Below are 42,757 nucleotides of genomic sequence, written 5' to 3'. Positions count from 1 at the left end.
GGACAGCCTCGGCCGCGGGGCGCGGCGCGGCCTGCGGCCGGGCCGGGCGTGAGCTGGGCGCGGTGAGGAATTCGCCGGCGAAGCGGCGGCTCTTCGCCTCCAGGCTGGCGGGCGAGACCGCCGGCTCGGACTTCGCGGGCGCAGGCTTGGCCGGCGGTTCCGGCGGCGGCGCCAGCGACTGGCGAAGGATCGCGCCGGTGGACGGGGGATGCCCGCGCGGCGGCGTCGGCACGAACAGGGCCGGCCGCGCCGTGCCGACGTCGTGCCGCGCCCGGCCGTTCGCCTGTTGGACGCTCTGTGAGGCTTCGGCCGGCGCCGCAGGCCTCGTCTGGGCCGAGGGCCGCACGAGCGGCTTGGGCGGCGGCGCCTCCGCAACGGGGGCCGCCGCTCCGGCCCGGGCGGCGCGCTTGGGGACCTGCGCCGCCGGCGCCGTCGCCGGCTGCGCGGGTTTGGCCGGATCGCCGGGCGCAACCGTGACGGCCCCTCCGGCCAGCGGCTCGGTCATGGAGTGCGGCATGCGCCCCCACGGGCTGCGCCGCTCGAAGGGGTTGGCGGGCGGTTTGCGGTCGGAGGGCGGCTGCATGCGAAAACTCCTGCACCGACGGACGCGAATTCAGACCATGTCGCGCCGACGCGTCCGCGCAAATGCGCGAACGCGTCGCACCGTGGAGGTTAGCGAGACGACTTGGCCAATTCCGTGGCGGAGCTTGGAGCTCAGGCGGTGCCCGCGGGACGCGCCCATATCCGCTTCAGCGCCCCGAGCACGCCATGGGTGCGCCGCTTGCGGTCGACGTCTTCCTGGCTGCGCAGCCAAGCCACCTGCACCACGCGCCGCTCGCCGACGAACGGCGTGTGGCCGTGCCAGGAGTTGTCGGCCCGCAGGAAGGCGACGAAGGCGCCGGTCTCCGGCGGGACCTCGGCGGCGTAGTCGTCGAAGTCGTCCTTGCCGCGCAGGACGCGGAACCGCCCGGCCGGCGAGTCCCAGGCGTCGTTCAGGTAGATCAGCAGGCTCATCACCTTCTTGTCGCCGTCGGTGTGGATCCGGCCCTCGTGGGCGGCCGACAGCTTGCGGATGGTGATCAGTTGGGGCAGCGCGGTGAAGTCGATGCCGAACTTGTCGCTCAGCACCTCGTTCAGCGCTTCGCCGCGCAGTTCGTCGATCAGTTCGCCGAAAGCGCCGTGCGGCGCGTAGTCCTCGACCGGGTGGAAACCGGTCGTGCGGATGTCCGGAAAGCTGGCCTGCACCGCCGCGATCATCTCCGGCCGGACCACGCCGGTCCCGTGCAGGTAGACGTACGGATCAGTCTTCACTTCAGCCTGACGCAACGCTTCTAGATCGAGCACCGGAAAGCCGGCTTGCATAGCCGGCGCACGCGCCGCGGACGCGGCGGACTGAAGTTCATGATGCATGACGCAGCTCCCCGCTATTCGGCACGTAACGCCGTTATCCCAGCCAAGGTTCCACGCCGCGGGTCGGAATTTGACGGTCAGAACCTGAAGGTCGCGCCGAAGGCGGGGCCGTTCAGGCTCATGTCGTTCACCAGCTTGTCGGCCGACTGGCTGTAATCGATGTACCGCCAGGCGAAGCGCAGGTCGCCCCAGTCGTAGGCGTAGCCGATCCCGGCGATCGCCTGCCAGGTCAGGTCTGAATCGCCCGCGCCGACGTCCAGGTAATAGGTGGCGTTCCAGCGCCGGTTCGAGTCCAGCGCCACCTGGCCCTTGATGCCGGCGATGCCGTTCCAGATGTCTTCGTCCTGGGAGACCCTGCCCGTCTGCGGAAACTCGTCCAGCGGCCCGGCGAACGACCAGCTCAGGTCGGTGTCGACCGTGAGATAACGAAAGCCCGCGAAGGCCTCGACGCTGGCCCGACCGCCCGGATGGCCGAGCTCCGCGCCCGCCGCCAGGGTCCACAGCCAGGTTTTCACGCCCACGTCGGTGCCGACGTCGATCGGGACCTGCACCCGCCCGCCCGGTCCGGTCAGCGTCCGCACCTTGCTGCGGTCGGCGTCCAGATCGGCGTACATCACGTCCGTGAACGCGCCCCAGCGCCCCTTGCGCGCCTCGCCGGAGATCATGAAGGCGAAGTTCAGGGCTTCGAGAATGTCCTTCGCGTCGATCTTCACCGTCGGCCGGTTGCCGGTGCCCTTCGGGATGTCGTAGCGGAGTTTGCCGTCGATCATCGGCAGGTAGAGGTAAGGCGTCACCGCGAACCGCCAGCCGCCGTGCTCGGTCCAGTCAGGCTGTGGCACATACTGGCCGGCGTAGTCGTTGGACGCTCCTGCGTCGTCCCACGCCGCCGCGTAGTCGTAGGCCGTCGCGGCGTCGTCGGCCGCGCCGTCATCGGCCGCGACGGCGGTCCCCGCCAGCAGGGCGGCCGCCGCCGCGCCGATCCCAGCGATGCTGCGCAACATAATCGTCTCCCCTTGCGGCCTTTCGGTCCGGCACTGTCGGCGCGAAGCCGCGCCGTGCGCCATCGGGAGAACCCCGGCTAACAAACGTATGATCCCTGAGCGGCGCAAAACCGGCATTCCAGGCTTGCGCTTGGCAATCTTCCCGTGGCGCCTATGTCGCTGAGACGGGCGCGTCGCCCGCGCATCGAGAAGGAGGGCCGCCATGGCCAAGCCGCTGGCTCAGTTCGACATCGACGAAACCGAGGACGGCTATCTCCTCCACATCGGCGACGGCGAGGCCACGCACGCCTACGAGATCGCGCCGGAGCAGATGGCGGCGATCATGGAGACCCTGCTGGAGATGATCCCCGAGGTCGACGACGAGGTGTTCGACGACGAGGAGTTCGAGGACGACGAGTACGAAGAGGAAGAGGAAGCGCCGGAGACGACGAACTAGGCGCAGGCCGTAGCCCGGACCCGCCCTGGGCGGCGGGTCCGGCCGTTATCCACAACTCGTTTCCGGTATGAGGGCGCGATCTGCGCGATTACGGCTTGGGTGCGACAACGAGCGCCGATACGCCGGGCCGCAAAGACGACAATTTCGTCCCCGGGGCGCGCCCCGATCATCCGTCTCTCAGAACAACCGGGACCGTTCATGTTCTCAACCCTCGTCGGCGCCGTCTCCAGCGACATCGCGATCGATCTCGGCACCGCCAACACCCTGATTTACATGCGCGGCAAGGGCATCGTCCTGAACGAGCCCTCGGTCGTGGCCCTCCGCAACGTCGGCGGCCGCAAGGTGGTCCACGCCGTCGGCCTCGAAGCCAAGCAGATGCTGGGCCGCACGCCCGGCCACATGGAAGCCGTGCGCCCGATGCGCGACGGCGTCATCGCCGACTTCGAAGTCGCCGAGGAGATGATCAAGCACTTCATCCGCAAGGTTCACAACCGCAAGAACTTCGTGAACCCGAAGGTGGTGGTGTGCGTGCCGTCGGGCGCGACCGCGGTCGAGCGCCGGGCCATCAACGACAGCTGCCTGAACGCCTCGGCCCGCCAGGTCGGCCTCATCGACGAACCGATGGCCGCCGCCATCGGCGCCGGCCTGCCGATCCACGAGCCCACCGGCTCGATGGTGGTCGACATCGGCGGCGGCACCACGGAAGTGGCCGTGCTGTCCCTGTCGGGCATCGTCTATTCGCGCTCGGTGCGCGTGGGCGGCGACCACATGGACGACAGCATCATCAGCTACGTCCGCCGCAACCATAACCTGATGATCGGCGAGATCACCGCCGAGCGGATCAAGAAGGACATCGCCGCCGCCCGCGTGCCGCTGGACGGCGACGGCCTGTCGGTGGTGGTCAAGGGCCGCGACCTGATGCAGGGCGTGCCGCGCGAAGTGCGCATCTCCGAGCGCCAGGCCGCCGAGGCCCTGGCCGAGCCGGTGTCGCAGATCATCGAAGCGGTGAAGGTGGCCCTGGAAGCGACCCCGCCGGAACTGGCCGGCGACATCGCCGACAAGGGCATCATGCTGACCGGCGGCGGCGCCCTGCTGCGCGGCCTGGACGCCGAGCTGCGCGAACAGACCGGCCTGCCGGTGTCGGTCGCCGACGACCCGCTGTCCTGCGTGGCGCTGGGCTGCGGCAAGGTGCTCGAGCACCCGAAGTGGATGAAGGGCGTGATGGAAGGCGCTCTGGCCTAAGCCGGCCCGGCCTTCCGACCTGAAGCTGAGGGGGCGCGACGGGTGACCGTCGCGCCCTTTTCTCGTTTCTAATCGGCCGCGGCCCGCAGGCCGGAGCGTGCGGCAGGCACGCCGAAGCCGCGTAGCCGGCCGGCGGGCTCGCGGTCAGTGAGCGGGGGGCTTCAGAACGCCGGCGACGCGGCGCCGGCAGGCCTACTGCGCCGCGCCCGGCGGGGCCGCCTGCAGGGCCGCGTCGGCGGCCAGGCCCAGGCCGTGCAGCACCTTCCAGTCCAGGGCCATGGCGATCGGCGGCCAGCCGGGAGCCAGGAAGGCCAGGCGCGGCAGGTCGCCCGGCCCGGACGGCGGCTTCATCAGCACGTCGCGGGCGTCCAGCTCCAGGCCGGCGCCGCGCGCGGCCATGGCTTCGGCCAGCAGGCGCGCCAGCAGCGGCACGTCGCCGGCCGCCAGCGACAGCCGCCGGATCGTACCGGCTTCGTCGAGCGCCAGCGAAAGCCCGCCGTCTTCGGTCATCTCCACGCCCGCGATTGTCGCCGGCTCGCTCATGGCCCCGCCCCGATTCCTGATCAGGGAGCCAATCTGATCCCCACCGGGAGCCCCGTCGCGCGGGCGAACGGACGCGCGACCGGACGCCCCACCTTCGGGCGGCCACCACTTGCAACAATTTGCATAAGACTATTCAGGGTTTCCGGGCGGGAACGGCGGATTGTCGCACCGTATTTGCACAAATTTTCCACCCTAAAGGCGCCACGTTACGGCAACTTCCTGCCCTTGCTGCAGTGCAACAAGGGTGAGATATTGCCGCATCACGTGACGATCGCGTGAACTCATGCTCCCGAAACAGGAGCAGCCATGCTAGAGACGCGCGACTCCGCCGCGCGCCGGCGGGCTTGTCCCGTCCGGGCTGCGCACGCGCGCGCCCGGTCCCAGTGGAGAGACCGAGTTGCAGACGACCGACACCCCCGGGCTCGAGCAGGCCCCCACCCGCCACGCGGGTCTGATCGCCTGGGTGCGCGAGATCGCCGCCCTGACCAAGCCGGAGCGCGTGCATTGGTGCGACGGCTCCGACGCCGAATGGACCCAGCTGACCGACGCCCTGGTCGAGGCCGGCACCCTGCGCCGCCTGGATTCCGCCAAGCGTCCGAACTCGTTCTACGCCGCGTCCGATCCGAAGGACGTGGCGCGCGTCGAAAGCCGCACCTTCATCTGCTCTGAAAAAGAGATCGACGCCGGTCCGACCAACAACTGGATGGACCCGGCCGAGATGCGCGCCAAGCTGGGCGGCCTGTTCGACGGCTGCATGCGCGGCCGCACCATGTACGTCGTCCCGTTCTGCATGGGGCCTCTGGGCTCGAAGATCTCCGCCCTGGGCGTCGAGATCACCGACAGCGCCTACGTGGCCGTGTCGATGCGCGTGATGACCCGCATGGGCAAGGCCGCGCTGGACCAGCTGGGCGAGGACGGCTTCTTCGTGCCGGCCGTGCACACCCTGGGCGCGCCGCTCGAGGCCGGTCAGGCCGACGTGGCCTGGCCGTGCAACGACGACAAGTGGATCGTCCACTTCCCCGAGACCCGCGAAATCTGGTCCTACGGCTCGGGCTACGGCGGCAACGCCCTGCTCGGCAAGAAGTGCTACGCGCTGCGCATCGCCGGGGTCATGGCCCGCGACGAGGGGTGGCTGGCCGAGCACATGCTGATCCTGAAGCTGACCTCGCCGCAGGGCGACGTCCGCTACGTGGCCGCCGCCTTCCCGTCCGCCTGCGGCAAGACCAACCTGGCCATGCTGCAGCCGACCCTGGCCGGCTGGAAGGCCGAGACCGTCGGCGACGACATCGCCTGGATGCGCTTCGGCGAAGACGGCCGTCTGTACGCGATCAACCCGGAAGCCGGCTTCTTCGGCGTCGCCCCGGGCACTAGCCGCAACACCAACAAGAACGCGCTGGAGACCCTGCGCGAGAACACCATCTTCACCAACGTGGCCCTGACCGCGGACGGCGACGTGTGGTGGGAAGGCCTGACCAAGGAGCCCCCGGCCGGTCTGACCGACTGGAAGGGCCGCGCTTGGTCGCCGGAACTCGGCGAGCCGGCCGCGCACCCGAACGCCCGCTTCGCCGCCCCGGCCGGCCAGTGCCCCGCCGTCGCCGCGGAATGGGAAGACCCGGCCGGCGTGCCGATCTCGGCCATCCTGTTCGGCGGCCGCCGCGCCAGCGCCGTGCCGCTGGTCACCGAGGCCTTCGACTGGGCCCACGGCGTGTTCCTGGCCGCCAACGTGGCCTCGGAAGGCACCGCCGCGGCTGAGAACAAGGTCGGCGAGCTGCGCCGCGATCCCTTCGCCATGCTGCCGTTCTGCGGCTACAACATGGGCGACTACTTCGGCCACTGGCTGAAGATGGGCGAGCAGACCTCGGCCGACAAACTGCCGCGCATCTTCTTCGTGAACTGGTTCCGCAAGGGCCAGGACGGCAAGTTCGTGTGGCCGGGCTACGGCGAGAACAGCCGCGTGCTGAAGTGGATCGTCGACCGCCTGGAAGGCCGCGCCGAGGCCGTGGACACCCCGATCGGCCGCCTGCCGACCAAGGCCGCGCTCGACACCGCCGGCCTCGACCTGTCCGACGCCGACCTCGACCTGCTGCTCAGCGTCGACGCCGACGTCTGGGCCGAGGAAGCCGCCCTGATCCCGCCGTTCTACGAGAAGTTCGGCGAGCGCCTGCCCAAGGCCCTCTGGGCCCAGCACGCCGCCCTGGTCGAGCGTCTGGCCGCCGGCGCGGCCCCGAAGGCCAAGGTCGTCAACGGCTGAGGCGTTCGCGCCTGACCTGAAAACGGAAGGGGCGCCGGACCAATCCGGCGCCCCTTTTTGCTGCCTGTCCCGCCGCCGTGAAGCCGGCGTCCCTTAATGCACGGACTTGCGACACTTCGCCGCAAACCCTGCGTAATTTCAGTAACTTATTCCCATCCGACGCACCTTAGGACTCGCTCGTGAGTAGAGGCGCCTCGCCGCAAGCGGGCGCCCATCGAGAGAGTCACGCGTCATGAGAGTTCCGCTTTTCGCCCTCGTCGCCGCGATCGCGGCCACCCCTGCCGTTGCCGCCGAAACCGTCGGGCGCGCCGACCTGTCCTACAGCGCCGTTCGCTGGGAGTGGGACGGCTGGCCGGTCGACAACACCGACGTCGCGCTGAGCGGCGCCGCCGCGACAACCTTCGCCAACGGCTGGGGCGTGCAGGTGGACGGTCGCTCCGATAGCTACGCCTGGGGCGGCGAGGACGGCCGCGACAGCGTCGGCTTCGCGGCCGTGCACGGCTTCAAGCGCCTCGGGCGCTACACCGTCGGGGCCTTCGCCGGGGCGACCACCTTCTACGGGGCCGACGGCGCGCTGGCCGGCGTGGAAGCCCAGGCCGAACTCTCTAAGGCCATGGTCTCGGTCTCCGCCGCCAAGGCCGAGTTCGACGGCTACAGCTCCAGCTACGGCCTGTGGGACACCCAGGTCTCCGGCCGCTGGTACCTGACCGACAATCTCGCGCTCGGCGCCGCGGCCGGCTACGTCGACTGGGACGGCGCTCGGCGCGAGATCACCGGCTGGAACGCCGGCGTGGACGCCGAGTACAAGCCGTTCGAGACCGTTCCCGTCAGCCTGTTCGCGGCCGCCCGCCGCGATCGGAACGACTTCCCGCGTTACGAGTACGGCTCGGACACGCTGACGGTCGGCGTGCGGCTGAACTTCGGGGCCGCCACCGTGCGCGAGCGCGACCGCAAGGGCGTGTCGCTCACCGGCGCCCAGGCGCTGGGCGATCACCTGCTGCACTACTGAGCCCCGGGCGCTCCCGAGGCGGGCTCGGGAGCGCTCAGCTCGCCGCCAGGCGGGGCGCCGTGGGCAGCAGCCGGCGGATCCAGGCCTCCAGCTGCTGCGGCTCGTAAGGCTTGGGGAGGACCGGGAACTCGCCGGGATGGGCCGCCACCCCTTCGCTGTGGCCGGTGGTCAGCAGCACCGGCAGCTCCGGCCGCCGCAGGCGAATTTCGCGGGCCAGCTCCAGGCCGCTCTGGCCGCCGGGCATGACCACGTCGCTGAACACCAGCTTCAGGCCGCATTCGACCGGCAGGACCGCCAGGGCTTCGCGGGCGCTGGTCACCACCCGCACCCGGCAGCCCAGCTCCTCCAGGATGTCGGCGGCCAGCATGGCCACGACCGGATCGTCGTCGACCACCAGCACCTCGGCGCCGCCTTCGGCGTCCGCCACCGTCCCGGCGCGCGCGGCCGCCGGCAGATAGACCGTCGCCACCGCGCCGCCCGACGGCGCGTTCTCCAGCGTCGCGGCGCCGTTCGACTGGCGGGCGAAGCCGTAGACCTGGCTGAGCCCCAGGCCCGAGCCCTCCCCCACCGGCTTGGTGGTGAAGAACGGCTCGAACACCTTGTCGCGCACCTCCGGCGAAATCCCCGGCCCGGTGTCGGCGACGCTGATCGCCACGAAGTCGCCGACCAGGCCGTCGGTCTGGCCGTTCAGGGTGATGTTGTGCGCGCAGATCCGCATCACGCCGCCGTCAGGCATGGCGTCGCGGGCGTTGACCGCCAGGTTGAGCAGCGCCAGCTCCAGCTGGCCGGGATCGACCTCGATCCGCCAGAGCTGGTCGGACAGTTCCAGCACCAGACTGATGTCCGGCCCCAGGGAATGTCGCACGATCCCCGCCGTCGCCGGCAGGCTCCGCTGCAGGTCGAGCAGCTCGGGCGACAGCGGCTGACGCCGCGCGAAGGCCAGCAGCTGGCGGGTCAGGTCGCCGCCGCGCTGGGCCGCCGTGCGCACCGTGTCCAGAAGTTCGCTGAGGCGCGGATCGCCGCCGGCCCGCCGCTGGGCCAGGTGGGTGGCGCCCAGCACCGAGGTCAGCAGATTGTTGAAGTCGTGGGCGACGCCGCCGGTCAGACGGCCCAGCGCCTCCATCTTCTGCGACTGGAACAGCTGCTCGCGCGCCTCGGCCAGGCGCTCCTGCGCCTCGCGCCGCTCGGTGATGTCGCGGGTGATCTTGGCGAAGCCGATCAACCGGCCGTCGTCGTCATGTACCGCGTCGACCACGACCATGGCCCAGAACCGGCTGCCGTCCTTGCGTACGCGCCAGCCCTCGTCCTCGAAGCGGCCGGCTTCGGCGGCGAGGCGCAGGGCCCGCTCGGGCTTGCCCGCCTCGCGGTCTTCCGGCGTGTAGAATTGCGAGAACGGTTGGCCGACGATTTCCTCGGCGCCGTAGCCCTTGATGCGGGCGGCGCCGGAATTCCAGCTCTGCACCCGCCCGTTCGGGTCGAGCAGGTAGATGGCGTAGTCCACCACCGCCTGAACCAACCGTTCGTAACGGTCGTCGCCGAGGTCGGCGGAGAGCGAGACGTGCGAGGACGCAGGCGTGAGCTTGGACATTTGTTCAATATAATCGCGGGGATACGTGGCGCACGCGGCCGCCCCCGAACGGCGCGCGCAGAACTGTGCAGCTAAAAACGCGCAAGCTCCGAACCGGTTCCATAGAGTCCGTTAGTTTACGGACAGGCGGGCGCGGAACCGGCGCGGACCGGCCGCGGTAGAGGCTCTCGAACCCTGTCGGGAGCGCGCCGATGATCCTGATCCTCGCCCTGCTGATCGGCGTCGTCGCGGGCCACCGCACGGCCACGCCCCTGGCGGTCGTCGCCTGGGCGGCGTGGCTGGGACGTCTGCCCCTCGCGGGCGGGCCACTGGGGTTCATGGGCGCGCCGATCACGCCCTGGCTGTTCACGGCGGCGGCGATCGCCGAGCTGATCGGCGACAAGCTGCCGAAGACCCCGAGCCGCAAGGCGCCGGCCCTGCTGATCGGACGGCTGTTCGCCGGCGGCCTCAGCGGCGCGGCCCTGGGCGCGGCCCACGGCGCCCTGGTCGGCGGCGCGGCGGCCGGAGCGATCGGGGCGCTGGCGGGGACCTTCGGCGGCTACGCGGTGCGCATGCGCCTGGCCAGGGCGTTCGGCCGCGACCTGCCGGCCGCCCTGCTGGAGGACGCGTTCACCATCGTGGCGTCGGTGCTGATCGTCTGGGCCGCCGCCTGATCAGGCGGCGACGGCCAGCGACGGCTCGGCCTCGGCCGGCGCTTCGACCTCGGCGATCCAGACCGGACGGGCCTCGTCCCAGGCCTCGACCCGATCCCGGCCCGGATGCAGGGTCAGCAGCCATTCGGCCCGGGCGCGCGCCTCGGGGTCGTCGACGCAGTTGAGCACATAGAGGTCGTCGGCCCCGGCGCGGCCGAACACGTAGAACAGGTAGGGCGTCACGAACGGGCGCTCCGGCGACTTCGCCGCGACGTTTACTGATCCCCCGTCTCGGCCCGATCACAGCTCGACGACGGTTCCGCGACGTCGGTCAGCGGGAAGGTCCTTCTCCAGCCGGTCCAGATGCATGCGGATATGCGCGGCCTCCGCCGCCGTGCCGGCCAGCGACACGGCCTGGTCGAAGGCCGAGCGCGCCTCGGCCCCGTGCCCCAGTTGCAGCAGCAGGGCCCCGCGCACGCCGTGGAAATGGAAGTAGCCGCCCAGCCGCTCGGCCAGCGGCTCGACCATCGCCAGCGCCGCCTCCGGCCCGCGCACCTGGGCCACCGCCACCGCCCGGTTCAGCGTGACCACGGGCGAGGGCTGCAGACGCTCCAGCGTGGCGTAGAGCAGCTCGATCTGGGCCCAGTCGGTGTCCTCGGGCCGAGCGGCCCGCGCGTGCAGGGCGGCGATGGCCGCCTGCACCTGATAGGGCCCGGGCCGACGGTGGCGCACGGCCTTGTCGATCAGGGCCAGCCCCTCGGTGATCATCGCGCGATTCCAGAGGCTTCGGTCCTGATCCTCCAGCAGGACGACATCGCCCTGCGCGTCGAACCGGGCCGCCGTGCGGGCGTGCTGCAGCAACATCAGCGCCGTCAGGCCCATGATCTCCGGCTCGGCCTGGAACAGCCGCAACAGGAGCCGTCCGAGCCGGATCGCCTCCTCGGCGAGGGGCGCGCGGGCGGCGGCTTCCGTCGCCCCGGCGGTCGAATAGCCCTCGTTGAACAGCAGGTAGATCATGGCCGCGACCACGCCCAGCCGCTCGGACCGTTCGACCGCGCCCGGCGTCTCGAAAGGCACGTCGGCCTGGGCGATGCGACCCTTGGCGCGGGTGATGCGCTGCTCCATGGCGCTCTCGCCGACCAGGAAGGCGCGCGCGATCTGCTTCACCGACAGGCCCGAGACCACGCGCAGGGCCAGGGCGATCTGCTGGGTGGCCGGCAGGTCCGGATGGCAGCAGACGAACAGCAGACGCAGCACGTCGTCGCGATAGTCCGCCCCGTCCAGCCGATCGGCCAGCGGCGCCTCGACGTCGTCGAGGTCGGAGACCAGCTCCTCGGCCGGCATGGCGGTGTGGCGGCTCTGGCGGCGCACATGATCAAGCGCGGCGTTGCGCCCGACGAAGATCAGCCAGGCGGCGGGATCACGCGGCGGTCCGTTTTTCGGCCAGGTCTTCAACGCCCGCAGGGACGCCTCCTGGAACGCCTCCTCGGCCGTGTCCAGGTCGCGGAAGTAGCGCAGCAGCGCCCCCACCGCCTGGGGTCGGGCCGAGGTCAGGGCCGCGTCGATCCAGCCGAGGTCGTTCACGTCGACATATCTCCGGGACGGTAGAGCATCAGCGGCCGCACCTCGTGCGCGCCAGCCGAGCCGCTGGCGCGGCCCAGGTCCTGGGCGACCTCGATGGCGGCCTCCAGGCTGTCGCAGTCCACCACGTAGAAGCCCAGCAGCTGCTCCTTGGTCTCGGCGAACGGCCCGTCGATGATCAGCGCTTCCTTGCCCTTGCGCACGGTGGTGGCGGCGGTGGTGGGCAACAGGCGAGCCACCGGGCCGAGACGGCCTTGCGCCGACAGCTTCTCCTGCACGGCGCCCAGCCGCTCCATGACGGCGGCGTCCTCTTCCTTGGACCAGGCGCCGACGACGTCTTCGGAGTCGTAGCAGAGGATGGCGTAGAGCATGGGCGGGCTTCCTGCGTCAGGCTGAGGACGAAACAGTCTGCCCCTAGCCGACACCGAAGCAGAAACAAAACGACGGTTTTCGGAGAGGCGGGCGCCCCCTCCCCGCGTTCAGGCCCCGGCGCCTTCCTCGTGCATCTGCAGGAAGGTCTCGGCGTAGTCCGCCACGCCCCTGGCGTCGGACGCGAGCGCCTTGTCCCGCGCCCCGGCGGCCCAGGCCTCGGCTTCCCGCGCCACCTGCACCGCTTCGCGCAGCATCGCCTGACGCAGCTCCGCAGGCGCGTCCGTCATCGAGCCCGCATGCATCAGCGCCAGCGCAAGCCGGGAGCGGGTCCAGGCCCACGACCGCGACCGGTCGATGTACGCCGTCGAGGCCGCCGCGGTCCGGAACGCCGCGACCGCGGCGTCGTAGAGTTCCTGGCTTCCAGGTCTGGTGTTTGAAGCGCTGTCGAACAGGATCTCCGCCAGCTCGAGCTGGCTTTCCAGCCAGGCCTCCGGCGCGCGCTCGCGCGTGCGCATCGCCACGGCCGCGCGGGCGGCGTCGGCGGCCGCCTCCAGCAGGCTCGGATCGTCGTACCGGATCTCGCCCACCCGACGCAGCTGCCGCGCGAGCTCTTGCTGGAGATCGGCCCAGCGGTCCGGCGCCCTCTCGCGCGTGAGCACCTCCAGCGCCGCGCGCAGGGGCGCCTCGGCTTCAAGGAAGGGCGCGATGCGGGCGGCGGCTTCGGCTTCGCTTTCGGCCGCCGTCACGCCGCGCGGCTGGCGGACCTCGCCGTAGGCGCGCAAGGCCCGGGCCAGTTCGAACTGCGCGTCGGCCCAGGCCTCGGGCTCGGTCTCGCGCGACCGCCCATCCCGCTCGTCGCGCGCGGCCGCCACGGCGGTCAGCGCCGCCGCCTCCCGACTCGACGCCGCGTTGGTCCGGAACAGCCAATCGAACAAGCCCATCGTCTCGCTCCCGCCGCCTCGCCACGAGCATGCAGACGTGATCGGCGAAAGACGAGAACCTTCAACGAAAACGGCCCCGGAGGTCTTCCGGGGCCGTTCGGGCTCGAGCCGCCGGCCGGCGCCTCAGTAGTAGTGGACGAAGTTGTCCGCCATGGCCTTGGCGCCGTCGAGGCTGGCGCCGTGACGGTCGCGGTCACGCAGGGTCGCGGCCCCGAAAGCCAGGCGCAAGCCGATCGTGAAGGTGTCGATGGCGATGCCGTCGTCGTCTTCGTAGCTATTCTCGTCGTGGCGATAGCCGGCGTACACGCTGGCCGGCGACCCGGCGAACTTGTACTCGCCGGTCACGCTGGCGTTCCAGTTGTTGAACTCCGACCAGGCGTCCCAGTCTCCGTAGCCGACCGCAGCGTCCACGGAGAAGTTGTCGTTCACGAAATACTTGGCGCCTGCCTGCGCGCTCCAGCCCTTAACGTCCGCGAACCAGTCGTCGACCTGCGCATAGCCGAGGGAGCCGGACAGGGTGGCGCGCTCGAGGAAGACCTGGCCCTCGACCCCGCCCATCAGCCCGCTGTTGTTGTAATAGCCCAGCTCGCCCGCGAACGCGCCGAAGGCGTACTGGTCGTTGCGCGTCGCCAGATGCACGGCGGCGTAACCAAAGCTGCTGGATTCCTCGTCGCCGTCCCACGTGTAGCGGTTCATCTGGCCGTCGCCCTGCAGCACCAGGCCGTTGCCGAAGGCGGTCGCGAAACCGCCGCCGAGCGACAGGTCGGTGTTGTCGGCGCTGTCGCCGTCCTCGAAGTCCCAGCTTTGCAGGCTGTAGCCGGCGTCGACGTGGCCGACGACCTCGCCGGCCAGGGCGGGCGCGGCGGCGAACAGGACGGCGGCGGCCGCCGTCGCGAGTAGCGTGACTTTCACTGGTTCCCCCGAAGTATCGTCGACCACCCCAACGGGGCCGACATCGGGCGGAGTAGTGAAGCTGTCGCCAGGCTTGGCAGCAGAGACTCGACGAAGTCCGACATTCTTGCGTCGAAACGTTGCCTCGCCACGCGAGCGCCGATGGGCTCGCGCCATGGCCTCGGCCCGCCCCGCGACCGCCTGAGCCACAAGCCTGCGGCCCAGGCGTCTGCGATGAAGCCGGACGGCGCTGCGGTGGAAGCGGGTTCGCGTCTTGGGCCGCCACGTCATGCTCTGGCGAACCGCGCCGTTCGATCGGAGACGCCCATGCGCTCGCTCGCCGACCTGCCCTCGCCGCCCTCGCTCCTCAAGGGAACCGACCTTCCGGCAGCGGGCGGCCCGGATGACGACCTGACGGTCGGGACGGAAGCCCGCGGCGATCTTCTCGGCGGGGCCGGCGACGATGTGCTCCGCTGGACCGGTGACGACGACCTGCTCGACGGAGGCGACGGTATCGACGGCGTCTACTACGACGGCGTAGGCGGCGTCGTGTTCGACCTGACCAAGGGATATGCCTCGAACGGGGTGACCACGGCCGTGCTGGTCGGGATCGAAAACCTCTACGGCGGCCGCGGCGCCGACCTGCTGATCGGCGACGATCAGGCGAACCGCTTTATCGGCGGCGGCGGCGACGATCGGATGTACGGCGGCGGCGGCGACGACTTCTTCTGGGGTGTCGGCGACGGCGGCGGTTGGGACCTGTTCGACGGCGGCGACGGGTTCGACACGATCGAGTACCACACCGGCCGACCAGACCCGGTCTACGTCGACCTCCTGACCGGCGTCACCGGCGGCGCAGCCTACGGCGACACCCTGGTGTCGATCGAACACGTGATCGGCGGCGAAGGGAACGACAGGCTGGCCGGCGGCGACGCCGACGAGGTGCTTGAGGGAATCTCCGGACAGGACGTCCTGCTGGGGCGTGGCGGCGACGACGTCCTGCGGGTCGGGTACAATCTGGGCGTCAACGGGGACAGCGGCGCCGACGGGCCCCCGCTGCAGGAGGCTTACGCCTCGAGCGCCGACGGCGGCGACGGCGACGACCTGGTCTACGGCTCGCGCTTCAACGACATCCTGACGGGCGGCGCGGGCGCGGACCGGATCTGGGGCGGCGATTCCAGCGACTGGCTCTTCGGCGACGACGGCGACGACCTGCTGGACGGCGGCGACCAGGCCGACATCCTCGACGGCGGCGCTGGCGCGGACGAACTGCTGGGCGGCCTGGGCCGCGACACGCTTCGCGGCGGCGACGGAAACGACGCGCTGGACGGCGGCGGCCAGGACGACGTGCTCGTGGGCGGCGCCGGGGACGACGTGCTCTACGCCGGCGACGGGAACGATCGGCTGGACGGCGGCGACGGGTTCGACACGGTCAGCTTCGCCCGGGCGGCCCAGGGTGTGGTCTTCGCCATGAAGACGGCGGGCCTGGTCTCGATCGAACGCGTGGCGGGCTCGGCCTTCGCCGACCGGTTGACCGGCACGGACGCGGGCGAGACCCTCGACGGCGGGGCCGGCGACGACGTGCTGGACGGGGGCGCGGGCGACGACGTGCTGGTCGGCGGCGCCGGGGCCGACCGCTTCGTCGGCGGCTCGGGCGTCGACACGGCGGACTACACCGGCTCAGCCCAGGCGGTGGTCGTCGACATGCAAGGCGCAGGCGGCGGGGACGCGGCCGGCGATACCTTCGTCGGGATCGAGCAGGTCCGCGGTAGCGCCTTCGCCGATACGATCTACGGCGCCGACGGCCTGGACGAGACCCTTTGGGGAATGGGCGGGGACGACTGGCTCTACAGCCGCAGCGGCGCGGCCGTGCTCGACGGCGGCGACGGAAACGACCACCTGATCTCCTCGGACAGCAAGGACCGACTGTACGGTGGGGCCGGCAACGACGAACTGTCGGCCGGGGGCGGCGACGACCAACTGGACGGCGGGCTCGGCAACGACGTCCTGCTGGCTGGCGAAGGCGCCGACCGGCTGGACGGCGGGGCCGGCGACGACGTGATGAACGGCGGTGGGGGCGACGACGTGATGGTCGGCGGCGCCGGCGCCGACCGCTTCGAAGGCGGCTCGGGCGCCGACCTGGTGGACTACTCGGGCTCGACGCGGGCGGTGTTCATCAACCTACAGGGCGGCTACGGCGACTGGGACGCGGCCGGCGACACCTTCGCCGGCGTAGAGCAGATCCGCGGCACCGCCTTCGCCGACGCGATCTACGGCGCCGAGGGCCTGGACGAGACCATCTGGGGAATGGGCGGCGACGACTGGATCTCCAGCCGCAGCGGCGCGGCCGTGCTCGACGGCGGCGACGGCGACGACCACCTCAGCTCCTCGGACAGCCGAGACCGGCTGTCCGGCGGCCCCGGGAACGACGAACTGTGGGCCGCGGGCGGCGACGACTGGCTGGACGGCGGACTCGGAAACGACGTCCTGATGGCCGGCGCGGGGACCGACGTGCTGGTCTCCGGCGGCGGAACCGACCGCCTGGTCGGCGGCGGCGGCGCCGATCGGTTCGTGATCGCCGGCCCGGGCACGGCGACGATCGACGACTTCGAGGGGGCCGGCGGGCCGGGCGGAGACCTGCTGGACCTGACGGCTTTCGGCGACATGACGTTCCAGGACCTGCAGGCCGCCTCCGTCCAGAAGGGCGACGACCTGTACATTCGCCTGGCGGGCGCGACGGTGGTGCTGCACGGCGTGTGGGCCGACATGCTCCGCCCCGAGGACGTGCTGCTGGCCGGACCGCAGCCGAACGACAGCTTCGGCGACTGGCTGTAGGCGCAGGCCCCTACCGCACCCGCACCTCGGCCGGCCCGTCGAGCACACGCCCGACCACGGCCGCGGCGGCGAAGCCGCGAGCGCGCGCCAGCGCCAGCACGGCGTGCGCCTGCTCCGGCGCGACCGCGATCAGCAGGCCGCCGCTGGTCTGCGGATCGCACAGCAGGTCGCGGCGCCAGTCGTCCAGATTCTCGGCCCGAACGAAGTCGCCGTAGCTGGCCCAGTTGCGCACCGCGCCGCCGGTGCGCACGCCGGCTCGCGCCATGGCTTCGACCCCGGCGATCAGCGGCGCGGCCGCGGCGTCGAGCTCGACCGTCAGGCCCGAGCCGCGGGCCATCTCCAGGGCGTGGCCCAGCAGGCCGAAGCCGGTGACATCGGTGACCGCGTGCACGCCGGCCGTCTCGGCCAGTTCCGCGCCTACGGCGTTCAGCCGGGTGGTGGTGTCGATCAGGGCGGCGTAGCCGGCCTCGTCCAGTTCGCCCTTCTTGAAGGCGGCGCTGAGCACGCCCACGCCCAGCGGCTTGGTCAGGATCAGGACGTCGCCAATCCGCGCGCCGCGGTTGGTCAGCACCCTGTCCGGCCGCACCAGGCCCAGCGCCACCAGGCCGTAGATCGGCTCGACGCTGTCGATGGAATGGCCGCCGGCGATCGGGACGCCGGCCGCCGCGCACACCGAGGCGCCGCCGGCCAAAATGCCCTGAATGGTCTGAACCGGCAGGGTGTTCACCGGCATGCCGACGATGGCCAGCGCCAGGATCGGCTTGCCGCCCATGGCGTAGACGTCCGAGAGCGCGTTGGTCGCGGCGATACGGCCGAAGTCGTAGGGATCGTCCACCACCGGCATGAAGAAGTCGGTGGTGGCCACCAGCGCCTGGTCGTCGTTCAGCAGCCAGACCGCCGCGTCGTCCGAGGTCTCGGTGCCGACCAGCAGGTTCGGGAAGGCCGCCGCCGCCGGCATGCCGGCCAGGATGTCGCGCAGCACCGCCGGGGCCAGCTTGCAGCCGCAGCCGCCGCCGTGGGCGAGCGAGGTCAGACGGGGCGCTTCGATCATGGGCCTTCCTTCCGGGCCCGGAGGCTGCACGCCGGCCCGCAAACGGCCTATAGCTGCGCCGAATGACCGACACCATCCACCGGCTCCAGGCGATCGACACCGCAGCGCTTTCGCGCTTCGACGCGGTGATCGACGTGCGCAGTCCCGGCGAGTTCGCCGAGGATCACCTGCCGGGCGCGGAGAACCTGCCGGTGCTGGACGACGCCCAGCGGGCCGAGGTCGGGACGATCTACGTCCAGGAGTCGAAGTTCCGCGCCCGCCGCCTCGGCGCGGCCCACGTGGCGCGCAACATCGCCGCCCACCTCGACGGCGCCCTGGCCGACCGGCCGAGCGGCTTCCAGCCGTTGGTCTACTGCTGGCGCGGCGGCCAGCGTTCGCACGCCATGGCCACCATCCTTTCCCAGGTCGGCTGGCGCACCACCCTGCTGGTCGGCGGCTACCGCACCTGGCGCCGGCACGTGACCGAGCGGCTGTACGGCGAGCCGCCCGCGCCGAAGCTGATCCTGCTGGACGGCGGCACCGGCACGGCCAAGACCGAGATCCTGGGCCGGCTGGCCGAACGCGGGGTTCAGGCGCTGGACCTGGAAGGTCTGGCCGAGCACCGCGGCTCGCTGCTGGGCGCCCTGCCCGGCCGCCCGCAGCCCGGCCAGAAGCTGTTCGAGAGCCGGCTGCTCGCGGCGCTGGAGCGGCTGGATCCGAACCGTCCCGTCGTGGTCGAGGCGGAGTCCAGCAAGATCGGCGAGATCATGCTGCCGCCGGTGCTGTGGCGGGCCATGCAGACCGCGGCTCGGATCGAGGTCTGCGCGCCGACTGCCGAACGCGCCACCTATCTGGCCCAGACCTACCGCGACCTGGCCGAGGACCGGGCGGCGCTTCACGCGGCGCTGGCCCGTCTGCCCCGCCACCACAGCCGCGAGCGGCTGGAGGAATGGCGTCGTCTGGCGGACACGCGCGCCTTCTCGGCCCTGGCTGAGGCGCTGATCGAGTCGCACTACGACCCCGCCTACCGTCGTTCCAGCCGCGAGGACGTGCGGCCGCGGCTGGGCGTGATCACCCTGCCGACCCTCGACCCCGGCTCGCAGGAGCGCGCTGCTGACGTCGTCGGGCGGTTGGTGGAAGGGTACAAAGTCTAAAACCGTCATCCCGGCCGCAGCGAAGCGCAGCAGAGAGCCGGGACCCAGCAAGCTCGACCTGAATGCTGCGATCCCGCGCTGCAACAAGCCGCGTGCTTGCTGGGTCCCGGCTCTACCGCCCGCTACGCGGGCGTCCGGCCGGGAGGACGGGAGATTTGGATATGAAGCCCGCTCAGTTTCACCGCCCCAGCCAGCGGCGGGGCCACTTGTCGCCGAGCGCACGGATCTGGCCCGGACGCAGGCCCAGCGCCTGAACTGTCTTGGGCGGCAGCGGATCCACCGCCTGCACCGGCTCCCAGCCGTCGACCGGGCTGGTCGCGATGCGCCCCAGGGTCAGGGCGGCGTCGACCGCGGCCCACTCAGCCCGGGCCCGGTCCTCCTGGCCGACGGCGTAGTAGTGCCGCACGAAGCCGGTCTCGCCCGGCCGTTCGACCATCACCCCGATCATCCATCCGCTCGCCATGGGCGGCTCCTCGCCTGAGCCGGGGCCTGCGGTCAATACGTCCGATCCTGACGCGGCCCGAACGCCTATATGCTGGCGGGACTTCCCCGGATTCGCGCCCGAGCCCGTACATGAGACTTCGCGTCATCGACATCGAGACCACCGCCGGCGGCCCGGAGGCCGAGATCATCGAGGTGGGCGTGGTCGACGTGGTGGCCGACGAGCACGGCGTGCGGGCCGAGCTTCCCCGAACCCGCCTGCTGCGGCCGCTGGGCGAGATCACCGTGCACGCCATGGCCGTGCACCACCTGACGCCCGATGATTTCCCGCCCGACATGCCGGCCTGCAATACCGATCTCCTGCGCGAGCTGGTCTGGGCCGGCGGCCGGCCCGACGCCCTGGTCGCCCACAACGCCAGCTTCGAGCGCGGCTACATCACCCCGGCGGTGACCGACGACGTGCCGTGGATCTGCACGGTGAAGTCGGCCAAGCGCGCCTGGCCCGAGGCGCCCGGCTTCTCGAACCAGGTGCTGCGCTACTGGCGGGGCCTGCGGCTCGACCCGGCCCTGGCCATGCCGCCGCATCGGGCCGGGCCTGACGCCTGGGTCACCGCCCACATCCTGATCGACCTGCTGGCCGCCGCGTCCGTCGAGGACATGCTGGCCTGGACCGAGGCCCCGCGCGAACTGCACGTCGTCCCGTTCGGCAAGCACCGCGGCAAGCCCTGGACGGCGGTGCCGGCCGACTATCTGCGCTGGATGCTGACCCAGGCCGACATGAACGCCGACGTGTTGACCCGCGCCCGCCAGGAGATGGAGCAGCGCGGGCTGGTCGAGGCGCCGGCGGCCTGAGCTTGTCGAAGCGCGAGGGCGGCCCTAGACACCGCCCATGTCCTGGACCCGCCGCTACGACGAAGCCGAACCGCAACGCGTCAACCGCTGGCTGGCGCAGAGCGGCGTGTGCTCGCGGCGCGAGGCGGAGGGGCTGATCGCCCAGGGGCTGGTCTCGATCGACGGCGAGACGGTCACCGACCCGGGCCGCAAGATCGAACCGGGCCAGACCCTGACCCTGGCCGACGCCGGCGCGTCGAAGCTGGAATCCAGCCTGACGGTGATGCTGCACAAGCCGACCGGCTACGTCTCCGGCCAGCCCGAGCATGGTCAGATCCCGGCGGTGAAGCTGCTGACCCGCGCCGCCCTGTGGGGCGACAGCGCTGTCACGCCGGGCTTCGAGCACAAGCTGGCCCCGGTCGGCCGGCTGGACCTCGACTCCCGCGGCCTGCTGATCCTCTCGGAGGACGGCGTGGTGGCCAAGGCGGTGATCGGGCCGACCTCCGAGCTGGACAAGGAATACCTGGTCCGCGTCTCAGGCCCGATCACCGAGCGCAAGATCGGCCTGCTGCGTCACGGCCTGGAGCTGGACGGGCGCAAGCTGAAGCCGGCCAAGGTCACCCTGATCGGCGAGCAGCGCCTGCGCTTCGTGCTGAAGGAAGGCCGCAACCGCCAGATCCGTCGCATGTGCGAGCTGGTCGACCTGCGCGTCGTCGACCTTCACCGCGTGCGCGTCGGCCCGCTGAAGCTGGGCGACCTGCCCGAAGGCATGTGGCGGCCGCTGACCGCCGAAGAGCGCGCGGCGCTGATCGCCGGGAGCCAGGGACGCTAGGCTGGGCGCATCCTCAGCTCGTCTTCACGCCCGCCGCCGTGAGGCGCTTCAGCGCCTCGTCCAGCGCCTGGTCCGCGGCAACCGCGACGTCGGGCGCGACGCCCTTCCCCTCCCAGTCCCAGCCGGTGTCGGGGTCAAAGGTCCTGCCCACCGGAATGAAGGCGGCGAAGCGGTCGCCGATCGGCTGCAGGCTGCCGCTGTGGCCGGCCCCGCGGGTGGTCTCGCCGATCAGGGTGGCGCGGTGGGTGCGCTTGAAAGCCAGGGCCAGGTGTTCGCCGGCCGACGCGGTCTTGCCGGACGTCAGGTAGTAGACGGGGACGTGCTGCAGGCGCGCCTCGGCCTTGTCGGGCGTGACCACGTGGTCGCAGACGACCACGGTGGGCGCCGACGGCCGCTGGATGAAGTATTTCCCGTCGACGACCGGGTCCTCGGCCTCGGGGCCCGCTCGCGTCTCGAGCCGGACCAGCGCCGTCCGCTCCGGATAGAGCAGCGGCAGGATGGCGTTCATCACCTCGAACCCGCCGCCGCGGTGCGGGCGGGCGTCGATGATCACCCCCTTCGCGTCGGCATGGGCCAGCAGGAAGGCGCGCGCCGCGTCGGCCACGGCCGGGTCCTGCGGGAACATGTTGAAGCGGAGATAGGCGACCTCGCCGATCATCTTCGCCTCCTCCATGCCGGGCGGGCCGCTGGGGCGGGTGCTGACCGGGGCCGCCGCGACCGCGGCCGGCGCCGGGCGCGGCGCGGTGAAGGCGCTCATCGGGGCCAGGCGCAGGTGGCCGTCCCTGGACACGGCCTGCAGGTCGGCGGTGACCTTGTCGCCGAAGGCGGCCGGATCGCTCAGACCGTCATAGGCGCCCGCCGCCAGGTGGGACCGCAGCGTGGCGGCGTAGCGCGATCCGACCTCGGCGAACACGAAGTCGCTGTCCAGTTTGGCGGCGAGCTGTTCCACCACCTGGCGGCGTTCGGCTGCGTCCAGCGGCTGGGCCGGCGCGCTCGCGGCCGGCGGGGCGGAAACGGTCTGGGCTGGCGCCGGAACAGCGGCGCACGCGGTGATCAGGGCCGAGCCGGCGGCCAGCAACAGGCGTCGCATGAAGTGCTCCTTAGCAGTGGAGCCACTTCATGCCGCGGGCCGCGCTGGCGCAATCCGATCGCGACCAAGCCGCGACCAGCCTCGGCGATGCGATGAAAATGCGACTAACGCCGACGCGTGCCCCCGCTGGCCCGGCGCGCCGGCTCGCTGGGAGGCTTGCGCTTGGGCGGCGGCGCCTTCGCCTTGGGCTTGGCGGCGGCGGGCCGACGCGCGGTGGAGGAGGAGCGCTGCAGGCTCTGCTTCAGCATCTCCATCAGGTCGTCGACCTCGGTGTCCTCGGGCTCGGCCGCGGTGATGGTCTTGGCCTTGCCCTTCAGCTTGGACTGGATGAGGTCGCGCAGGGCGTCCTCGTAGCGGTCGCGGAACATCTCCGGCTCGAACGGCCCCTCCAGCTGCTCGATGATCTTGCTGGCGATCTCGACCATGGCGGCCGGCGGCTGGGCGTCGGGGATGTCGCGGAAGAAGTCGGCGGCGCTGCGCACCTCGTCGTGGGAACGCAGCGTGTAGGCCACCAGGCCCCGGTCGCGCGGCTCCAGCGCCACCAGCCGCTCGCGCGAATGCAGCACGACGCGGCCCAGGGCCACGCGCTCGGACTTGCTCATCGCCTCGCGGATCACGGCGTAGGCCTCGGCCGCCATCTTGCCGTCGGGCACCAGGAAGTACGGGTCGTTCCAGTAGAGGCGGTCGATGTCGGCCAGGTCCACGAACCGCTCGATGTCGATGACCTTGGTGCTCTCGATCTTCACCGCGTCGATCTCGTCGGGAGTGAACAGCACGTACTGGTTCTTCTCGAACTCGTAGCCCTTCACCAGGCTGGAGCGCTCGATCGGGCCGGTGTCCGGATCGGTGGTGATCATCCGGATGCGGTTGTTGGTCTGCGGGTTGATCAGGTGGAAGGAGATGTCGGCGGTCCGCGACGTCGCGGGATACAGCGCGACCGGACAGGTCACGAGCGAGAGGCGCAGGTGCCCCTGCCAGGTGGGACGCGCGGCGGGCATCTCCGCTTCCTTTCCGTCAAGCCGCGGCGCGAAGCCGCTCTCGACCGGGAAACGCCCGCGGCGGGGCTTTCGTTCAGCGCGCGGGCACGGCGGGAGCGGCGGGCGCACGCAAGGCCGGCGCGGCGCCCCCCATGCCCGGCAGCACCGCCATCTGATAGTCCGGCGGCACGTTGAACCAGGTGGAATCCTGGCGCGCGAAGGTGATGGCGGTGGCCTGGAACAGCGGCGTGCGCCGCCCGTCCGGCTTGAACTGCAGCACCACGCCGTCTGCGGTGGCGCAGGCGGTGCCGTTGGAGCCGACATAGCCCGAATAGCGCCAGACCGTGCAGGGCCGGCCGGCCACGTTGGCCGCGCCCAGCCGGTTCAGGCGCGCGTCGGCGAACATGGACATGTCCAGCGGCAGGGGCGCGTTGACCTCCTGCTGAGGCAGCGGGAACAGAACGGCCAGGCGCCGGCGCCCGGCCGCGGTCATGACGGTCAGCACGCCGCGCGCGCGGTCGGAGATGAAGGTCTGCACCACCGCCCCGGTGGCGACGTCGGTCCGCCGCTTCAGGCCCGACTGGCGCACCTCCATCGGCCGCTCGAAGCCGGCGACCGCCACGGTCATGTAGAAGTCGGGCGCCATGCGCGGCGCCTGGGCGCGGCCCGGCGCGGCCAGGGCGGCCAGCGCCAGGGCGGCGGCGAAAACATTCAGGAAGCGGCGCGACCTCGGGTCCATGTGCGCAGCATGGCCGGATTCGGTTAAGGGAAGAGCGTGACTGAATCGCCCTCCCCCACCCTGGTCGACGCCCGCGGCCACCGCTGCCCCGCGCCGACCCTTCGCCTGCGCCGCGCGCTGGAGAAGACCCCGCCCGGCGGCCTGGTGACCCTGCTGGCCGACGACCCGATGGCGCGGGTGGACGTGCCGCACTTCGCCCGGCAGGCCGGCTTCGAACTGGTGGAGACGCGCGAGGAAGGCCGCGCGGTCGCCTTTACGGTGCGACGGCCTGTTCCGCCGGCTGCAGGCTGACCCCGCGCGCCTCGGCCCGATAGGCGTCGAGCGCGATCTCGACCTCGGTGGCCAGCGCGCCGCCCAGGAAGATGGCGTTCACGTTCCAGGACAGCCAGATCAGGAACACCACCACCGCCCCGACCGAGCCGTAGGTCGCGCCCAGTTCGACCACCTTGTCGACGTAGAAGGCCGAGGCCACCGAGGCGCCCATGGACAGCACGGTGGCAGCCACGCCGCCGGTGATCGCCGCCGGCCACACCACCTTGCCGCTGTGGGACATGGCGAAGCGATAGAGCGCGGTCAGGCCGAACATCAGCCCCGCGCCGGCCCACAGCCACTCGCTGTCGAACGGCAGCACGTGCTGCAACGGCGCGGTCTCGGTCATCTTCTTCACCACCCGAGCGGTGACGATCGCGCCCGTCACCACCGTGAAGAGCGCGAAGGCCGCCATGGCGACGACGAAGACGAGCACGTTGAAGCGCACGAAGCCGAGCGGCTCCTCCTCGTCGTGGATGAAGGTCAGGCCGGCCAGCAGGGCCTTCACCCCCCGGTGGGCGGCGTAGACACCGATGACGGCGGCGAAGGCCGACTGGGCCGAGGCGGTCCGCACCGAGGTCTGGGTCAGCCGGGTCAGCTCGCTCTCGAAGATCGCGCGGGCCCCGGCGGGAACGATGTGCGACAGGGCGGCGGCTTGGTCGGCCGCCTGCGCCGGCGTGAAGATCTGGCTGTAGAGGCCGATCAGCAGCACCATGGCCGGGAACACGGCTAGCAGGGCGAAGAACGACACGCCGCCGACGTAGAGCATGACGTCACGGCCCCAGAGGCGGCCAAAAGCGCGGCCCACCACGCCTAACCAGCGCCTACCGGCCTGCGCCCTTTCGCGGCTGACGATCGCCACCAAGCCTCTCCGTTCCCTGACCGAAATCTACAAGCTTTTCGGCGACGGCGAAGCCATACACGCCCAAGAAGCGTCCCAATATTGGTCAAATCGCCCCTTGATCGGCGAGCCGATCGAGGTCAGCCGCATCGAATCCCCAGCCCAGCAAAGCTTCACGCGTGTGCTGGCCGATTTCGGGCGGCGGCCCCTGGATGGCGCCGGGGGTGGCCGAGAAGCGCGGCGCCGGCGCGGGCTGCACGATCCCCTCGCGCTCGACGTAGGTTTCTCGGGCCAGGTTGTGCGGATGCGCCGGGGCCTCGGCCATGGATAGCACCGGCGCGACGCAGGCGTCCGTGTCCTCCAGCAGCGCGCGCCATTCGTCGCGCGTGCGGGTCCTGAACAGGGCGGCCAAGCGTTCGCGGTGCTCGGGCCAGGCGGACGGGTCATTCTGCCGGGCCGGGTCCACGCCGGTGGCGCCGGTCTTCTCAAGGAGGACGGCGAAGAATTGCGGCTCGATCGGCGCCACCGACAGCCACTCGCCGTCGGCGCACTGGTAGGTGTCGTAGAAGGGCGCGCCGCCGTCCAGCAGGTTGGCGCGCCGCTCGTCGCGCCACATCCCCGCGGCCTTCAGCCCCCACATCACCGACATCAGCGACGCCGCCCCGTCGGTCATGGCGCAGTCGATCACCTGCCCTCGCCCGGTCTCGCGCGCCGAGATCACGCCGGCCAGCAGGCCGAAGGCCAGGTACAGCGCGCCGCCGCCGTAGTCGGCCGCCAGATTCAGGGGTGGGACAGGCTTGTCCTCGGTGCCGATGGCGTGCAGCGCCCCGGTCAGGGCCAGGTAGTTCATGTCGTGGCCGGCCCGCGGGGCCAGCGGCCCGCTCTGCCCCCAGCCGGTCATTCGACCGTAGACCAGCTTCGGATTGCGCCCCAGAACCGGCTCGGGTCCCAGGCCCAGCCGCTCCATCACGCCGGGCCGATAGCCCTCGATCAGGGCGTCGGCGCGTTCGCACAGCTGCAGGCAGGCCTCGATCGAGGCCGGTTGCTTCAGGTCGAAGGCGACCGAGCGGCGTCCCCGAGCGGTCACGTCGAACCGGCCGAGCAGACTGGCCCCGCCCTTGCGGTCGATGCGCACCACGTCGGCGCCCAGGTCGGACAGCAGCATGCCGCAGAACGGCGCAGGCCCGAGGCCCGCAAATTCCAGCACCCGGACGCCCGTAAGCGGTCCCGATCGCGCGCGCGGCTCCATTCGACGGCTCCCTTAACCCATTGGCGCGCTTGCGGGGCGGGCGCGCGCCTGTAGTGTGCGCCTTAGCAGATTCACCCTCGCTCGGGGCTGGGCGAGGTGCGTGGGGGACGGGGTGAACGCGCGCGTACTGATCGTGGCGGCCGACGACGGCCTGGCCGGCCCCCTCGCCGAGGGGCTCGACCGGCTGGGCTGGAGCACCGTGACCGCTTCCGGGCCGTTCGCGGCCGTGGCGGCGCTGCAGGATCTCGAAATCGAAGCGGCGGTGGTCGACGTGGCCGGCCACGAGCCGGAGCTCTACGACTTCGGCCGGCGGCTGAAGGAAGCCTGCGCGCCGCGCCGCATTCCGGTGATGGCGATCGGCGTGCCGGCCGCGCCGCTGGACCCGACGGCCTACGACCTGCAACTGGCCCCGCCCCTGCACCCGGTGCAGATCGCGCTGCGCCTCGAGCAACTGGTCCGCACGGCGGTGGCCGAGGAAGAGTTCGAGCTGCGCCAGGAGACCTTCACCGAGCGCGACGCGCCGCTGGCCGCCCCGCAGGAGCAGGCCCGCCCGGTGCAGGTCCTCACCGTCGGCGACCCGGCCCCGAAGTTCCTGGCCCTGGCCAACGCCCTGCAGCAGTGCGGCGCGGAGGTCGTGGGCGCCTTCACCCCCTACACCGCCTTCGACTACATGCACGACCGGCCGTTCGACGCCGTGGTGCTGTGGGGCGGCGAGGACCACGGCGAGGCGCTGGCCATCGCGTCGGGCATGCGGCGCAACACGCGCCTCTACCACGTGCCGAACCTGCTCTACGTCCGCTCGCCCGACCAGCTGGATCTGGCCGAGGTGTTCAACCGCGGGGTGACCGACATCGCCGGGCCGAACGTGCCGGAGATGCAGACCGCCCAGCGCATCGTCGCCCTGGCCAAGGCCTATCGCCGCCAGATCGGCGTGCGCGAGGCGCTGGACAAGGCGCGCGGCTCGGGCCTGATGGATTCCGCCACCGGCCTGTTCTCGCGCGACCTGTTCGCCGCCCACCTGGCCCGGCTGACCACCGCCGCCCGCGGCCGCAACCGCCCGCTGTCGGTCTGCCTGCTCAAGGTCGCGGACCGGCCCGAGGTCGCCCGCGCCCGCGAGGACGGCTGGCTGGACAAGGCCATGCCGCAGATCGGCTCGATGATCTCGCGCCTGGTGCGCTCAGAGGACACCGCGGCGCGACTGGCCCCGGAAGTGTTCGCCCTGGCCCTGCCCGCCACCGCCCAGGGCGCGGCGCGCCTGGTCGGCGAGCGGATCGCCGCGGTGATCGGCTGCACCGCTTTCGAAGCCGGCCCGGGCCTCCCGCCCTTCGTCGCCGAGTTCGAAGTGGGCACCGCCCAGCTGCTGCCGGGCGAGACCCCGGCCCAGGCGCTGGAACGCGCCGCCGCAGAGACGTTGCAGCGGCGCGCCGGCTGATCCATCTAGCGGGGATGAAAACCCCGCTGACCGTCGACTTCGTCGCCGACCTTGTCTGCCCTTGGTGCTATGTGGGCTGGCGTCACCTGCAGCTCGCCCTGGAGCAGCGCCCGGACGTCGCGCCGGCGATCACCTGGCGGCCGTTCCAGCTGGACCCGAGCACGCCGGCGGAGGGCCGCGACCGCGCCGCTCACCTGGCCGCCAAGTTCCCGGACAAGGCCCGCCTGGACGAGGTGCACGACCGGCTGGCCGGCATGGCCAGCGCCGCCGGCCTCGACATGAAGCTGCGCGAGGTCGCCAAGATCCCCAACACCATGGACGCGCATCGTCTGCTGATGTGGGCGCGCGCCCGCGGCGACGCGGCGCTGATGACCACCCTGCTGTTCCGCGCCTACTGGACCGACCTGCGCGACATCGGCGACGTCGAGGTGCTGGCCGACGTGGCGGCCCAGGCGGGCCTGAACCGCGAGGGCATGCTGGAGTGGCTGAAGTCTGGCGAGGGCGCCGACCTGGTCACCCGCGAATACGAGATCGCCGCGCGCATGGGCGTCACCGGCGTGCCGTTCTTCATCTTCGGCGGCCGCGTGGCCGTGTCGGGGGCCGAGCGGCCGGAAGGCTTGGCGCTGGCCATCGACAAGGCGCTGGAGCTGGCGGCGGCCTGAGGCGTTCAGGCCGCTCGCCCGGCCCGGAGTGGATCACGTCGGCCCGACGCCCGGTTGTAGCGGCGTCAGAAGCCGGCCGGAGCGGTCCGCATGAAACTCGCCACCCTTTGTCTCGCAGTCGCGCTCGTCGGCGGAACCGCCGACGCGAGCCTCGCCCAGTCGCACGGCAAGGACGTCGTCCTGAGGCCGCAGGACGTCAAATGGGGACCGGCGCCCCCGTCCCTGCCGCCGGGCGCCGAGGCGGCGGTGCTCTACGGCGACCCGAGCAAGGCCGGCCCGTTCGTAATCCGGCTGAAGCTGCCAAAGGGCTATCAAATCCCCGCCCACTCGCACCCGTCGATGGAAGCCATCACCGTGCTCTCGGGCCAGTTCCACCTGGGCATGGGCGCCAAGGCCGATCGCGCGCAGGCGCAGGAGCTGCCGCCGGGCAGCTTCTTCACCCTGCAGCCAAGCATGCACCACTACGCCTGGGCCGCCGAGGAATCGGTCGTGCAGATCAACAGCACCGGGCCGTTCGACATCACCTATGTGAACCCCGCCGACGATCCGCGGAAGAAGGGCAAGTAGGACGCGCTTGGATCTCGCCCCTCTGGAGGGAGGAGCGGCCGTCAGGCGGCGATGGGGGGCTCGCCTTGGCGCGACGGCTACCGCCGCGCCAAGCTGAAGCCCGCTCCACCGCCTTCGGCGGCCCCCTCCCCCAGAGGGAGAGGACTCTTAGCCTCACGCCGCCTTCGCCGCCTTGGCCAGTTCGCCGACGATCTTCTCGGCGACGCTGAGGCGCATTTCCGGGGTCGGCCACTCACCCTTCACGACGATCTTCTGGTCGGGGCGGATCTTCCAGTTGGCGGCGTTCTTCTGGACCAGGTGAACCAGCCCCATCGGGTTCGAGAACGTGTCGTTGCGGAAGGTGACCACCGCGCCCTTCGGCCCCACGTCGATCTTCGAGACGTTGGCCTGGCGGCACAGCCCCTTCACGCCGACCACCTTCAGCAGCTGAGCGGCCTCTTCCGGCAGCGGGCCGAAGCGGTCGATCAGCTCGGCCGCGAGCGCCTCGCGGTCGCCCAGGTTCTCGGCTTCGGACAGGCGGCGATAGAGGGCCAGGCGCACGTTCAGGTCGGGCACGTACTCCTCGGGAATGAGGACGGCCGCGCCGGCGTTGATCTGGGGCGACCAGCCGCGCGCATCGGACAGGTCCTCGCCGCCGGCCTCGCGCAGCTCGGCGACCGCGTCCTCCAGCATCTGCTGGTAGAGCTCGACGCCGATTTCCTTGATGTGGCCGGACTGCTCTTCGCCCAGCAGGTTGCCGCCGCCGCGAATGTCCAGGTCGTGGCTGGCCAGCTGGAAGCCGGCGCCCAGGCTGTCCAGCGACTGCAGCACCTTCAGCCGCCGCTCCGCGCCTGGCGTCATCGGCTTGTCGACGGGCGTGGTCAGGTAGGCGAAGGCGCGCTGCTTGGACCGGCCGACCCGGCCGCGGATCTGATACAGTTGCGACAGGCCGAACATGTCGGCCCGGTGCACGATCAGGGTGTTGGCGGTCGGGATGTCGAGGCCGGACTCCACGATGGTGGTCGACAGCAGCACGTCGTACTTGCCGTCGTAGAAGGCGCTCATGACGTCTTCCAGCTGGGTCGGCGTCATCTGGCCATGGCCGACCACCGCCTTCACCTCGGGCACCTGCTCGCGGATGAACTTCTCCAGGTCCGGCAGGTCCGACAGGCGCGGCGCGACGTAGTAGGCCTGGCCGCCGCGGTACTTTTCACGCAGCAGCGCCTCGCGCACGACCACCGGATCGTACGGCGTGACGTAGGTGCGCACCGCCAGGCGGTCGACCGGCGGCGTGGCGATGATCGACATCTCGCGGATGCCGCTGAGCGCCATCTGCAGGGTGCGCGGGATGGGCGTGGCCGACAGGGTCAGCATGTGCACGCCGGCGCGAAGCTCCTTGAGCTTCTCCTTGTGCTTGACCCCGAAGTGCTGCTCCTCGTCGACGATCACGAGGCCCAAGTCCTTGAACTTGACCTGCTCGGCCAGCACGGCGTGGGTGCCGACCACCAGCTCGATCTCGCCGGCGGCCAGCTGCTTGCGGGTCTCGTTGGCGTCCTTGGTGGTGACCATGCGCGAGAGCTGGCGCACCTTCACCGGCCAGCCCTGGAAGCGATCCGAGAAGGTCTTGAAGTGCTGGCGGGCCAGCAGCGTGGTCGGGCAGACCACCGCCACCTGGCGGCCGCTCATGGCCATGACGAAGGCGGCGCGGAGCGCCACCTCGGTCTTGCCGAAGCCGACGTCGCCGCAGATCAGCCGGTCCATCGGGCGGCCGGCGGAGAGGTCCTCCAGCACGTCGGAGATGGCGTTGAGCTGGTCCTCGGTCTCCTCGTAGGGGAAGCGGGCGCAGAACTCGTCGAACACGCCCTGCGGCGTGGGCACTTCCTCGGTGGTCTTCAGGCTCCGGGCGGCGGCGATCTTGATCAGGCCGCCGGCCATCTCGCGCAGCCGCTCCTTGGCGCGGGCCTTGCGGGCCTGCCAGGCGGCCCCGCCCAGCCGGTCGAGGATCACGCCCTCGGAGTCCGAGCCGTAGCGGGTCAGCAGGTCGATGTTCTCGACCGGCAGATAGAGCTTGGACTCGCCGCCGTACTGCAGCTCCAGGCAGTCGTGCGGGGCCTCGTTGACCTCAAGCGTCTTCAGGCCCTCGTAGCGGCCGATGCCGTGGTCGATGTGAACGACCAGGTCGCCCGGCGACAGCGAGGAGGCTTCGGCCAGGAAGTTCTGGGCGCGCCGGCGCTTGCGCGGACGGGCCAGGCGGTCGCCGAGGATGTCGGTCTCGGACAGGACCGCCAGGCTGTCGGTGATGAAGCCGGTGTCGATCGGCAGCACCACTCGCAGCGGCTTCTTCGGATCGGAGGCGCGCGCGTCGATCCAGTTGGGAACCGCGCGGACGTCCTTCAGCCCGTGGTCGCCCAGCATGGCGCCCAGGCGGTCGGACGAGCCGTCCGACCAGGAGGCGAACAGCACGCGCTTGCCTTCGCCCGCCAGCTTGCGGGCGTGGTCGGCGACGGCCTCGAACAGGTTGACGCTGTCCTGCTGGCGTTCGGCCGCGAAGGTCCGGCCCAGGCGCGCGCCCAGGTCGACGACGCCTTCGGCGCCTTCGCGCTGGAACGGGCTGAAGCGCCGCGACGGCCGCTCGGCCACGCGCGCGTCCCACTCCTCGGCGGTCAGGTAGAGGGCCTCAGGCTTCAGGGCGCGGTAGTTGCCGCCGCCCTTTGTCTTGGAGGTGGCCAGCCGCGCCTCATAGGCGTCGACGACCATGGCCAGGCGCTCGTCGCGCGCCTCGGCGGCGAGGTGGTCAAGGGCCACCAGCGACTTGGCCGGCAGGTAGTCGAACACGGTCTCCAGGCGCTCGTAGAGCAGCGGCAGGAAGTGCTCCAGCCCCTGGCGGCGGGCGCCTTCGCTGACCGCGGCGTAGAGCGGATCGTCGCCCGGCGCGCCGAAGGTCTCCAGATAGTTCTGGCGGAAGCGCGAGATGGCGGCCGGGTCCAGCAGGGCCTCGCTGACCGGCAGCAGGTCGATCTCGGTCAGCTGGCGCGTGGAGCGCTGGCTTTCGGGATCGAAGGCGCGGATGGATTCCAGCGTGTCGCCGAACAGGTCCAGGCGGGCCGGCTCCTCGGCGCCCGGCGGATAGACGTCGATGACGCCGCCGCGGATGGCGTACTCGCCGCGCTCCGAGACGGTGGAGGCGCGCTGGTAGCCGTTGACCGCGAAGTACTTCTCCAGGTCGGCGACGTCGACGTCGCGCCCCGGCTTGGTCTGGTAGGAGGCGGCCTTGATCGCCTCGCGCGGCGGCACCCGCTGCATCAGGGCCGGCGCGGTGGTCAGCACCAGCAGCGCCTTCTTGTCGGCCGGGTCGCGGCGCGACAGCTCGACCAGAGCGGCCATGCGCTGGGCCGCCAGCCCGGGCGAAGGGCTGACCCGATCGTAGGGCAGGCAGTCCCAGGCCGGAAAGCGCAGCACCCTCAGGTCCGGCGCGAAGAAGCGCAGGGCGTCCTCGAAGGCGTTGGCCCGCGCGTAGTCGCGCGCCACGAAGGCGGTGACGCCGCCGCGGGTGCGCACGACGTCGGCCATGACCAGCGCGTCGAAGCCCTCCGGCGCGCCGGCCAGTTCCAGGCCGCCGTCGGCCTGAGCGATGCGTTTCAGATCAGCCATAGGTCCTCAGCCGCCCCAGCGCTCGGGAGAGACGGCGCCGCGGGCTTCAAAGCGGAACGCGCGGATCCGTTCGAACAGCGGGCTCTGGTGCTCGGCCGGCACGGGCTTCTGGCCCACGATCCAGGCGTAGAGGTCGGTGTCGGGGATTTCCATCAGCGCTTCGAACTCGTCCAGCTCGGCCTCCGACATCCCTCCCAGGTGCTGCTCGGCGAACGGCCCGAGGATCAGGTCCGCCTCGCGCATGCCGCGATGCCAGGCGCGGAAGGTGAGCTTCTTCAGGCGGACGGCGTGTTCGGGCCCGGACATGGACGAAAACCTTGCGAGATCGAGCGCGGGAGATAGCGTTCTGCGGCGACGTTCGCCAGCTATGCTTATGGAATGCGGCCGGAGATTCTCTTTCCCCTGTTCGCGCCGATCGGGACCCTGAAGGGCGTCGGCGCCAAGGTGGCCCCGCTGGTCGAGCGGCTGGCCGGCCCGATCGTGCGCGACCTGCTGTTCGTGCCGCCGCACAACCTGATCGTCCGCGAGCGCACCACCGTCGCCCAGGCGCGCGACGGCGAGGTGCAGACCTTCGAGGTGACGATCGACCAGCACCAGAAGCCGCGCAAGATCGGCGTGCCCTACAAGGTGCGCGCCTTCGACGGGACCGGCTTCCTGCACCTGACGTGGTTCCGCACCTATGGCGACACCGTCGAGCGCGCGCTGCCGATCGGCACGCAGCGCGTCGTCAGCGGCAAGGTCGAGCGGTTCGGGGCCGAGGTGCAGCTGGCCCACCCCGACTACATGCTGCCGCCTGAGCGCGCCGACGAGATCCCGCCGGTCGAGCCGGTATATCCCGCGACCGCAGGCCTGAGCTCGCGCCAGTTCCGCCGCCTGGTGCAGATGGCGCTGGAGAAGGCCCCCGAGCTGCCGGAATGGCAGGACGGCGCCTGGCTGGACCGCAACGACTGGCCGTCCTGGCGCGAGGCGCTGGCGACCCTGCATGGGCCGGAGAGCGAGCGCGACCTGTCGCTCGACGCGCCGGCGCGCAAGCGGCTGGCCTATGACGAGTTGCTGGCCCACCAGCTGGCCATGATCCGCCGCAAGCTGGAGCGCGGCCACGTGGCCGCCCCGGTGCTGCGCGCCGGCGAGCGCTCCGCCGCGGTCGAGGCCGCCCTGCCCTTCCGCCTGACCGGCGCGCAACAGCGGGCCATGACCGACATCCGCGCCGACATCGGCTCGGGCCACAGGATGAGCCGGCTGCTGCAGGGCGACGTGGGCTCGGGCAAGACCGTCGTCGCCGTCCTGGCCATGGCCGACGCGGCCTCGTCGGGCTTCCAGGCCGCGTTGATGGCCCCGACCGAAATCCTGGCCCGCCAGCACTTCGAGCGGATCGAGCCGCTGCTGGCGTCGGCCGGCCTGACCGGCCTGCTGCTGACCGGCCGCGACAAGGGCGCGGGCCGCAAGGCCAAGCTGGCGGCGCTGGCCGAGGGCTCGGCCCAGGTGGCGGTCGGCACCCACGCCCTGTTCCAGGACGAGGTTACGTTCAAGGCGCTGGCCCTGGCGGTCGTCGACGAACAGCACCGGTTCGGGGTGAACGAGCGCCGCCGCCTGCAGGAAAAGGGCGCGGGCGTGCACCTGCTGTCCATGTCGGCCACGCCGATCCCGCGCACGCTGGAGCTGACCCAGTACGGCGACCTGGACGTCTCGCGCCTCGACGAGAAGCCGCCCGGCCGCAAGCCGATCACCACCGCCGCCGTCCCCACCGCCCGCATCGACGAGATCGCCGCCCGGCTGGACACGGCGGTGAAGGCGGGCGCGCAGGCTTATTGGATCTGTCCGCTCGTGGCCGAGTCCGAGGTCGCCGACCTGGCCGCTGCGGAAGCCCGCGCCGCGACCCTTCGTGCACGCCTGGCCGCGCCGGTCGGGCTGGTGCACGGCCAGATGCCGGGGCCGGAGAAGGACGCGGTGATGACCGCCTTCGCGGCCGGCGAGCTGTCGATCCTGGTCGCCACCACCGTGGTCGAGGTCGGCGTCGACGTGCCCAACGCCACCATCATGGTCATCGAGCACGCCGAGCGCTTCGGCCTGGCCCAGCTGCACCAGCTGCGCGGGCGGGTCGGCCGCGGCTCGGGCGAGAGCTCGTGCATCCTGCTCTACGACGCGCCCCTGTCGGAGACCGCCAAGGCGCGGCTGGACGTGCTGCGCCAGAGCGAGGACGGCTTCCAGATCGCCGAAGAGGACTGGCGCCTGCGCGGCGGCGGCGACCTGCTGGGCCTCAAGCAGAGCGGCTTCCCCGACTACCGGATGGCCGATCCCATCGCCCATCGCGACCTGCTGCTGGCCGCGGCCGACGACGCGCGGCTGGTGCTGGGCCGCGATCCGGAGCTGAAGAGCGAACGGGGGCGACGCCTGCGGGTGCTGAGCGAGCTGTTCGACTGGCGCGCGGACCGGTCCAACGCGCCGGCATGAGTGCAGTGGAGGCCCCTCGCCTATTGCGCTAAGAGGTCCGACGGATTTTCAGGTGCTCGGCAGCGGCGTCCTGAGCGCCAGTACTTCCAGTCTTCGAGGGTACGACGGCCATGCGCGTGGCGAACGTGATGCTCAGCCGGGGCCAGGGCGGCCTGGAGGCCATGGCCCGGCGCTATCACGACGCCCTGTCGGAGACCGGCGACCTGGTTCTCTCCATCGGCCGGCGCAACAGCTGGTTCTCGAAGCAGTTTCCCGACGGCGGCTTCCAGGCGGCGGGCGGGCGCTTCGGCGGCGACTTCGGCGTGGCCGCGGGGCTCGGCCACGTGCTGCGCCGGTTCGCGCCTGACGTGGTGCTGGTCCATGGCGTGCGCGCCTTCCGGCTGGCGCGCTCGCCGCTGGTCTGGCCGCGTCCGAAGATCGCCTTCGTCGCCCACAACTTCCGCTTCAAGGACGAGATGGCCGAGGCCGATCTGCTGATCGCCGCCAGCGAGCCGGTCGCCTCGGGGATCTGCGAGCAGTTTCCCGACACGCCGCTGAGCCTGGTCGAGAACTTCGGCCGGCTGTGGTTCGCCCCGGTCCGCGCCGAACCGAAGACCCCGGTGCGCATCGGCGCGCTGGGGCGGCTTCACCCCTCCAAGGGCTTCGACGTGCTGATCGAGGCCGCCGCCCTGCTGAAGCAACGGGGCGTCGACTTCATCCTCGACATCGCCGGCGAAGGCGATCTGCGCCGGGAGCTGGAAGCCCGCACCGCGGCGCTAGACCTGGAAGGCGTCGTGCGCTTCCCGGGCTGGACTGACAATCCCAGCGCCTTCCTGGGCGGCCTGGACCTGTTCGTGCTGAGCTCGCGGATGGAGTCGTTCGGCCTGGTGCTGATCGAGGCGATGGCGGCCGGCGTGCCGGTGGTCTCGACCGACATCGAAGGCCCCGGCCAGATCCTCGGCGGCAAGGACATGGCCCGGCTCGTGCCCTCGGAGGATCCCGGGCGGCTGGCCGAGGCGATCCAGGCGGCTCTGGACGACTGGCCGGAAAGCCGCCGGCGGGCGGAACTGGCCCAGGCGGAAGCCCGCGAGCGGTTCGGGTTCGAGATCGGCGCGCTTCGCCTGTCGCGCGCGCTGCAGGTGTTCGCGCCAGAGAAGGCGGCCTGAGAAAGCAGCCTGAAAGAGACCTGCTCAGTCGACCCGGTGCACCGGCGAAGCGCCGACCTCGACCGACACCTCGATGGGCGGCGCGGGCTGGGGGAAGTCTCTGCGGTTAAGCATCTTGGCCACCCGCGCCTGAGCGTCGGCTTCAATGTCCGCGTAGAACAGATTGTAAGGCGGCGACTTTTTCCGATCCGTCCAGGAGCCCGCCGGGCGCAGGGACGGCGACTTCGCGCGGCTGACGACCAGCAGGCCGTCCTTGCACTGGGCCGACACCTGGCGCGTCAGGAAGGCCGGCCGCGTGCCCCATTCCAGGCCGGTGGCGTTGGCCGCGCCCAGGTTGAGGCGCGCGGGCGCCTCGTCGGTGGTGGCCGCGCCCAGCAGCGGATTCACGCACAGCACGGGGCGGTCGTAGAGGCGCTCCAGCAGGCCGCCGGGCGTCCAGATCATGGCGTGCTCGAGCCGGGCCTTCGGGCCTTCCGGATCGCCCGCGGTGACCTGCGCCCAGCCGACCACGCAGCGCACCTGTTCGCGCTGCGCGCAGGCGGGCACCGGCGCGCCGGGGCCGTAGGGCTCGGCCGGAGCGGCCGCATCGATGAAATAGACGCCGGCCAGCCGTTTCAGCAGGTCCGGGTCGGTCACGACCTCTTCCTGCAGCAGCCGCTCGGCCAAGAGGCCGCCCTGGTCCCCGGCCCCGACCAGGATCAGCGGCCGGCCGCGGTCCTGGTGCGCGCGCCACCATTTGAACGCCTCGCGCACGTCGCCGTAGGCGAAGCGCCGCGCGTCCTGGGCGTCGTCGCGGCGGGTCAGGTAGGCGTAGAGGCTGGCCTGCCGGTAGCGCGGCGCGAACACCCGCCCGACCCGGGTGAACGGGCCGGCGTAGTTGGGCGCCATGATCCGCTGCATGGTCAGGCTGGCGCGCGGCTCGTCGATCGGCGCATTCCAGTGGCGACCGCCGTCATAGGTGGTCGGGTGCACGAAGAAGACGTCGGCCGGGGCCCACTGATCCGGATTCTCCGGGAACAGCGCCCAGGCCTCGCGGCGGCCGTAGTCGGGGGCCGGCGGCGGATCGTAGGTCTGGTAGGGCACCTTCGGATCCAGCGCCGTGCGCAGGATGTCGTCGCGCCAGACCAGCGCGCCGACCACCAGGACGAACAGGAACAGGCCGGCGGCGGCCACCAGCCACTGCTTGAAACTCAGGCGGGGGATGGCGGCGAACGGGCTCATGCGACGGGATCGGCGGCGGGGCGCTCCGGCGCGGTCGGGGCCTTATAGACCTCGTTCGGCCAGCGCTTGTGGACCCAGAACCATTCCTCCGGGCGTTCGCGGATGCGCTCTTCCATGAAGGCGTTCACCTTGCGCACGCCCGCCTCGATGTCGGCGGCGCGGTCGCCGCTGTGCTCCAACCGGATCGGCTCGTGCACCACGGCGCGGAAGCGCGCGCCCTTGGTGCGCTGCACCGACATGGGTTGCAGGACCGCGTCGTACTTGAGCGCCATGCGGGTCGGCCCGGGCGCGGTGTAGGCGATGTGGCCGAAGAACGGCAGCGGCAGGCCGGCGTTGAACTTCTGATCGTTCATCAGCGCCACCGACTCGCCCTCGCGTAGCGCCTCCATCAGCTCCCGCGCGCTCTCGCCCTTCGGCGCGAACAGGCGCACGCCGTAGCGGGCGCGGCCCTCGCGGATGCGCTTGTCGACATAGGGGTTGTTGGTGGCCCGGTAGGTGATCAGGCACTCGACGCCCGCCGCCATGATGGCGGCCGGCATCACCTCCCAGTTCGAGAAGTGCCCGGAGATGAACACCACCGGCTCGCGGTTGGCGGCGATCTCCTGCAGGCGCTCGCCGTTGACCAGCTCGACCCGGCCGGTCTCGGGGCGCAGGCGGTCCATCGACGGGAACTCGGCGAAGGCGCGGCCCACGTTCTCCCACTGCGCCTTCAGCACCCGGCGGCGCCAGGCTTCGTCCTTCTCGGGGAAGGCCAGCTCGAGGTTGCGCGCGGCGGTCCGGTTGGCGCTGTTCAGCGGCCCGATGGTCTTCAGCAGCCAGCCGCCGAAGGCCGACGCCCAGTCGACCGGCAGCAGCCGGAACAGGCCGTTGATCGCGTCGAATCCGAGCGCCTCGATGCGCCAGAGCAGATGTTGGGCGGGAGACGCCTGCCGTTTCGCCATGACCGTTCCCTACCGTCCGAACCCCGGCGGCGCAACGCGACCTGAGCCGGGGCTCAGGCGGCGCCGACCGCGCGACGCAGGCGCTTGATGCGCTTGCGGATGGACCGGTTGAGCTTGGCCAGCATGGTGCGGGCCTTGGGCCGCTTGGAAGGATCGTCCACGTGCCGGCCCCAGCCGATGTGGGTCACGGCCGGATGCTCGAGGTTGGCGATTCGGAAACCGGCTTGCTTGAAGGCGAAGGACACGTCGGCCTCGCAGCCGCGCGCCGCCATCGGGGCGAAGCGGTGGTACTCGGCCATCCGGCGCAGGCCTGGATTGAACGAATAGCTGAAGTACTCGGGGTGGAGGCGCGGATCGAGGGTGAAGTACTCCACCTCGCCCAGGGTCTCGCGCGGCATGTTGCGCACCAGCGGGTTCAGCTCCCAGCGCGGGCGCAGGCCCACCATGCTGACGTCCGGGCGGGCGTTCAGAATGGCGAACGATTCGGCGATGAAGCCGCCGCGCTCGAACTGCCAGTCGTCCTCGCAGTGGAAGGCGTACGGCGTGGTGACCTGCCCGTAGACCTTGTCGATCGCGTTCATCTGGCCGAGCTGCTGCTCGTTGACGATCACCTCGACGTTCGCGTCCAGGCCCTTCAGCGCGTCACGGACCGCCTCGTCGCCGGAATCCTCGATCACCAGCACCTTCTCAGGACGCACGTCGATGTTGGCCAGCAACGAGTCCAGCGTCTGGCGCAGGAGGTCGAAACGCCCGCAGCTGGTCACGACGACGGTGAAGGGAGGAAACGCGCTGGTCACGGACTTAGGCAAAATGATCGCCCCCCGAAAGGCGGTGCTACTGGCCGGATGTTAGCTGGAAATCGCGTCAATGGCACGGCGTGCGGCGACTTGTTTCCGCCTCAGTCACGGACGCGCTATTGTGTTTCCAAGCACGCCCGGCCTATCCCGACCGGCCAAGTCTGCACGGAATCCTTGGATCGGTCCATGACGCAGTTCGCCCAGCCCGCCCCCGTGACTTGCTACATCCGCACCCAGAATGAAGAGCGGATGATCGGTCGCGTCATCGAGGCGGCCAAGGCCGTCGCCGACGAGATCGTCGTGGTCGACTCAGGCTCGATCGACCGCACCATCGAGATCGCCGAAAGCCTGGGCGCGCGCGTCGTGCGCCAGCCCTGGCTGGGCAACGGCCCCCAGAAGCGCGTCGGGGAGGACGCGGCCAAACACGATTGGCTGCTGGACCTCGACGCCGACGAGATCATCACGCCGAAGCTCGCCGAGGAGATCCGCCAGTTGTTCGCCAACGGCGAGCCGCCCAAGCCGATCTACGAGTTCAAGCTGATCACCGCTCCGCCGGTGGGCGAGCCCTGGTGGGACTTCCTGCACGCCTACCGGCGCAAGCTCTACGACCGGCGCGTGATCCGCATCCCCGACCACAAGGCCTGGGACCAGTTCACCGTCCCCGCCGGCGTTCCGATCGGCCGCCTGAAGGGCGACGTGCTGCACTACTCGTTCCGCGACTTCGCCCACGTGGCGGAGAAGATGAACAAGGTCAGCACCGTGCGCTCCCGTGAGAGCAAGCTGAAGGCGCGCTGGCAGACCGAGGTGCGGGTGTGGTTCGGCCTGCCGTTCTACTTCTTCAAGCACTTCATCATGCGCGGCCTGTGGCGGGGCGGCACGTACGGCGTGGTGCTCTCGGCCCTGGCGGCGCACGGCCGCTGGCTGCGCGACGCCAAGATGTACGAGATCCATCTCAACCGCGAAGCCGAAACGAAAAAGGCCGCCCGCGACCAGCAGGCGGCCTGATCCGTCAGGGGCCGAAATCCTCGTCCTTCGACAGGCTCAGGATGAGGATTGCTACTGCAGCTCAGTCGCCCTCATCCTGAGCTTGTCGAAGGACGAGGGCGGACCGCCGCTCAGGCCGCGCGCTTCTTGGCCAGCGCATCGAAGGCCAGCAGGTCGGCGGCCAGCGCCTCGAAGTCCTTCAAGGCCACCATGTTGGGGCCGTCCGACGGGGCGTTGTCCGGATCCTGGTGGGTCTCGATGAACACCGCCGAGACGCCGACGGCGACGGCCGCGCGGGCCAGCACCGGCACGAACTCGCGCTGGCCGCCCGACGAGGTCCCCTGCCCGCCCGGTTGCTGCACCGAATGAGTGGCGTCGAACACCACCGGGCAGCCGATCTCGGCCATGATCGGCAGGGCGCGCATGTCGGACACCAGCGTGTTGTAGCCGAACGAGGCGCCGCGCTCGCAGGCCATGACGTTCGGGTTGCCGGCGCCGGTGATCTTGGCGATCACGTTCTTCATGTCCCAGGGGGCCAGGAACTGGCCCTTCTTGACGTTGATAGCCTTGCCGGTGGCGGCGGCGGCCAGCAGCAGGTCGGTCTGGCGGCACAGGAACGCCGGGATCTGCAGCACGTCGACCGCGTCGCCCAGGGCGGCGCAGTGCTCGGCCTCGTGCACGTCGGTCAGGGTCGGCAGGCCGGTCTTCTCGCGGATCTCCTGGAAGATGGGCAGCGAGCCCTCCAGGCCGATGCCACGCTTGGCGTTGGCCGAGGTGCGGTTGGCCTTGTCGAACGAGGTCTTGTAGATCAGGCCCACGTCGAGGCGGTCGGCGATCTCCTTCAGGGCGAAGGCGGTCTCCAGCGCGTGCTCGCGGCTCTCCATCTGGCAGGGGCCGGCGATGAACGCGAGCTTCTCGGTCGCGCCGATGCGCACGGGACGGCCGTAGGGGGTCTTCACCTCCACGACGGAGTTGGGACGGGTCAAAGCGCTTTCCTCACGAACCTAGGGGCGGCGCCAGATCCGGCGCGCGAAGTCGCGCGTACAAGTGGCGCGACGCAACGGCGTAGACAAGGGCGGATAGCTTCGGATGGGCGGATCGGACGCGGCCCCGGCGATCGTGTGGTTCCGGCGCGACCTCAGGCTGGCCGACAATCCGGCCCTGGCCGCCGCTCTGGCGACCGGCGCGCCGGTCCTGCCGCTCTACGTGTTCGACGAGGCGCTGGAGGGCCGCCCGATCGGCGGCGCCGCCCGCTGGTGGCTGGACCGGTCCCTGCGTGCCCTGGACGTCGAGCTTCGGGCGAAGGGCTCGCGGCTGACTGTGCGGTGCGGCGAGGCGCGGGCGGAATTGATCCGCCTGGTTGAGGAGACCGGGGCGCGGGCGGTGTTCTGGAACCGGCTGCCGGAGCCGGCCCCGACCGAACGCGACGCCGCGCTGCGCGACGAGCTCAACCGTGGCGGCGTGGGCGGAGCCGAGTTCGACGCCGCCCTGCTCGCCCCGCCCGGCTCGATCCTGACCGGCGCGGGCGGCCCCTACCGGGTGTTCACGCCGTTCGCGCGCGCCTTGCGCTCCAGCCTGCCGGCCTTCCGGCCGATCGCCGCGCCGAAGCGCCTGTCGGTTCCGCAGGCCTGGCCCGAGAGCCTCGGCGTCGACGACCTGGCGCTCTATTCCGGGCGCCCCGACTGGGCCGCAGGCTTCGACTGGACGCCCGGCGAGGCGGGCGCGCATGCGCGGCTCGACGATTTTCTCGACCACGGCCTGGCCGGCTACGTCCGTGGACGCGACACGCCGGGCGAGGACGGCACCAGCCGGCTGTCGCCTCACCTCCACTGGGGCGAGATCTCGCCGGCGCGGGTCTATGCGGCTGCCGGCGGCGCGGCGGCGGCGAGCGGCGCTGAAGGCGCCGCGGACAAGCTGCAGAGCGAACTGGCCTGGCGCGAGTTCTGCGCCCAGCTGCTCCATCACTTTCCGACCCTGCCCGCTCGGAGCTTCCGGCCGGAGTTCGACGCCTTTCCCTGGCGCGAGGATCCCGACGGCTTTGCGGCCTGGAGCGAAGGCCGCACCGGCTATCCGATCGTCGACGCCGGCATGCGCCAGCTGTGGGCCACGGGCTGGATGCACAACCGCGTGCGGATGATCGTCGCCTCCTTCCTGGTGAAGGACCTGCGGATCGACTGGCGCAAGGGCGAGGCCTGGTTCTGGGACACGCTGGTCGACGCCGACCAGGCCAACAACGCAGCCAACTGGCAGTGGGTGGCGGGCTCAGGCGCCGACGCCGCGCCCTATTTCCGCGTGTTCAATCCGGTGCTGCAGGGCCGCAAGTTCGACGCGGACGGCGCCTATGTCCGCCGCTGGGTTCCGGAACTGGCGGATCTTCCGGACCGCTGGCTGCACGCACCCTGGGAGGCGCCGGCCGAGATTCGCGACCGGTCCGGAGGCTACCCGAACCCCGTCGTGGACCATGGCGCCGCCAGAAGAGCGGCGCTGGAGGCTCTGAAAACGCTGAGACTTGAACCGGACCCAGCGACATGATCGACTAACCATGTCGTGAAGTACGGGAGACGCTCGATGAGTGAAGTGCTCCAGTCCCACGCGTCCCCCGTCTGGACCTTGCCCGAGGTCCGGAACGCGCCTGCGCTGTTTCGTAATTTCCTGAAGCTGGCCACGCGTCACTGGCGGGTGGGCGAGATCGTCTTCGTCAT

40 protein-coding genes and 2 pseudogenes (1 of these 42 running past the window's edge) are annotated in these 42,757 nt (G+C 71.1%); 19 read left to right on the top strand and 23 right to left on the bottom strand.

Going from position 1 to position 42,757, the window contains the following annotated elements; genetic code table 11:
• The 3 genes and pseudogenes from H8B08_RS04010 to H8B08_RS04000 form a co-directional block, all read right to left on the bottom strand.
• Positions 1-583: pseudogene (locus tag H8B08_RS04010) on the bottom strand (hypothetical protein); the annotation flags it as partial.
• A 131-nt stretch (positions 584-714) separates the two neighbouring features.
• Positions 715-1,362 (bottom strand): 2OG-Fe(II) oxygenase, encoded by a 648-nt coding sequence (locus H8B08_RS04005; protein WP_187448908.1) that lies wholly within the window; start codon positions 1,360-1,362, stop codon positions 715-717.
• 125 nt (positions 1,363-1,487) lie between these two features.
• Positions 1,488-2,411: a hypothetical protein gene (locus H8B08_RS04000; RefSeq protein ID WP_187448907.1), complete on the bottom strand. Its 924-nt coding sequence runs from the start codon at positions 2,409-2,411 to the stop codon at positions 1,488-1,490.
• 202 nt (positions 2,412-2,613) lie between these two features.
• Here H8B08_RS04000 and H8B08_RS03995 point away from each other — a divergent pair, with 202 nt between their 5' ends.
• Complete coding sequence (locus tag H8B08_RS03995; protein ID WP_187448906.1) at positions 2,614-2,847, top strand: hypothetical protein; 234 nt, start codon at positions 2,614-2,616, stop codon at positions 2,845-2,847.
• Positions 2,848-3,045: 198 nt separating this feature from the next.
• On the top strand, positions 3,046-4,089 hold the full coding sequence (locus H8B08_RS03990; protein WP_187448905.1) for a rod shape-determining protein: 1,044 nt from the start codon (positions 3,046-3,048) through the stop codon (positions 4,087-4,089).
• A gap of 192 nt (positions 4,090-4,281) precedes the next feature.
• Here the strand turns inward: H8B08_RS03990 and H8B08_RS03985 are convergent, their stop codons facing one another.
• Positions 4,282-4,632, bottom strand: a complete 351-nt coding sequence (locus H8B08_RS03985) for a hypothetical protein (protein ID WP_187448904.1) — start codon at positions 4,630-4,632, stop codon at positions 4,282-4,284.
• 397 nt (positions 4,633-5,029) lie between these two features.
• On the opposite strand from H8B08_RS03985, the gene H8B08_RS03980 reads away from it, so the two are divergent.
• Positions 5,030-6,883, top strand: a complete 1,854-nt coding sequence (locus tag H8B08_RS03980; protein ID WP_187448903.1) for a phosphoenolpyruvate carboxykinase (GTP) — start codon at positions 5,030-5,032, stop codon at positions 6,881-6,883.
• A 232-nt stretch (positions 6,884-7,115) separates the two neighbouring features.
• Entirely contained in the window at positions 7,116-7,892 is a 777-nt protein-coding gene (locus H8B08_RS03975) for a hypothetical protein (protein WP_187448902.1), read from the top strand.
• Positions 7,893-7,926: 34 nt separating this feature from the next.
• Here H8B08_RS03975 and H8B08_RS03970 read toward each other — a convergent pair whose 3' ends face one another.
• Positions 7,927-9,480 carry a PAS domain-containing sensor histidine kinase gene (locus tag H8B08_RS03970; RefSeq protein ID WP_187448901.1) on the bottom strand — a complete coding sequence of 518 codons (1,554 nt, stop codon included), beginning with the start codon at positions 9,478-9,480 and terminating at the stop codon, positions 7,927-7,929.
• Positions 9,481-9,671: 191 nt separating this feature from the next.
• On the opposite strand from H8B08_RS03970, the gene H8B08_RS03965 reads away from it, so the two are divergent.
• On the top strand, positions 9,672-10,133 hold the full coding sequence (locus H8B08_RS03965; RefSeq protein ID WP_187448900.1) for a DUF4126 domain-containing protein: 462 nt from the start codon (positions 9,672-9,674) through the stop codon (positions 10,131-10,133).
• Here H8B08_RS03965 and H8B08_RS03960 read toward each other — a convergent pair whose 3' ends face one another.
• The 5 genes from H8B08_RS03960 to H8B08_RS03940 form a co-directional block, all read right to left on the bottom strand.
• Positions 10,134-10,355 carry a hypothetical protein gene (locus tag H8B08_RS03960; RefSeq protein ID WP_187448899.1) on the bottom strand — a complete coding sequence of 74 codons (222 nt, stop codon included), beginning with the start codon at positions 10,353-10,355 and terminating at the stop codon, positions 10,134-10,136. It abuts the gene before it with no gap.
• 57 nt (positions 10,356-10,412) lie between these two features.
• The gene (locus H8B08_RS03955; RefSeq protein WP_187448898.1) at positions 10,413-11,696 is read right to left on the bottom strand and encodes an RNA polymerase sigma factor; all 1,284 of its coding nucleotides are present in this window, start codon (positions 11,694-11,696) and stop codon (positions 10,413-10,415) included.
• A complete protein-coding gene (locus H8B08_RS03950) occupies positions 11,693-12,064 on the bottom strand; it encodes a YciI family protein (RefSeq protein ID WP_187448897.1) in 372 nt (123 codons plus the stop codon). The genes H8B08_RS03955 and H8B08_RS03950 overlap by 4 nt, the downstream gene beginning before the upstream one ends.
• Before the next feature lie 108 nt (positions 12,065-12,172).
• Positions 12,173-13,006 (bottom strand): hypothetical protein, encoded by an 834-nt coding sequence (locus H8B08_RS03945; RefSeq protein ID WP_187448896.1) that lies wholly within the window; start codon positions 13,004-13,006, stop codon positions 12,173-12,175.
• Between the two features lie 123 nt (positions 13,007-13,129).
• Positions 13,130-13,918 (bottom strand): hypothetical protein, encoded by a 789-nt coding sequence (locus H8B08_RS03940; protein ID WP_187448895.1) that lies wholly within the window; start codon positions 13,916-13,918, stop codon positions 13,130-13,132.
• A 306-nt stretch (positions 13,919-14,224) separates the two neighbouring features.
• Here H8B08_RS03940 and H8B08_RS03935 point away from each other — a divergent pair, with 306 nt between their 5' ends.
• Entirely contained in the window at positions 14,225-16,732 is a 2,508-nt protein-coding gene (locus H8B08_RS03935; protein WP_187448894.1) for a calcium-binding protein, read from the top strand.
• Positions 16,733-16,742: 10 nt separating this feature from the next.
• Here H8B08_RS03935 and selD read toward each other — a convergent pair whose 3' ends face one another.
• Positions 16,743-17,783, bottom strand: a complete 1,041-nt coding sequence (selD, locus tag H8B08_RS03930) for a selenide, water dikinase SelD (RefSeq protein ID WP_187448893.1) — start codon at positions 17,781-17,783, stop codon at positions 16,743-16,745.
• A 62-nt stretch (positions 17,784-17,845) separates the two neighbouring features.
• Here selD and mnmH point away from each other — a divergent pair, with 62 nt between their 5' ends.
• Complete coding sequence (gene mnmH / locus H8B08_RS03925) at positions 17,846-18,916, top strand: tRNA 2-selenouridine(34) synthase MnmH (RefSeq protein WP_187448892.1); 1,071 nt, start codon at positions 17,846-17,848, stop codon at positions 18,914-18,916.
• Positions 18,917-19,094: 178 nt separating this feature from the next.
• Here the strand turns inward: mnmH and H8B08_RS03920 are convergent, their stop codons facing one another.
• A complete protein-coding gene (locus H8B08_RS03920; protein ID WP_163259498.1) occupies positions 19,095-19,379 on the bottom strand; it encodes a hypothetical protein in 285 nt (94 codons plus the stop codon).
• Between the two features lie 110 nt (positions 19,380-19,489).
• On the opposite strand from H8B08_RS03920, the gene H8B08_RS03915 reads away from it, so the two are divergent.
• Positions 19,490-20,209, top strand: a complete 720-nt coding sequence (locus tag H8B08_RS03915; protein WP_187448891.1) for an exonuclease domain-containing protein — start codon at positions 19,490-19,492, stop codon at positions 20,207-20,209.
• Between the two features lie 37 nt (positions 20,210-20,246).
• Complete coding sequence (locus H8B08_RS03910; RefSeq protein ID WP_187448890.1) at positions 20,247-21,020, top strand: pseudouridine synthase; 774 nt, start codon at positions 20,247-20,249, stop codon at positions 21,018-21,020.
• 13 nt (positions 21,021-21,033) lie between these two features.
• Here the strand turns inward: H8B08_RS03910 and H8B08_RS03905 are convergent, their stop codons facing one another.
• The 3 genes from H8B08_RS03905 to H8B08_RS03895 form a co-directional block, all read right to left on the bottom strand.
• A complete protein-coding gene (locus H8B08_RS03905) occupies positions 21,034-22,110 on the bottom strand; it encodes a S41 family peptidase (RefSeq protein ID WP_187448889.1) in 1,077 nt (358 codons plus the stop codon).
• A gap of 104 nt (positions 22,111-22,214) precedes the next feature.
• The gene (locus H8B08_RS03900) at positions 22,215-23,108 is read right to left on the bottom strand and encodes a Ku protein (RefSeq protein WP_187448888.1); all 894 of its coding nucleotides are present in this window, start codon (positions 23,106-23,108) and stop codon (positions 22,215-22,217) included.
• Positions 23,109-23,181: 73 nt separating this feature from the next.
• Complete coding sequence (locus H8B08_RS03895) at positions 23,182-23,826, bottom strand: hypothetical protein (RefSeq protein ID WP_187448887.1); 645 nt, start codon at positions 23,824-23,826, stop codon at positions 23,182-23,184.
• Between the two features lie 36 nt (positions 23,827-23,862).
• Here H8B08_RS03895 and H8B08_RS03890 point away from each other — a divergent pair, with 36 nt between their 5' ends.
• Complete coding sequence (locus tag H8B08_RS03890) at positions 23,863-24,117, top strand: sulfurtransferase TusA family protein (RefSeq protein ID WP_187448886.1); 255 nt, start codon at positions 23,863-23,865, stop codon at positions 24,115-24,117.
• Here the strand turns inward: H8B08_RS03890 and H8B08_RS03885 are convergent.
• On the bottom strand, positions 24,080-24,943 hold the full coding sequence (locus H8B08_RS03885; RefSeq protein WP_370545388.1) for a YihY/virulence factor BrkB family protein: 864 nt from the start codon (positions 24,941-24,943) through the stop codon (positions 24,080-24,082). The genes H8B08_RS03890 and H8B08_RS03885 overlap by 38 nt on opposite strands.
• Positions 24,944-25,082: 139 nt before the next feature.
• Complete coding sequence (locus H8B08_RS03880; RefSeq protein WP_187448885.1) at positions 25,083-26,225, bottom strand: CaiB/BaiF CoA-transferase family protein; 1,143 nt, start codon at positions 26,223-26,225, stop codon at positions 25,083-25,085.
• Between the two features lie 112 nt (positions 26,226-26,337).
• Between H8B08_RS03880 and H8B08_RS03875 the strand changes: the two genes are divergently transcribed.
• The 3 genes from H8B08_RS03875 to H8B08_RS03865 all read left to right on the top strand — a co-directional run bounded on the left by H8B08_RS03875 (position 26,338) and on the right by H8B08_RS03865 (position 28,886).
• On the top strand, positions 26,338-27,657 hold the full coding sequence (locus tag H8B08_RS03875) for a diguanylate cyclase domain-containing protein (RefSeq protein WP_370545387.1): 1,320 nt from the start codon (positions 26,338-26,340) through the stop codon (positions 27,655-27,657).
• 14 nt (positions 27,658-27,671) lie between these two features.
• Entirely contained in the window at positions 27,672-28,319 is a 648-nt protein-coding gene (locus tag H8B08_RS03870) for a DsbA family protein (protein WP_187448883.1), read from the top strand.
• A 90-nt stretch (positions 28,320-28,409) separates the two neighbouring features.
• Positions 28,410-28,886, top strand: a complete 477-nt coding sequence (locus H8B08_RS03865) for a cupin domain-containing protein (protein WP_187448882.1) — start codon at positions 28,410-28,412, stop codon at positions 28,884-28,886.
• Positions 28,887-29,039: 153 nt separating this feature from the next.
• Here the strand turns inward: H8B08_RS03865 and mfd are convergent, their stop codons facing one another.
• On the bottom strand, positions 29,040-32,516 hold the full coding sequence (mfd, locus tag H8B08_RS03860) for a transcription-repair coupling factor (protein ID WP_187448881.1): 3,477 nt from the start codon (positions 32,514-32,516) through the stop codon (positions 29,040-29,042).
• Positions 32,517-32,522: 6 nt separating this feature from the next.
• Positions 32,523-32,822: a succinate dehydrogenase assembly factor 2 gene (locus tag H8B08_RS03855; RefSeq protein ID WP_187448880.1), complete on the bottom strand. Its 300-nt coding sequence runs from the start codon at positions 32,820-32,822 to the stop codon at positions 32,523-32,525.
• Positions 32,823-32,894: 72 nt separating this feature from the next.
• Here H8B08_RS03855 and recG point away from each other — a divergent pair, with 72 nt between their 5' ends.
• Together recG and H8B08_RS03845 are read left to right on the top strand one after the other, a co-directional pair.
• Complete coding sequence (gene recG, locus H8B08_RS03850) at positions 32,895-34,967, top strand: ATP-dependent DNA helicase RecG (protein ID WP_187448879.1); 2,073 nt, start codon at positions 32,895-32,897, stop codon at positions 34,965-34,967.
• Between the two features lie 110 nt (positions 34,968-35,077).
• On the top strand, positions 35,078-36,112 hold the full coding sequence (locus tag H8B08_RS03845; RefSeq protein WP_187448878.1) for a glycosyltransferase: 1,035 nt from the start codon (positions 35,078-35,080) through the stop codon (positions 36,110-36,112).
• A gap of 24 nt (positions 36,113-36,136) precedes the next feature.
• Here the strand turns inward: H8B08_RS03845 and H8B08_RS03840 are convergent, their stop codons facing one another.
• From H8B08_RS03840 to H8B08_RS03830, 3 genes are read right to left on the bottom strand one after another with little or no spacing between them, the layout of a single operon-like run.
• Positions 36,137-37,333 (bottom strand): DUF3089 domain-containing protein, encoded by a 1,197-nt coding sequence (locus tag H8B08_RS03840; RefSeq protein WP_187448877.1) that lies wholly within the window; start codon positions 37,331-37,333, stop codon positions 36,137-36,139.
• Positions 37,330-38,274 carry a lysophospholipid acyltransferase family protein gene (locus H8B08_RS03835; protein ID WP_187448876.1) on the bottom strand — a complete coding sequence of 315 codons (945 nt, stop codon included), beginning with the start codon at positions 38,272-38,274 and terminating at the stop codon, positions 37,330-37,332. The genes H8B08_RS03840 and H8B08_RS03835 overlap by 4 nt, the downstream gene beginning before the upstream one ends.
• A gap of 53 nt (positions 38,275-38,327) precedes the next feature.
• Positions 38,328-39,083, bottom strand: coding sequence for a glycosyltransferase family 2 protein (locus H8B08_RS03830; protein WP_187448875.1), 756 nt, complete (start codon positions 39,081-39,083; stop codon positions 38,328-38,330).
• 174 nt (positions 39,084-39,257) lie between these two features.
• Here H8B08_RS03830 and H8B08_RS03825 point away from each other — a divergent pair, with 174 nt between their 5' ends.
• Positions 39,258-40,076, top strand: a complete 819-nt coding sequence (locus tag H8B08_RS03825) for a glycosyltransferase family 2 protein (RefSeq protein WP_187448874.1) — start codon at positions 39,258-39,260, stop codon at positions 40,074-40,076.
• Between the two features lie 16 nt (positions 40,077-40,092).
• Positions 40,093-40,178, top strand: a pseudogene (locus H8B08_RS19040) (hypothetical protein); the annotation flags it as partial.
• Between the two features lie 8 nt (positions 40,179-40,186).
• Here H8B08_RS19040 and kdsA read toward each other — a convergent pair.
• On the bottom strand, positions 40,187-41,041 hold the full coding sequence (gene kdsA / locus H8B08_RS03820; RefSeq protein WP_187448873.1) for a 3-deoxy-8-phosphooctulonate synthase: 855 nt from the start codon (positions 41,039-41,041) through the stop codon (positions 40,187-40,189).
• A 103-nt stretch (positions 41,042-41,144) separates the two neighbouring features.
• Between kdsA and H8B08_RS03815 the strand changes: the two genes are divergently transcribed.
• Entirely contained in the window at positions 41,145-42,587 is a 1,443-nt protein-coding gene (locus H8B08_RS03815; protein ID WP_187448872.1) for a deoxyribodipyrimidine photo-lyase, read from the top strand.
• Between the two features lie 36 nt (positions 42,588-42,623).
• Positions 42,624-42,757, top strand: partial view of a cyclopropane-fatty-acyl-phospholipid synthase family protein gene (locus H8B08_RS03810; protein WP_187448871.1) — the 5' portion only. The gene runs 1,102 nt beyond the window's last position; the window shows 134 of its 1,236 coding nt (coding positions 1-134); it begins with the start codon at positions 42,624-42,626; its stop codon lies off the right edge, out of view.

The sequence above is a fragment of the Caulobacter sp. 17J80-11 genome (assembly GCF_014349105.1).
In the GTDB taxonomy this organism is placed as follows: Bacteria; Pseudomonadota; Alphaproteobacteria; order Caulobacterales; family Caulobacteraceae; genus 17J80-11.
This window is presented reverse-complemented; position numbering and strand designations above follow the sequence as displayed.

Bases quoted from the DNA above. Each gene is read 5' to 3' on its own strand.
- H8B08_RS04005 (WP_187448908.1), bottom strand. From the start codon at position 1,362: ATGCAAGCCGGCTTTCCGGTGCTCGATCTAGAAGCGTTGCGTCAGGCT.
- H8B08_RS04000 (WP_187448907.1), bottom strand. From the start codon at position 2,411: ATGTTGCGCAGCATCGCTGGGATCGGCGCGGCGGCGGCCGCCCTGCTG.
- H8B08_RS03995 (WP_187448906.1), top strand. From the start codon at position 2,614: ATGGCCAAGCCGCTGGCTCAGTTCGACATCGACGAAACCGAGGACGGC.
- H8B08_RS03990 (WP_187448905.1), top strand. From the start codon at position 3,046: ATGTTCTCAACCCTCGTCGGCGCCGTCTCCAGCGACATCGCGATCGAT.
- H8B08_RS03985 (WP_187448904.1), bottom strand. From the start codon at position 4,632: ATGAGCGAGCCGGCGACAATCGCGGGCGTGGAGATGACCGAAGACGGC.
- H8B08_RS03975 (WP_187448902.1), top strand. From the start codon at position 7,116: ATGAGAGTTCCGCTTTTCGCCCTCGTCGCCGCGATCGCGGCCACCCCT.
- H8B08_RS03970 (WP_187448901.1), bottom strand. From the start codon at position 9,480: ATGTCCAAGCTCACGCCTGCGTCCTCGCACGTCTCGCTCTCCGCCGAC.
- H8B08_RS03965 (WP_187448900.1), top strand. From the start codon at position 9,672: ATGATCCTGATCCTCGCCCTGCTGATCGGCGTCGTCGCGGGCCACCGC.
- H8B08_RS03950 (WP_187448897.1), bottom strand. From the start codon at position 12,064: ATGCTCTACGCCATCCTCTGCTACGACTCCGAAGACGTCGTCGGCGCC.
- H8B08_RS03945 (WP_187448896.1), bottom strand. From the start codon at position 13,006: ATGGGCTTGTTCGATTGGCTGTTCCGGACCAACGCGGCGTCGAGTCGG.
- H8B08_RS03935 (WP_187448894.1), top strand. From the start codon at position 14,225: ATGCGCTCGCTCGCCGACCTGCCCTCGCCGCCCTCGCTCCTCAAGGGA.
- selD (WP_187448893.1), bottom strand. From the start codon at position 17,783: ATGATCGAAGCGCCCCGTCTGACCTCGCTCGCCCACGGCGGCGGCTGC.
- mnmH (WP_187448892.1), top strand. From the start codon at position 17,846: ATGACCGACACCATCCACCGGCTCCAGGCGATCGACACCGCAGCGCTT.
- H8B08_RS03920 (WP_163259498.1), bottom strand. From the start codon at position 19,379: ATGGCGAGCGGATGGATGATCGGGGTGATGGTCGAACGGCCGGGCGAG.
- H8B08_RS03915 (WP_187448891.1), top strand. From the start codon at position 19,490: ATGAGACTTCGCGTCATCGACATCGAGACCACCGCCGGCGGCCCGGAG.
- H8B08_RS03910 (WP_187448890.1), top strand. From the start codon at position 20,247: ATGTCCTGGACCCGCCGCTACGACGAAGCCGAACCGCAACGCGTCAAC.
- H8B08_RS03905 (WP_187448889.1), bottom strand. From the start codon at position 22,110: ATGCGACGCCTGTTGCTGGCCGCCGGCTCGGCCCTGATCACCGCGTGC.
- H8B08_RS03900 (WP_187448888.1), bottom strand. From the start codon at position 23,108: ATGCCCGCCGCGCGTCCCACCTGGCAGGGGCACCTGCGCCTCTCGCTC.
- H8B08_RS03895 (WP_187448887.1), bottom strand. From the start codon at position 23,826: ATGGACCCGAGGTCGCGCCGCTTCCTGAATGTTTTCGCCGCCGCCCTG.
- H8B08_RS03880 (WP_187448885.1), bottom strand. From the start codon at position 26,225: ATGGAGCCGCGCGCGCGATCGGGACCGCTTACGGGCGTCCGGGTGCTG.
- H8B08_RS03870 (WP_187448883.1), top strand. From the start codon at position 27,672: ATGAAAACCCCGCTGACCGTCGACTTCGTCGCCGACCTTGTCTGCCCT.
- H8B08_RS03865 (WP_187448882.1), top strand. From the start codon at position 28,410: ATGAAACTCGCCACCCTTTGTCTCGCAGTCGCGCTCGTCGGCGGAACC.
- mfd (WP_187448881.1), bottom strand. From the start codon at position 32,516: ATGGCTGATCTGAAACGCATCGCTCAGGCCGACGGCGGCCTGGAACTG.
- H8B08_RS03855 (WP_187448880.1), bottom strand. From the start codon at position 32,822: ATGTCCGGGCCCGAACACGCCGTCCGCCTGAAGAAGCTCACCTTCCGC.
- recG (WP_187448879.1), top strand. From the start codon at position 32,895: ATGCGGCCGGAGATTCTCTTTCCCCTGTTCGCGCCGATCGGGACCCTG.
- H8B08_RS03845 (WP_187448878.1), top strand. From the start codon at position 35,078: ATGCGCGTGGCGAACGTGATGCTCAGCCGGGGCCAGGGCGGCCTGGAG.
- H8B08_RS03840 (WP_187448877.1), bottom strand. From the start codon at position 37,333: ATGAGCCCGTTCGCCGCCATCCCCCGCCTGAGTTTCAAGCAGTGGCTG.
- H8B08_RS03835 (WP_187448876.1), bottom strand. From the start codon at position 38,274: ATGGCGAAACGGCAGGCGTCTCCCGCCCAACATCTGCTCTGGCGCATC.
- H8B08_RS03825 (WP_187448874.1), top strand. From the start codon at position 39,258: ATGACGCAGTTCGCCCAGCCCGCCCCCGTGACTTGCTACATCCGCACC.
- H8B08_RS03815 (WP_187448872.1), top strand. From the start codon at position 41,145: ATGGGCGGATCGGACGCGGCCCCGGCGATCGTGTGGTTCCGGCGCGAC.